The sequence below is a fragment of the uncultured Reyranella sp. genome (genome assembly GCF_945957355.1).
Lineage (GTDB): Bacteria > Pseudomonadota > Alphaproteobacteria > Reyranellales > Reyranellaceae > Reyranella.
In genome coordinates, this window is record NZ_CAMFKM010000022.1 from 1 (window position 1) to 56,288 (window position 56,288).

The following is a 56,288-nucleotide window of genomic DNA, read 5'->3' on the forward strand; positions in this document are numbered from 1 at the left end:
TCGGCATCATCGCCGCCCGACAGCGCGTCGGCGCCGAGGCCCCCCACCAGCACGTTGCTGCCCGTGTTGCCCTCTATCACGTTGGCCAGATCGTTGCCGAAGCCGCTGATCGAGGCGCTGCCTGTCAGGATCAGGTTCTCGACGTTGGCGCCGAGGAAGAAATCGATCGACGCCTTCATCGTGTCCGCGCCCTCGCCGGCGCTCTCGATCACGATGACCGTCGCGTGGTCCACGATATACGTATCGTCTCCCAGGCCGCCGATCAGGGTATCCAGCCCGCCATTCCCGCCGCTCAGGGTATTATCGGCGTCATTGCCGGTGATCGCGTTGTCGCCCGAATTGCCAGTACCGTTGATGGCGTTCGACCCGATCAATGTCAGGTTCTCGATGTTGGCGCCCAGGGCGAAGGTGACGGACGCATTCACCGTGTCCGTTCCCGCGCCGGCCTCCTCGATCACGGTGACTGTCGCATGGTCGACGGTATACGTGTCGTCGCCCAGGCCGCCGATCAGGGTATCCAGCCCGCCCGTCCCGCCGTTCAGCACATTGTCATAGGCATTTCCGGTGATCGTGTTGTCCCCGGAATTGCCGGTGCCGTTGACGTTCTCTTCGCTGATCAATGTCAGGTTCTCGACATTGTCGGGGAGGGTGAAGTCCACCGATGCCCTGACCGTGTCCGCACCCTCGCCGGCACTCTCGATCACGATGACCGCCGGAAAGTCGATGATGTACGTGTCGTTTCCGGTGCCCCCGATCAGGGTATCCAGGCCGCCGCCGGTCGCCAGTGTGTCGTCGCCGCCTCCGCCATAAATGGTTTCGATCGCGTTCGCTCCAACGATCGAATTGTTGAGGGCGTTTCCGATGACCGTAAGGGAATTGCTGTTGTCGAGTATCTTCAGGTTGGCGAGGGTTGCCGGCATGTAATAGGTGGTGGGGCCGTTGTCCTGGGTGCCGTAGAGGGACCTGATGCCGTTCACGTCGTCCGCCAGCAGCCCGCTGAGAGCGGTGTCGATGATCGGATTCATGAGCGCGGGAATCTCGGGCTCGTGCGACAGCCCCAGCGCGTGGCCGATCTCATGGAGCGCCACCAGATAGAAGTTGTGCTGGTTCGAGAAGAACGCCGAGTCACTGCTGTCGAAGACGACGTCGCCGCCATAGGGCGTCGATGAGGGGAGGTTGGCTCTCCCCAGGACGCGCGACGCGCCGTCGATGTAGCCTGCGGCAATGCGTATGGTCGGATAGGCTCCGACGCCGATGTTCCCGCCGTTGTCCTCGACCTGGATGAATTCGATGTTGGCCGCGGTGGACCACGCGTTGAAGGCGGACCGCAGCACCGACTGATAGTTGAACGGCAGGAAGCTGCCCAGCGAGACGCTCGAGCCTTCGAAGAAGCTCCCGCCGCTGTTGTCGGTCAGGCCGGCGCCGGCCAGGCTCCAGGCGACAACGCCGCCCGGGCCACCGGTGGACGTCGTGGTGCTGCCGGAGGAGATTCCATAGTCGGTCCATCCCCTGCTGCCCGCGACGAAATCGAGAGGCCCCTCCGATGGCGAGCCGATCGCGAAGTCGCTGGAAGCCAGGCCGACCTGGTCGGCATGGAGGTTCATTCCCCACTGTTCACAAAGCTGGCACATCAGCGCTCGGCCGGAGTTACCGGTCTCCCCTCATGACGTCGGCTGGTGCGACACGGCAGTCCAATCCAGCGGCGATGCCGCGGCAATCGCGGATGCCCGGTACGAAGAGGGGCAAGGTCGACTGAACGTCGCCAGCCGATTCCCCCTTTTTCGGATCGCCACGCTATCAGGCAGGGGTATTCCGGACAATCACCGTGCGCAGACCGCGCAATGACGGCACGCGGAAGATGCATTTCCGCGCAGCTCCTGGCAAAGAAGAAATCCGCGTCCGAGAAGCTCGCCGGCCGTTGCCGGCCCGCCTGACATGGGTCAACGAACCGACGCCGTTCCTTCATCGCACGGCAACACGCCCGGCATATGGGTTTTCGCGTGGTGTCCCGGATTCGTAGTATCCTCGGCCGGCGCGGGCCGTCTCTCGCCTGCTGGACGATCGTCGCCGCCGGGCTGGCCGGGGCCGCGCTCGCCCGCGAGCCGGCCGTGGCGATCTACCTCGCGAGCTTCGTCTATTACGGCCTCTACTGGTGCGCCTTCGCCTGGGGCGTCCTCTCGTTCGAGGTCTTCAAGCGCGACGCGCTGCTGCTGAAGGCGGTGTCGGTCGCCGCGCTCGCCTTCGTTTACCTGCAGGCGCCGCCGGACTTGCTCTCGCTCGGCGTGATCGCGCTTGGCATTTTGCTGAACGCCCGTGCCGCCGCCGTGCTGGGGATCGACCGCACCTACTACGGCCACGAGCTGGCCGGGCTGCCGGCGCGGCGCATCACCGAATTTCCCTATTCCCTGATGTCCCACCCGATGATCGTCGGAAACGTGATGGCGTTTGGCGGCACGCTGCTCAACCCGGAATTCCGCGCCGCCTGGTGGCCGCTCGCCACGCTCCATGTCGTGTTGAACCTCGCCTTGCTCGCGATGGAGCGGGCGGGACCGGGACGCCGGCCGGTCCTCCGGCTGGCGGGACTCCTCGTCCTTGCGGCCACGGCGGCGGCCGCGACGGTCGCCGCGGGCAACCACGCCGTTTCGAGCCGCCTCAGCCAGGAAGCCACGTGACCGACATTCTCGATTCCACTGCCCCGGGCACGAGACGGGGCGCGGTCTCCACCCTGTTTCCCGCCACGATCGGCCGCTTCGAGAGCGCCGAAGACCGCGCCCTGATCGACGGCCTGTCGCGCTGGGTCGAGGATCGTTTCCGCGAGGAACTCTCCCAGCGGCCGTCCTGCCACGTTTACCTCTCGACTCTGCCCGCCGAGATCGTCGCGCGGATCGACCGGCTGCGCGACAGTCCGGTCATTCGCGAGCTGATCCTGCGCCGGGTTCCGGCTGGCAGCGGCTTCGAGCCGATGAAGCACACCGACGAGCTCTACATCTCGCACTACAACAAGGATCGCGGCGGCGACCAGGGCCTGTTCGACAGGCACTATGACGGCAACCTGCGCTTCCTGTCGTCGAGCCGGGTCGTGCGGGCGCTGATCTATCTCCAGTCCGACGCGAGCTACAAGGTGGTGTTCGGCGACAGCCGGGTCGAGAAGGCCTTCGGCACCTACGAGTTCGGCCTGCTCGACTTCCATCGCGAGCTGCACTGGGTCGAGGGCTGCTACACGCCGGGCGCGCCGCAGCGCATCCTGCTCAAGTGCAACTACCTCGTGACCGCGCCGGGCGCGGGCGCGGGCGCGGGCGCGCGCGGCCGGTTCGCGCTCGCGGCCAACACTGCCGTCTTCTACGTCGTGAAGGCGGCGATGGAATATTCGAAGAGCCCGCGCACGCCGGCGCAGAAGGCCGTGGGCTACCTGTGCAACCTGTTCCGTCGTCTCAACATCGTGCACCCGCTGGTGCCGTTCGCGGCGATTGCCGCGGCCGCGATCGCCGCCGCTGCCGCCGGCATTTTCGTCGTCAACCTGTAGCGCCCCTCCAAAGGAAAACGCCATGACCGGACTGTTGCACGAGTTGAAGGTCCAGCGATGGGACGACCATCGCTACTACCATCACAGCAAGGTCAACCAGTCGCTGCACCTGTTGAGCGCGACCAGCTTCCTGTTCGCCTATGTCGTGGCCTTCACCGATCCCGCCATGGCGGCCCTGATCGGCTGGCTGGTCGCGATGACGACCCGCCAGGTCGGCCACCTGTTCTTCGAGCCGCGCGGCTACGACGCCGTCAACCAGGCAACCGACGAATACAAGGAGGAGATCAAGGTCGGCTACAACATCAAGCGCAAGCTGGTCCTGCTCGCGGTGTGGGCGGCGTCGCCGCTGCTGCTGGTGATCGATCCCACCCTGCTCGGCCTCTTCACGCCGCACGCCGACTGGACCGGCTTCATGACCCATGTCGGCGAGCTGTGGCTGGTCGTCGGGCTGGCCGGGATCGCCTTCCGCGCGGTCCAGCTGTTCGTGACCAAGGACCTGACCACCGGGCTGGTCTGGGTGACGAAGATCGCCACCGATCCGTTCCACGACATCAAGCTCTATCACCGCGCGCCGTGGGAACTCCTGACCGGCCGGCACAGCCGCCACACGCCGGAGACCGTCGCGGCTCCGATCCTGCCGGATGAACTCCTCCCCGAGGTGATTCCCGAGCTGCCCGCGACCGTCGTCGAGGACGCGGTCGCCCCGGCCTCAAAGGGCGGCGTCTAGGGGCTGCGGCCCGGCCAGGCGCACCTTGCGACCCCGCCCCGGGAAGCCCAGCAGGTGCGATGCCATTTCGCGCAGGATGCGCCGCTTGATCGCGCGGTCGGTGGCGAGCGCTCCCGGCTCCCACCAGCCGTCGCGCTGCATCGCTTCGGCGGCCGCGACGAAGCGGTCGACCACCGCCTGGAACTGCTCCTCGGTGAAGTTCAGGCTGAAGATCAGGCGTCCCGTGCCCACCCAGCTGAGCGCAATGCCATGGGCCTTGAGGTAGTACTGGAACATCCAGTGATAGCGCGAGGCCGTCGGGTAGCAGACCGTCCAGATCGACGAGAGATGCCGGATGCGCACCGGCAGCCGCCGCTCGGCCAGCCGACGATTGAGATCGGACGCGCGCCGGTCCCAGGTCTCGTCGAGGTCGCGATAGAGCGCGTTCATCTCCGGAGAGTCGAGATGGCGCAGGAATTCGTTCATCGCCCCCATCACATAGGGATGGGCGTTGAAGGTGCCGCGCGCGAAGCAGATGTCGGCCGGCCGGTCGTCCCGGAACCGCTTCATCAGGCGGTGGTCGCCGCACACGACGCCGATGGGAAACCCGCCGCCCACCGTCTTGCCGTAGGTCACGAGGTCGGCCTCGATGCCGAAATATTCCTGGGCGCCGTGGGCAGCGAGCCGGAAGCCGACGAAGACCTCGTCGAGGATGAGGACGATGCCGCGCTCGCTGCAGACCTGGCGCAGGGCCTTCAGCCAGGCGGCATAGGTCTCGCGGCTGACGCCGCGGTCTGGCCGGCTGGCGACCAGCGTGGAATCGGCGGGCGCGCCCCGGTTTGGATGCATGGCCTGGATCGGGTTGACCAGCACGCAGGCGATGTCGGTTCGGCGGCGCAGGACGGCGAGCGACCTCTCCGACAGATCCGCCAGCGTGTAGGTATCGTGCGCGGCCACCGGATTGCCGACGCCGGGCTGCACGTCGCCCCACCAGCCGTTGTACGCGCCGCAGAAGCGCACGAGGTGGGAGCGGCCGGTGTGATAGCGCGCCAGCCGCACGGCCTGCATCACCGCTTCCGTCCCCGACATGTGGAACGACACTTCCGGCTTGCCGGAGATGCGCGCGAGCCGCCGCGCATTGTCGGCCACGAGATCGGGATAGGCCCCGAGTACGGGGCCCAGTCCGGCGACGCGCTGGGCGCCGCGCTCCATGCAGCCCTTGTAGAAGTCGTAGCCCAGCAGGTTGACGCCATAGGAGCCGCTGAGGTCGTAGCGCGCCGTGCCGTCGAGGTCGGTGATCTGGACGCCCTCGGAGGAGGCGACGAAAGCGCCCGCCGGCAGCGCCGCCTGGACGCGCGGGCTGAACTGGAACGGCACCCGGTAGCTTTCGGTGAACTGCAGGTCGGAGACGTGGCGCGTCGCCTCCGAGGTCACCTGCAATGTTCGTCCGTTGCCAGAGCGCAGGGTCTCCGCCAATGCCTCGAAGCCCGCTTTGCGGCGGGCGGCGACGGCCTCACCCGCATCGTCGGCGCGGAAGAACAGGTCGCCCTCATAGACGTAGCGCGGGACCAGGCCGGCGATCCGCCGCGACAGGCGCGCGTGGCCGGCGAGGGAGCGGTGCTTGGCCCGCGAGAGCTGCAGGCGGTCGCGCAGCCGGGGGACCAGCAGTCCCAGCGCCAGCCCTCCTGCGGCCAGCGCCGCGACAGTCTCGCCATCCATCAGGTTCGTCATCCAGCTTCCCCGGAGTTGTCGTCGTGGCCAAGAGCGTGCAGTCGCAACTGCTGAAGGTCCTTCAGCAGGAGGACATCAATTTCCTGCTGACCAACCGCATCCCGCGCCGGCTCGCGACGCGCTGGATGGGCTGGTTCAGCCGCATCGAGAGCCCGGCGCTGGCCCGCGCCTCGATCGCGGTCTGGCGCCTGTTCGCCGATCTCGATCTCACCGAGTCGAAGAAGACGTCCTTCGGGAGCTTGCGCGACTGCTTCACGCGCGAGCTGCGCGCTGGCGCGCGGCCGCTCGATGCCGACCCCTCGATGCTCGTCAGTCCCTGCGACGGAATCGTCGGCGCCTGCGGCGCCGTTCGGGGGACCGAGTTGTTCCAGACCAAGGGCTTCCCGTACCGGCTCGAGGATCTGCTGATTGATCCGCAGCTGGTCGAGACCTATCGCGACGGCACCTATGTCACGCTGCGTCTTACCTCGAGCATGTACCATCGCTTCCACGCACCGCACGACGCGACGGTCGAGCGCGTGACCTACGTGTCGGGCGACACCTGGAACGTGAACCCGATCGCACTCAGGCGGGTCGAGCGCCTGTTCTGCCGCAACGAGCGCGCCGTGCTGCGGCTGCGACTCGCCTCGGGCGGCCATCCGGTGGCGCTGGTGCCGGTCGCGGCGATCCTGGTGGCCGGCATCCGGCTGCACTTCCTCGACGTCGTGATGAACATGAACTATCGCGGCGCGGCCGACATCGCCTGTTCGACGCGCGTGCGACGCGGCGACGAGCTGGGCTGGTTCGAGCACGGGTCCACGATCATCGTCTTCGCCCCACGCGGCTTTCGCCTGTGCGGCGGCATCGCCGACGGCAAGAAGATCCGGATGGGCCAACGCCTGATGGTTCTGCCCTGATGCGACCGGAGAGGGGAAGGCGGACACTCCCCTTCCAGTGCAACAGTCGCGTTGCCGTCTCGTGAGACCGCCGTGTCAGTTCGATGACCGGCCGCTCCAGTCGTGGTCCGTCAGGACCAGCCCAGCAGGTCCGCACTCATGATGGGGTTCACGAAGCAGTCGACCACATACGTTGTGTCATCGTTGCGGATGGTCCCGGCGGCCGACGCGGTGTCGATGACCGCTCCCTCGCTGGCATGGGACAGGGTGACCAGGAAACTCTCGTCTTGTTCTTCCAGCGTTTCGCCGAGGACCCAGACCGTGACCGCCTTGCAGGACTCTCCGGCGGCGAAACTCACCTGGCCGGACGGCAGGACGCCGCCGTAGAGGGAGAAAGGCGGAGAGGAGGCATCGGCTTCGGAGGGAATCTGGGGGAAAAAGGAACCGATGATGGACGCTGTCACGGACATCAGGCCGGCGGAGCCCAGAAGCTCGTCGAATGGAATGAAATCGGAGTCGATGACGTCGGTACCGCTCACGGCCCAATCGACGCTGGTAGCGCCGCTCAGGTCGCCCGAGCGGGTGACGGCAAAGGTAAACGAGGTAGCGCCCAGATCCTCTTCGAACTTATCGGCGCTGATGGCGGAGATCGACAGAGAGACGTCGTCATTGCGGATGATGCCGCTGGCCGAGGTGAATCCGAGGCTGGTGCCGTCGCTGGGAGATGACAGCACCACCGAGAAGTCCTCATTGGCCTCGACGACGGTATCGCCGGCGACTTCGATGCTGATGATCTTCGAGGTCTCGCCGGCGGCGAAGCTCACCGTGCCGGAAGGCAGTACGCCGTTCGCGAAGTCGGTGGCATCGACCGCCGATCCGTCCACCGCCCAGTGCGCGCTGACGATGCCGTCCAGGTCGCCCGAGCGCGTGACGGTGAAGGTGAAGGGGGTGGTACCCGTATCGCCTTCGGATCTGTCGGCATGGGTCGCAACGATCGACAGCGATGAATCGTCGTTGTGGATGATGCCGCTGGCCGAGGCCGTGCCGAGGATGGCGCCCACACCGGGATTGGACAGTACCACCGAGAAGGCTTCGTTGGCCTCGACGACGGTATCGCCGGCGACGTCGATGCTGACGATCTTCGAGGTCTCGCCAGTGGCGAAGCTCAATGTGCCGGACGGCAGTACGCCGTCCGCGAAGTCGGTGGCATCGACCGCCAATCCGTCCACCGCCCAGTGCGCGCTGGCGGTGCCGTCCAGATCGCCCGACCGGGTGACGGTGAAGGTGAACGGCGTGCTGCCTGCCTGGCCTTCGGGCTTGTCGGCACTGGTGGCGGCAATCGACAGCGACGCCGGCGCGGAATCGTCGTTGCGGATGACGCCCATGGCCGAGGTCGTGCCGAGGCTTGTGCCCGGGCCGGGATCGGACAGGGTGACGGTGAAGCTCTCGTCGCTTTCGAACTGGGTGTCGCCGGCGACGTGGAGGGCGATCGTCCTGGATGTCTCGCCGATCCCCAGCGTGACCGTGCCGGAGGGCAGCGTGCCGCCGGCGAAATCGGCGCCGTCCACGGCCGGACCGCTCACCGCCCAGTTGGCGGTCGCCGGCCGGCTGGTCTCGCCGGTGCGGGTGACGGTGAAGGTGAGCGCCGTGGTGCCGGCATTGCCCTCCGCCGCGTCGGCGCTGGCCGCCGCAATCGACAGGGATGCATCGTCGTCGACGATCGTGCCCGTAGCGCTGCCGTCGAGGATCGATGCACCGTCTGACGGGTCGGACAGGGTGACTGTGAAGGTCTCGTCGCCCTCGACGATCGCATCGCCGGCGATGCCGACGAGGATGTCTTGCTGCGTTACCCCGGGCGCGAAGGTGAGTATGCCGCTTTGGGCGACATAGTCCTGACCGGCGAGCGCGGTGCCGTTTGCGGTCGTGTAGTGGACGTTGAGGGTCGAGCTGGAAGGCTCGGTCAGGAACACCGGAATGCTGACATACCGGGGGTCGTCGCCATCGTCCTCGACGGCCGACGCGTCGCCGACGGTGATGCCCACCGACGGCACGCCGTTGCGCACCGAGAACACGAAAGTGCCTGGTGTGCCGATGTTGCTGGCGCTCTCCAACGCGAGCAGATCCGCCTGATTGCCGGATTGTGGAAGCTCGAAGTATTCGACGCCGTTCCCGGCGCTGTAGCCGGCCCTGGCCGGCGTGCCGCCCAGACCGTTGCTGCCGCCGGACGCGTTTCCGGTCGTCCAGTCGACGTTCTCGTAACGGAAGGTGATGTCGAAGTCGCCCTGCGCGTTGACCTGGTGGATGCTGAGCTGGAAGGCGTTCAGCTTGTTTGTCTGGCCACTGTAGTAGCCGACATCGTCCCAAGTGGCGGTGAAAGTATGGGTGACGGAATCGAGATCGTACCAGAGCAGGTTGGTGCCGGCCGAGGTGCCGCCCGGCGTCGGCGTGACCCCGCCGCCGCGCGTGTCGATATCGGCCCAATAGGCAGCGATGACGGGATTGCTGGTCGATCCCGTGATCGCGCTCGGTGTAAAGCTGCTGGAGGCCGCGTTGAAGGTCACGCTGCCGTTGTTGTTGAGATAGAAGCCCGTATAGTAGCGGCCGAAGAAGTTGATGCCCTGCGCGCCGAAGATCGGGGTAAGATCAATAAACGCGGTCGAGCCGTCGTCGTTGGCCGGAAGCCAGAACTCACCGAACCCGGCGGTACCGCCCAGATTGTTGACCAGCGACGTCATGGCGACCTCCCCAATGGTCTGCCTGACCCTTCTTCAAAGGTCCGGACGACTTTAGTCATCGTCAAAATTTCCCAACCTTTTAATAGTCTACTAAGGGGGGTGCCGGATGGCAATGAAGCCGCTCCCTTCCTCCAGCACCCCGCGCATGCCGGTGCCTTCGAGGATGGCGACATAGTTCCGCCGGGCGGGTCGCGTGAATATTGCAATGACGCCGCAAGTGTCACATTCTCTTGCCCTGTTGGGGAGGCCGGTGGGACGGCCTTGGGAGAGCATGGGCAATGGCCGTGCATTGGACCATCAATTCTGAAGCGAAGCTTTTCGAGGTCACCTGCTCGGGCGTGGTCGAACCGGATGAAATCCATCAAATGCTGGATGTCCTGGTCGGCTCGGATGCACTCGGCTATCGGAAGCTGTTCGACGGCAGTCAGGCCGATACGAACATGGGTGTCATGGACGTTTTGAGCATCGGTGTCCGGATGCGTGGCCTCCATGGTGACGGCACGCGCCTCGGCCCTCTTGCCGTCGTCATCGCCCCTGACAAGTACCCGCTGCTGTCCCGGGTCCTCGGGATCGTCGCCTCGCCCCGCCGTCCGATGCGGATCTTCAGCGAGATCGATCGGGCACGAAAATGGCTGGATACGCCCGCGGTCCGCAGGAGGATGCCGGTCCCTGAAGACGCCGTCGTCAATCGAGGCGACCAGCTCCCATTGAATTGCTGATTGATCGAGGCGGGTTCGCCTGCCTTGCGCGAGGACGACGATGCCCGGAGAATTGCAGCCGCTTCAGGATCAGGCGGGGGAATTCCAGGCCAATGCAGTTCGATGACGTCATTCTCAGTCGCCGGAGTATCCGCGGCTACAAGCCTGATCCAGTCCCAAGGGCGCTGATCGAGGAAATCATCGGGCTGGCGATGCGCGCGCCATCGTCGATGAACACCCAGCCCTGGAACTTTTACGTCATCACCGGCGAACCGCTCGACCGGATTCGCGCGGGCAATACGGAGCGCATGCTGGCGGGTATCCCGCAATCGCGCGAGTTCCGGACGGGACAGCCCTTCGCCGGGCCGCACCGGGACCGGCAGGTCGGCGTCGCCAAGCAATTGTTCTCCGCTATGGGGATTGCGCGCGACGACAAGGAGATGCGCCAGGACTGGGTATTGCGCGGCTTCCGCCAGTTCGACGCGCCGGTGTGCGTGATCGTGACTTATGATCGCGTGCTCGACGGCAGCGACGACACGCCGTTCGATTGTGGCGCCGTGACGACGGCGCTGGTCAACGCCGCGTGGTCGCGCGGGCTCGGCGCCGTGATCAACAGCCAGGGCATCATGCAGTCGCCCGTGGTGCGCGAGCATGCTGGCATCGCCGACGATCAGGTGATCATGAAGAGCATCGCGCTGGGCTGGCCGGATGAGAGCTTCCCGGCCAATGCGGTCGTGTCCGAGCGGAAGTCCGTCGGGGAAGCCACGGTGTTCGTCGGCTTCGGCGGATAGGCCAGTCGCCATCCCCTTCGATTGACCTGTATCAAACGACTTTCTTCGGGCTGCTGATAGCTTGATATCAGCAGCGAAGGTGCAGCCTTCGCCTGGTGCGCAGAAGCGCCCTTCGGGGGAGGGGAAATCGATGGCGGAGGGGCCTGTCGGCTACGACGACATCGATGTGCATGTCGAGAGGCTGAAGTCGTTCGGGTTGGTCCGTTCGGTCGATCGCGCCATCGACAAGGACACCGAGATGCATCCGCTGGTGCGCTGGCAGTATCGCGGCGGCATCGCCGAGGCGGATCGCAAGGCGTTCCTGTTCGCCAACGTCGTCGACGCCAAAGGGCGCTCCTATCCTGGCGCCCGCGTCGTCATCGGCGCCCTGGCCGGCAACAGGCAGATCTACGCGCTCGGCATGAAGAGGCCCGAAGCAGAGATCGGCAAGGCTTGGCTGGATGCAATCGCCCATCCGATTCCGCCGCGACAAGTGTCGGCCGCACCCTGTCAGGAGGTGGTTGAGACGGGCGAGACCCTGTCGCAGCCCGGCCATGGCCTGGACGCCCTGCCCATTCCCATCTCGACGCCGGGCTACGACACGGCACCCTATCTCACGGCGGCGCTGTGGTTCACCCGCGATCCCGACAGCGGCATCCAGAACATGGGCCTCTATCGCGGCAACCTGAAAGCGCCCGATCGTCTGGCCGTGATGATGGAACGATCGACGCTCGCGGGCGGCGGCGTGCACTGGCTCAAGTACCGCAAGCGCGGCCAGCCGATGCCGGTGGCGGTGGTGCTCGGCGCGCCGCCGATCGTGGCCTTCGTCGGCCCGCAGAAGCTGCCGCTCGATTGCGACGAACTCACCGTTGCGGGCGGCCTCGCGGGGTGCCCCATCAACGTCGTCAAATGCAAGACGGTGGATCTGCTCGTTCCGGCGGAATCGCAGGTCGTGATCGAGGGTATGATCGACACCGACCGGCTCGAACCCGAGGGTCCGTTCGGCGAGTCGCACGGCTACATGGCACTCGAGGAATACAACTTCTCGATGCGTGTGACCGCCATAACCCGGCGTCCATCCTACACCATCACCTCGATCATCTCCCAGGTCACGCCGAGCGAATCGAGCGTCATCAAGAAGGTGGCCTACGAGCCGCTCTATCTCGCCCATCTGCGCGACGGACTGAACATCAAGGGCGTCGTGCGCGTCTCGATGCACGAACCGCTCACCAACCTCAGGCCGTTCGTCTTCCTGATCCTCAAGAAGGGGACCCCGAAGTCCGAGATCTGGCGGGCGCTGATGGGGGCGGCCTCCCTCACGCCGGCGATCGGCAAGTTCTGCATCGCCCTCGATGAAGATATCGACCCCGAGGACACGGACCATGTCCTGTGGGCTATCGCCTACCGCTCCAACCCGCTGACGGACACCCATGTCGTGCCCAACCGCGGCAAGGGCCACGGGCCCGCGCTGAAGGGGTCCGACACAGATGCGACCATGCTGATCGACGCCACGGCCAAGGGCGACTATCCGCCGGTCGCGCTGCCGAAGAAGGAATACATGGATCGGGCCCGTGCGCTCTGGGAGGAGCTCAAGTTGCCGCCGCTGCGGCCGCAGTCGCCGTGGAGCGGCTACTCGCTCGGCGACTGGTCCGAGGAATGGGACGCCTGCGCCGCGCGCGCCGTACGCGGCGACTGGATTGCGAACGGCCGCCGCTCGGCGGCGCACATGAGCATCACCGCCGAGCCGCAGGATCCTGCGCGCGACATTCGATTCGAGGGCGACTGAGCCAACCGCATTAAGAGGAGAATTGCCGTGCAAAAGGGATTTCAACGCAAGTACGACGACCTCAACGATCACCTGGAGAAGCTCGAGAAGGCGGATCTCCTCTGGAAGATCGACCACGAGATCAACAAGGACCGGCATCTGCACGCTTTCGTGCGCTGGGGCTATGTCGGCGACGTCGGCACGGTGCTCAACAGCAATCCGAAGCGGGCCTTTCTGTTCACCAACGTCACCGATTCCAAGGGGCGCAAGTACAAGGGAAATTGCGACGTTCAGGTCGGCGGCACGGCGGGATCGCCGGCGATCTACGCCCTGTCGATGGGCATCGAGCACAAGCCCGACGAAGCACTGTCGGTGCTGTCGCAGAAAATCTTCGACAAGTGGTCCCATGCGTTCCAGCACCCGATTCCCGCCGTCGAGATCCCGTCGGAGGAAGCACCCGTCCATGAGGTGGTGCTGACGGGCGAGGACCTGAAGGGCGGCGCCGGCAAGGGCCTCGACACGCTGCCGGTGCCCAACAACACGCCGGGCTGGGATACGGCGCCGTATTTTTCTGCCGGCCTGTTCGTGACGCTCAATCCAGACACGAACATCCAGAACATCAGCCAGAACCGCTGCAGCCTGAAGGCGTCGGATCGCATGACCGGCATGTGGCTGATCCAGACGAATGGCGGGGCCCACCAGAATTGGGCGAAGTACAAGGAGCGCGGCGAGAAAATGCCGGTGGCGCTGATCGTCGGCGCGCCGCCCTCGCTGCAGGTCGTTGGCCCGCAAAAGGTACCGGAGTACCTCGACGACATGGACGTGGCCGGCGCCCTGGCCGGCGCGCCGTACCGCAAGGTCAGGTGCAAAACCATCCCGCTCATGGTGCCGGCCGACGCGCAGATCATCATCGAGGGTTGGCTCGATCCCGAGAAGCTCGAGATGGAGGCGCCGTTCGGCGAGTCCTACGGCAACATGTCGGTGGAGGAATACAACCACTCGATCACCGTCACCGCCATCACGCGGCGCAAGAAGGCCGTGCTGAGTTCGATGATCTCGCAGATGGCGCCGTCCGAGTCCGGCGTCATCAAGCAGTTGAACTACAGCGCGATCATGCTGAACCACCTGAAGAACACGCTGTACATCCGGCAGGTCAAGGACGTGGCCCTGCATGGGCCGATGATCGGCGTCTCGCGGTTCACGGTGGTCGTCCTGGAGAGGAACACGCCCAAGACCGAGATCTGGCGGGCGCTGGAAGGCGCCACCACCTTCATGCGCTCGGTGGGCAAGATGACGGTCGCCGTCGACGAGGACATTAATCCGAACAACGTCGAGGAAGTGCTGTGGGCGATCGCCTATCGCACCGATCTGATGAAGTCGGTGAAGATCGTGGACCACCAGGCCAACGGCCATGCGCCCAAGCTGCGCGACCGCGAATGGGAAGCGAAGATCATGATCGACGCGACCCTCCATTACGACATGCCTCCGGTTGCCTTGCCGGCGCGGGAGCTGATGGAGGAGGCCAGGACCCTCTGGGACAAGGCCGGTCTGCCGCCCGTCACCCCGCGCTGGAAGTGGTACGGCTACAACCTTGGCGACTGGTGCGAGGAGTGGACGAAGTGCGCCCAGCGCGCCGTCGACGGCGACTGGCTGATCAACGGGTTGCGGACGGCGCGCCTGGTCGATACCGACGCCGTTGGCGGTCCCACCGCGGGCGTGCCGCGCGAGGGCGTCGTGCGCTGGAACGAGAAGACTGGCGAGGTGGATTATCCGCCGGGCTTCCCGCTGAAGGATCGCTTCGATACCGACGAATAGCCGGACGAGGCGATTCCCAACATCTCCTTCGCCGCCCCGCCTCCAACTGCACCAGGATCCATGCCATGCCACAGCAGGACATGACGTCTTTCGTCGAGGAACTCGAAGCGATCGGACAGCTGACGCGAATCAAGGATCCGAAGCGGGTGGATGAACTGCCCACCCTCATGGAGGCTTCGCCGAACAAGGCGATCCTCGTCGAGAAAGTGATCGACAGCGAGTTCAGCTTCCTCGCCGGGGCCTACAGCACGCGAGAGCAATATGCCCATGCGCTCAAGTGCGATCCGCGGGATCTCGGGAAGGTTATCTCCCGGGTCAACCTCAAGAGGGAGAAGCCGGTTCTGGTGGAGACGGCCCCTTGCAAGGAGGTCGTCCTGAAGGGCAAGGACGTCGACCTGACCCGGTTCCCGCTGTTCCTCTATCACAGCTACGATGGGCACGCGTTCATCCAGGACACGAACGTCGTGTCCCGCGATCTTGAGACCGGGCTCATAAACTGGGGCATTTATCGCTTCATGTATCGTTCGAAGAACGAAACGAACATCGACATGAGGAACGACAGCCACAACGCGCGAATCCATGCCAAGAAGTACCAGAAGGCAGGGAAGGACATGCCGGTCTCCGTCGTCATTGGCGGGCCCACCCTGGACAAGATCGCATCGATGTATTCGTTCGAGGGCCAGGACGACTGGGACATTCTCGGCGGCTTCTATGGCGAGCCGGCGAAAGTCGTGAAATGCGAGACCAACGATCTAACGGTTCCCGCCAACGCCGAAATCATCCTCGAGGGCCGGATGATGACGTCCGAAGGCTGGATCTACGACGAAGGGCCCTACGGCGAGTACACGGGAACCTACGGATCGGGGCTGCCGAGCAACTGCCGCTTCGTCGTCGACTGCATCACCTATCGCAGGAATGCGATCTACCAGTACGCCACGATCGGCGGGCTTCATCCGGGCCGCACCGATCTCATGATCTTCAACCCGACGATCGAGTCCGACATTTACAGCGCGCTGAAGCTTGCGGGCATCCACGTGCTCGACGTCCATGCCCCCTATGGCGGGAGCCACAACATCGTCTATGCGAGAATCAAGGTCGTGGGCGGCGGCGATGCCAAGCAGGCACTCGGCCTGATGCTGACCTGCTCGCGGCAGTGGTTCCCCAAGCTGGCCTACGTCTTCGATGAGGACATCGACATCTTCGACGACGATCAGGTGAAGTGGGCCATGGCCTGGCGGTACAACCCCCAGATCGACACGCTCGTCATTCCGGACCTGAACATCCTGCCACTCGATCCGCTGGCCCAGACCAACCATCCGCCCGTGCACACGCCGAAGGCCGGCTTCGATTGCACCATCCCCATCGTTGGCAATATCGACCGGGTCAGCTTCATGAAATGCGCCGTCACCGAGCCGTTCGGCGCGCCGCGGGCAGACACCCGGATCCTGGAAGAGCCCGAACTCGAACGGGCGATGGAAGCCTTCGTCAAGGAGGCGCCCCGGACATGGGAGGACATCCTGAGGAAATTCCACGGTCAACCCTATCCGAACATCTATCGCGCCTTCGGCAGCTTGCGGCCCAGGCTCGGCCGCGTGGTCGACCAGCGTCCCGAGTATCCCTATACGATCGCCGATTCGTGCTTCGTCCATCGTGACGGGCAATCGCCGACGGGGCGGTGAAGCCAGCGGAAACGACTGCAGCCAGGGGAGAAATGTCATGAAGCGACTGATTGTGGGCGTGTCAGGGTCGAGCGGAGTCATCTTCGGCGTCCGGCTGCTCGAAGTGCTGAAGGGCATTCGCGACGTGGAGACCCATCTCGTCCTGAGCAGGGGGGCCGAGGTCACGCTGCGGCTCGAGACGGATCGCAGCGCCGAGTCCGTCAGGGCACTGGCGGACGTCGTCCATGCCCACGACAATCTCGCGGCGTCGATCTCCAGCGGCTCGTTCCGGGTCACCGGCATGGTGGTGATGCCGTGCTCCATGAAGAGCCTGGCCCAGATCGCCCTGTCCCTGAACGAAAACCTGCTCACCCGCGCGGCCGACGTGACGCTGAAGGAGCGCCGCAAGCTCATCCTGGTGCCGCGCGAGACGCCGCTGCATCTCGGGCACCTGCGTCATATGACGGCCGTTGCCGAAATGGGCGGCATCATCCTGCCCCCGGCGCCGTCCTTCTACCATCGGCCCAAGACCATCATGGACGTGGTCGACCAGACGGTCGGCAAGGTTCTCGATCAGTTCGAGATCGAGCATGACCTGTTCCGGCGCTGGAGTGGCGATGACATCTGAGGAATTCGAGGTCGCGACGGGAGCTCTGCTTCGCGAAGTGGCCCCGATGACCCTGGCGACCTGTGCCGACAATGTCCCGTGGGCGAGCGATGTCTACTTCGCGTCTTCGGGATTCAATCTGATTTTCTACTCCTCGCTCGATTCGCGGCATTGCCGCAATCTCGTGGCCAATCCGCTCTGCGCCGCTTCGGTGCACGCGCCCGTTGCCACCTGGCGGGACATCAGGGGCCTGCAGATGGAAGGTGTGGCCGGGCCTGCCCATACGATCGGCGAGAAGGCGTCGGCGCTCGCGACCTATGTCGAAAAATTCCCTTTCGCGCGCGACCTCATGGCCAATCCGGTGGGGATGGTGCGCTCCGCGTTCCGGGCTCATGCGCACATATTCCGGCCGGCGCGCATTCGCTATCTGGACAACCGCCGCGGCATCGGCGTGCGCTTCAGCGTCGGCATCGTGGACGGCAAGCCCGCGTGGCCACCGCGACGCGAGATGACCGACGCCGCGGAGCGGTAACGGCGCCGATGCGCGCCCGCTTTGTCCACTCGCCTTGGCGACAGGAATTCATCTAAGATCAGGTAGTTATGCGTTGCGCGTCGTCGCGTTCCGCGAGACTGCTAGGTGTGAATTCCAGATCTCCCACGACCGTGCGTTCCCATTTCCGTTCCCGTACCCTGGCGACGCGTCGTCACCTGTTGAGCGCGCTGCCGGCCGCTGCCTTTCTCGTGTCCTGTGACAGCCTCCCGGCAAGCGGTCCGACGACATCGGAAATCGCCAGTGCCGGCCGGCCGGGACGGTCGGGTGGCACCCGGTTCGCGCTGGTCGACGTGACGGCCGACACCGTCGCGATCATGCAGCGCTGGAGCGCGGCGTCGCTCCAGGGAAGCTTCGGGCGGCAGCGGCCCGCCGCCCGGCAGGTGATCGGCGTGGGCGACTACGTTCAGGTCGTGATCTGGGAAGCGGCCTCGGGCGGGCTTTTTTCCGCACCTGCCAACGACCGCGGCAGCTCCGGCTCGCGCTCCGCCACGATTCCCGAGCAGGTTGTCGGCCCCGATGGCGCCCTGACGGTGCCCTATGCCGGTCGCGTGCGCGTCGCCGGCCGCTCGCCGGCCGAAGTCGAGCAGACCATCGTGCAGGCGCTGCGGGAGAAGGCGATCGAGCCCCAGGTGCTGGTGACCGTGACCCGGAATGTCGCCAACACCGTGACGGTGATCGGAGAGGTGACCAACGGGGCCCGCGTGCCTCTGACCACGCGGGGCGACCGGCTGCTCGATGTCATCGCCGCCGCCGGCGGGACCCGCGCGGCGGCGCATGAGGTCTTCGTGACCCTGGTGCGGGACGGCGCATCGGTGCGCATCCCGATGCAGGCCATCCTGAACGATCCGGCCGAGAACGTCTATGTGCAGGCTGGCGACGTGGTCAGTGTCGCGCGCGATCCACAGACCTTCACCGCCGCCGGCGCGACCGGCGTCAACACGGTGATCCCATTCGACGCGGTCGGCATCACGCTCGAGCAGGCGCTTGCTCGCGCGGGTGGGGTCAACGATACCCGGGCCGATCCCACCGGGGTTTTCGTGATCCGTTTCGAGAGGCCAGCCGACTACGACCAGCTCGGCCTCCAGCGGCCCGACCCGTCGGCGCTGCCCGAGGTTCCGGTAATCTATCGCCTTACGCTGCGGGACCCGGTCGGCTTCTTCCTCGCGCGGCGCTTCCCGGTGAGGAACAAGGACATCGTCTACGTCTCCAACGCGCCGTCCATGGAGATCCAAAAGGCGATGACGATCCTGCTGCCGTTCCTGGGCGCCGGCGCGACCGCCGTCACCGTCGGGGCCGTGACCACGCGCTGACTCGCCGCTGCAAGATGCGGCGGGCGGCGGCTCTCGTCAGGGTTTGGGGGCGGCGGCCGGGAAGCCGGGGATCCGGCGGATCGCGGCCTTGACCTGCGCGGCCGTGATCAGCCGTGTGCACTCGAACTGCCGGGGCGTGTCCTTCTGGCGCGGGCACCAGAGGAAGTCCTTGTGGTCGAAGCGCAGCAGCGGATCGTTCCAGCAGCTGTTGCAGGCGTGATAGTTGATGACGCGATAAGGCGTCGAGAATTCATTGGTCGGATGGGTGAAGCCGCTGATCAGCACGGTCGGCGTCCCGGCGGCCCAGGCCAGCCACGACAGTCCGCTCGACAGGCCGACGAAGAAATCGGCATGGCGCAGCCAGCGCGCGCGCTCCTGCAGCGGCTTGTCGCCCGTCTGGTCCTCGGCGCCGTAGGGAATGTGGTTCCACACGATGCCGTGGCCATGGACGGGACGCTGGTCGATGCAGATGACCCGGTAGCCGTGCTGCTTCAGGAACTCGACGATTTCCCGCCAGCCGGTCGGATTGTTCCAGTACTTCGCCTGCGTCGTGCTCTGGGCCGCGATACACACATAGCGTTCAGGTATCGGTCGCGAGGCGTTGGCCAGCGCGAGCTTGGGCGGAATCTCGGTCGGATCGACGCCCAGGATGTATCCCGCCGACCGGTGCAGGCCGACCAGTCGGAAGTCGCTGGGCTGCAGCAGGCCCTCCTTGTCGTCGAAGAACAGCCCGACATTGTAGGTGGCGTAGTAGCGCTCGGGCTTCACCTGCTCGTGGTTGACGAAGGTGATGTCGGGGTGGGTGTCGCGGAACAGGGGGATCAGCCATTCGGCCATCGATACGGTGAGACGACATCCGTGCTGCTCCTTGAAGCGCACCGCGTAGGGGAACCAGCCGAGCGTGTCGCCGAGCGTGCCCACCGGCAGCTGCACCAGCACTTCGCGGTCGGCGGCGGAATAGTCGTGCTGGAAGACCTTCTCCTCGCCCTCCCAGACCTCGATGCGGAAGCGCACGAAGTAGCGCTTGCTGCTGTTCACCCGGCCGGACTTGATCTGCGTCTCGAACAGGATGTTGTCGGTGTCGATGTCGCTCAGCCGGATGCGCCGCAACTGGCCGGTATCGTCGATGCCGACGCGGCAGCCGTCGTTGAAGTCGAACCAGATGCCCTTGGGACCCTGCAGAACGGGCTTCGGCGCGGGGGCCGGGAATGCCCGCTTGGGAGGCTCCTCCGGGACGGTCTGCGGGGGCGCGGCCTGCGGCGACGCAGTCGGTGCGCCGGACGCCGGCGTGTCGAGTGTAACCGAAAGGACCGGCTGCGGCGGTGGTGTGATTTGATCTGGCATGTCGGAGAACTCGACCGGTTCGGCCGGGGCGGACATGCCGCCCCCGGCGTCGGTCTAGGCGTGCGGATTTGCGAGCAGGCTGAACGGGTCGGTGCCGTTGGCGACGGGATCGGTGATCAGCGTGCCGGTGGCGCCATCGCTCGCCAGCTTGAAGTTGCCCGCGACGTAGTTGCCGAAGAGATTGATGGAGGCCTGCAGACTGCCGCTGGTGATCGTGAGGACGCCCCCGCTGCTCGTCGACTGGTTCCAGGTCGCCGACGTCACGCCGGCCGTGTAGCCGATGTCGCCGAAGTCGATCGCACCGGCGCTGGGGGCCAGGCCGGAGATGCTGACGTTTCCACTGATGGCGACGGAATCGTCGAACTTCACGGTCCCGCCCGACGCGGTGAAGGTGATCGTGGACCCGCTCGCCACGCCGCCGCTCAGGACCTCGAGGAAGCCGCCGTCGACTATGGCGCCCCCCTGCAGCGAACCGCCGGACCAGACGTAGGCCTGGGCGCCCGCGCCGGTCACCATGATTTGGCTCGCGATGCCGCCGGCGATGACATGGTAAGTGCCGCCGGCGTTGATCTGCGCGGAGGTCGTCGTGCCGCCGGAGTAGGTGATGGCGGAGCCTGCCGAATTGACGATCGTGCTGATCGCATCACCATAATTGTACTGGAAGCCGCCGCTGTTCACGGTGGTGGCCAAGGCGGAGCCTGTCGCGCCGATGTGCTGGCTGCCGTTGAACAATGTGGAACCGCTGCCACCACTGCTGATGAAGCCGTTCAGGGTAGTGTTGCTGGCTGTGCCGCCGCTCCAGACGACAAGGAGGCCGCCGTTGACGGTCGTGTTCAGGGACGATCCGCCATTGTGGACCTGCATGAGGCCGCCGAACTGGATGTTCGTGTTCGAAGCGATCGTGCCGGAGTCCCAGACGAGCTGCGTGCCGGCGGACTGGATGGTGGTGTTGCTGGCTTGCGCACCGTCGTAGACATACTCGTAGCCGGCGCTCAGGATCGTTGCGCCGGAGGCGACGCTGCCAGTGCCCCATACGACCTCGAAACCGCCCGACTGGACTGTCGCGGCAAGCGAACTGCCGCCCAGATAGGCGTACTGGTTCGTGCCCGACTGAATCGTCGTCGAGCCGGCGCTGCCCCCCGAATACACGTTCAAGACGCTGCCGCTGCCCTGTAGCAGCGTGCCGAGCGCGACGCCGCCCGAATAGACATAGCCGGCGCCACCGGCAATCGTGGCGCTGCCCGAGATCAGGACCTGGCCGCTCGTGGGGCCCGAGGTCGCCGTGTAGTGGAAACCGGCGCTTCCACCGGCCGAGACGAGGAGCTGCCCGCCGGTTTGCACGGTCGTGCTCAGCGCGAATCCACCGCCGCCCGAAGACGTGGCGCCGCCGACCACCTGCTTGCCGCCGCTCAGCACCGTCGTCCCGGAGGCGAAGCCACTGCCGAGGATGTACTGGTTGCCGCCGGAATTGACAGTCGTCCCGCTGGCCACCGACTGATGGGCCTGCCCGCCGACATACTGGAAGCCGCCGCCGTTGACGGCGACCGCCGACGTCGTGCCATAGACGAAGCCGCTGCCGCCGCTGGCGATGGTCATGCTGGTGGCGCTGGCGCCGGACCAGACCTGGTGCACGCCGAGCACGATGGCGCCCTTGTCTGTGCCGCCGGCGACGTATTCGATGCCGCCCGCACTGACCATGGTCGCGCTGGCCGTACCGCCGTTCACCGTCAGGGCCCCGCCGGACGTCAGGATCAGGCCGGCGCTCGTCTGTCCCGTCTCGAGGGAGAGGTTGTAGGTGCTGATCGCCGCGCCCTGAGCCACTGTGAAGCTCTGGACGACGCTGGCGTTGTTGAGGGCGGAGGTGAGCCCTGAATCGGCGAACTCCTGCATCTGGACGGTATAGGTGCCGTTGGTGAACGACACCGGAGTCGATGTCGCCCAGTTGCCGTCGGAGTCGGCCTGCGCCACCAGGTAGCCGCCGTTCGATAATATCTCCGAGGGCAATGCGCCGCCGCTCAAAGCCGAGAAGGTCAGCTTGGCGTAGCTGCTGCCGAAAATCTTGTTGGTGTAGGAGTTGACGTAATAGTTGCTGCTCGCTGTCTGCTGCTGGAGTGCAGCTTGGTCGGAACCATTCCAGCCGAATACCAGTGCGCCGTTGTAGACGGTCTGGGGCGTCGTGGTGCCGGAGGTCTGGGCGCTCCAGACTTCATAGGATTGCAGGAAAGGTGCGCCGCCGCTCGACGTGTAGCCCGGCCGCATGCCCACGAGCGGTGCCCATGGCACGAGGGTGCCAGAGACGGTGTTCAGCAGCGACGGATCGAGCGTGTTGGTGCCGCCCTGGAAGAAGCTGATCGTCATCCCGCCGCTCGACGTGATGTACTGCCCTGTCCCCGTGCCGGTGATCGCGGCGAGGCCGTCGATGGCGATGAAGCCGCCCTGGCCGGTATAGGCCGGATTCAGGATGCCGGCCGAATCGACCGTCTGGTAGAGGTTGAAGGTCTTGGCCGCAGCTCCCGTGCCGACGACGATCTGGTACCAGTTGACGCCATTCCCCGAGTTCGCAAGCGTGACCGGCAGGTCCAGCAGGTTGACGACACCTGCCGAGGGAATGCCGTAGGCGGATGTCGCATAGCCACCGCTGCCGTTGCTGACGATCTGGTAGTTGCCGGACCCACTGATGGTAGGCAGCGCGACGTCGTCGGCGGCGGTCGCTCCCTTCAGGATGATCTGGATCGGCGTGCCGTCGATCAGTGTCGTCTGCCCGACGTTGAAGTTCAGCGTCGTCTGGATGCCGTTCGTGTTGACCCCTGTCGGAACCAGGTAACCGCCGCTCGTCGGGGCGATGTAGTTGGCGATCGTCTGCGAGGTGTAGCCGGCCGGCGTGTCGCTGTCCCCGAACAGCGTGACCGTGATGCTGCTCGTTGGCGACCCCGTCGGGCTCTGGGTTACGTCGATCAGCGGGCCGACATTATAGGCGCGGGTCAGGAAGTCCGAATAGCCGTTGCCGTAGGAGTTCGTGTAGTTGAAGAACACCTTGGCGTATTCGTCGTAGTAGACGTAACCTGGCGGCGTCACGAGGCCGGACGAGGCGCCACCGAAGGCATAGGTCGGATCCTGGTTCCACTCCTTGTTCAGGATCAGCGGCGTGGTAACCGCCGAGTTCAGCGACGTGCCCGTCGCATCGTAGTAGCCGGCCGTGAATCCCGCGAGAAAGTCGCGCAGGACGGTGCCCCATTCGTTGTTGGAGCCGGTATTCATCGTGAGGGTAGTCGATCCGCCGGCCCCGTTGGGGTTCGCCAGGCCGGACACGGTCGCATTGCCCAGCGTCATGTAGATGCTGTTGGCGAGGTCGGCCGGGCTGATCGTGATCGTGCCCTGGATCTGGCTGGCCGCGTCCGGCGTCAGCACGAAATTGCCGCCGCTGAACGTCACCCGATAGGAGTAGAATCCGGCATTGTGCCAGACATGGTTGGCGTCCGGCGCGCCGTTGAAATAGCCGGTGATCTGGATCTGCTCGGCCCCGGCCGCACCTCCCGAACCCGCCGATACGGCGGTGCTGGTCTGCAGGTTCGTGATGTAGTTGTTCCAGTTGGACGTCTGATAGTTCGTCCCGCTGATGTTCTCGGAGATCGCGGTAGCGGGCGAGATGGCCATGCGCGGTCCGGTAAGCCCGCCCGAGGTGGCCGACGTGAAGTACTGGATGCTGCCGCTGCCGCCGGCACTGACGAGCGCGTTCCAGATCGTGTCGCTGGTGGCGACGCCCCCGCCCGGGATCGAATAGCCGCGTGTGCCGCTGGTGCCGTCCTGATAGACGACGTCGATCTCCATCGGGATGCCGAAGCCGTTGATGTCGGTCAGGTTGCCGGCATCGGCGGGAGCGGGTGTAAAGGTGACTTCGAAACTGTCGTAGCGGTAGTTCAGCGTCTGCGCGCTGGACGGGGTGGCCGTCGCAACGATCTGGCTTTCGGTCTGAATAGGGTCAGTCGGACTCTTCCCTGAACCGCCCGTATGGACCGGCGTGACGCCCGGCGCGATGCTTTGCAGGATGAAGTAGACCTTGAGGCCTTGCTGATCCGGCAGATTCAGGGATGCGCCCGAACCGGTAAGGGGCGTCCAGGTCGGGTTGTTGCCGCTCGCGTCGAAATAAACCGCCCAGCCCTGGACGTTCGCCGTCCCCAGCTGAGTCGCCATGCCCGAACCGACATTGACCGCGACTGTTGGCATCCGTACCCCCACGTCCCCCGATACGGCTCAGGACACCGTACGCTTACAAACCTACCTTTTGCGTGTAGAAACACAATATAATCCTCGTGACGCCGACCACAGGCGGAAGCAGACCCCTGAGCCATGGACCCTGAAAAGGAGCTGCCCAACGATCCCGGCATCATCGCGCTGGTGATGCTGATGCGCCTGCATGGGGTGGCGGCCGACGGCGACCAGATCCGGCATCGTTTTGCGGCACGGCCGGTCGGGGTCGCCGAAATGGTGCGTTGCGGCAAGGAATTCGGGCTCAGGACCCGGGTCGTGCGCACCCGGTGGGCGAGGCTGCCTCATACGCCCCTCCCGGTGATTGCCGCCTTGCGCGATGGCGGTTTCCTGCTGATCGGCCAGGTCAATGCGGAGGAGGGCAAGGTCCTCGTCCAGGAACCCACGGCCGCCCGTCCCCGGGTGATGACGCAGGCGGAACTGGAGGAGGTATGGGACGGCCGGATCGTGCTGATGGCCCGGCGCAGCGCCCTCTCAAGCCTGACGCGCCGCTTCGACATCAGCTGGTTCGCCGGGGCCATCGCGAAGTACCGCGGGTTGCTGGGCGAGGTGCTCGTCGCCTCGTTCTTCCTGCAGGTCTTCGCCCTCGTTTCCCCGCTCTTCTTCCAGGTCGTCATCGACAAGGTCCTGTCGCACCGGGTGATCAGCACGCTCGATGTCCTCATCCTCGGCCTGGTCGCCATCTCGATCTTCGAGACCATCCTGGGAGGACTTCGCACCTATCTCTTCTCGCACACCACCAACCGCATCGACGTCGAGCTGGGCGCGCGACTGTTCCGGCACCTGCTGGCGCTGCCGATCAACTACTTCCAGACCCGCCGCGCCGGCGATTCGGTGGCGCGCGTGCAGGAGCTGGAGAACATCCGGAATTTTCTCACCAGTTCGGCGCTCACCCTGGTGGTCGACCTCTTCTTCACGGTCGTCTTCCTGGCGGTCATGTTCGTCTATTCGCCGCTGCTCACCTTCATCGTGATCGGCTCTCTGCCCATCTATGTCGCGATTTCGGCCGGCGCCACGCCGTTCTTCCGCCGGCTGCTGGACGAGAAGTTCCGGCGCGGCGCTGAGAACCAGGCCTTCCTGATCGAGACGACGACGGGCGTGGAGACCCTGAAGGCGATGGCGGTGGAGCCGCAGATGCAGCGGCGCTGGGAGGAGCAGCTCGCGGGTTACGTCGCCGCGAGCTTTCGCGTCACCAACCTCGGCAACTACGCCAGCCAGGCGGTGCAGCTCGTCAACAAGCTGGTCGTGGCCGCGACGTTGTATTTCGGCGCCAAGCTCGTGATCACGGGCTCGCTGACGGTGGGCGAGCTGGTGGCCTTCAACATGCTGGCCGGCCGCGTCAGCCAGCCGGTGCTGCGCCTGGCCCAGCTGTGGCAGGACTTCCACCAGGCCAGGCTGTCGGTTGCGCGGCTGGGCGACATCCTCAACACCCCGGCCGAGACCGTCTACAACCCGACCCGCGCGGTGCGACCACCGATCCGCGGCGAGGTGATGTTCGAGCATGTCAGCTTCCGCTACCGTGTGGATGGTTCGCAGATCCTCCACGACGTGAACTTCACGGTGCCGGCCGGCCAGACGGTCGGCATCGTGGGCTCGTCGGGCTCGGGCAAGAGCACGCTGGTGAAGCTGATCCAGAGGCTCTACGTCCCCGAAAGCGGCCGCGTCCTGATCGATGGAGTCGATCTCGCCCTGGTCGACACGTCTTGGCTGCGACGCCAGGTCGGGTTCGTGCTGCAGGAAAACGTGCTGCTGAACCGCTCGGTACACGAGAACATCGCCCTGACCGACCCGGCGATGCCGATGGAGAAGGTGATCGCCGCGGCGAAGCTGGCCGGAGCGCACGAGTTCATTCTTGAGCTGCCGGAAGGTTACGACACGATCGTGGGCGAGCGCGGCGGCAGCCTGTCGGGGGGGCAGCGCCAGCGCCTGGCCATCGCGCGGGCCCTCGTGACCGATCCGCGTATCCTCATCTTCGACGAGGCGACCAGCGCGCTCGACTACGAGAGCGAACGCATCATCCAGGACAACATGGCCGAGATCGCGAAGGGGCGGACCGTGTTCATCATCGCGCATCGCCTCTCGGCGGTCCGGCATGCCGATCGCATCGTCACCATGGACCACGGCCGGATCGTCGAGGACGGCAAGCACGAGGACCTGATGCGAACCGGCGGCCGCTATTCCCAGCTCTATCGTCTGCAGGGCGGCATTCAGGTCGTGTCCGAGGCCGGGCGCGACCGATGACAGACGCTGTCGCCGCGCCGCCCAAGCCACCCTCCAGACCGCGGCCGGTCCGGCGTCATGCCCACGAGGTCGAGTTCCTGCCGGCGGCGCTCGAGGTCGTCGAGACGCCGCCATCGCCGATCGGGCGGGCGATCAGCGGCCTCATCATCGTGGTGTTCCTCGCCGCGATCCTGTGGGCATCCCTCGGCACCATCGACATCATCGCCGTGGCGCAGGGCAAGATCATCCCGAGCGGCAGTACCAAGACCATCCAGCCGCTGGAGAGCGGCATCGTAAGGGCGATCCATGTCAGGGACGGCCAGACGGTCAAGGCGGGCGACGTCCTGATTGAGCTGGATTCGACCGTCAGTGTCGCCGAACGCACACGCACCGAGGCCGACCTGGTGGCGGGCCGCCTCGACGTGGCGCGGCTGCGCGCGCTGCTCTCCGATGTACCCGATCCGGTCGCGCAGTTCGAACCGCCCGGCGAAGCGGACCCGGCGCTGGTGGCCGCTCAACGCCATCTCCTCGACAGCGAAGTTGCCGAACGCCGCGCCAAAACCGCGGCGGTCGACAACCAGAAGGTCCAGAAGGAAAAGGAGGTCGCGACGCTGGCGGCCAGCATCGCCAAGATCGAGGCGATGCTCCCGATCCTGCGTCAGCGGTTCGAGATCCGCCGGGCGCTGATGGAGAAGGATCTCGGTTCCAGGCTGCTCTACCTGCAGGAGCAGGGCGAGCTGGTCGGCACCGAGAACGAGCTGCTGATCCAGAAAAGCCGCCATGCCGAAGCCGTCGCGGCCCTGGGCGCCATCACGGCCACCCGTGACCAGGTGGAGGCTGAGTTCCGGCGCAAGGCAGCCGATGAACTTTCCAAGGCCGAGCAGCGCGTCGCCGCTCTGACCCAGGATCTGGTGAAGACCACCCAGCGCACGCGCGAGCGCTCCCTGGTGGCCCCGATCGACGGGGTGGTCCAGCAGCTCGCCGTGCATACGATCGGCGGGATCGTCACCCCGGCACAGCCTCTGCTCGTTCTGGTGCCGACCGGAAGCCGGCTCGAGATCCTGGCGATGGTCCCAAACCAGGACATAGGTTTCATCGAGGTCGGCCAGAGGGCGGCGGTCAAGGTCAGGACCTTCGATTTCACGAAGTACGGCCTGCTGGAAGGCGTCGTCGAGAGCGTCTCGATGGACGCGATCAAGCCGGACCCGACCCGCGACCTCCCGGACGGACGGTCGCCGGACTCCATGATGCCCGGCTCCGCGGGCGCGACGCAGGACCCCGTCTACGCCGCGCGCATCTCCCTCGATCGCAGCCAGATCAAGGTCGGCGAGAAGGTCGTCAACCTGGCGCCCGGCATGGCAGTGACGGTGGAGATCATGACGGGCGAGCGCACCATCATCAGTTACCTGTTGTCGCCGCTTTCGCGGCATAGCCACGAAAGCATGAGGGAACGTTGATTCCCCGCGCATGGGTGCTGGAGATCGCTTCGATAACGTGCAAATAATGCGACAGGGGATTGCTAACTCGGGGGCGGCCAGAGGCCATGAGGCGCGATGCGGTGATCATGGTGACGGGCGCCGGTGGCCTGGTTGGTTCCACATTGCTCGAGCACCTGGCAGGTGAAGGCTTTACGCGGCTCGTTCCAGTGCTGCGGCGAGACTGCGATCTTTCCGATTCGAAAAGTACCGAATCGCTGTTCGCCCGCACGCGGCCGACCTACGTGTTCCATGCGGCCGGCCGGGTCTACGGCATCCTGGGCAACATGATGAACCAGGGGTTGTCGTTCTATGACAACAGCATGATCAACACGAACGTCGTCGAGGCCTCCCGTCGACATGGCGTCGAGAAGATCACCGTCATGGGAACGGGGGCAGTCTATCCCTATCCGCCGCCGGGCGTCCCGCTGCGCGAGAACATGATCCACTTCGGCATTCCGCATGCGTCGGAACGAGGGTACGCGAACGCCAAGCGCGCGATGCTTGCGATGCTCGAAGCCTACGAGGAGAGCTATGGTCTCAAATGGGCCTACATCGTCTCCTGCAATCTCTTCGGACCGCGCGACAGGTTCGACGTGAAGTTCGGACACGTCGTGCCGGCGCTCATCCGGAAATTCCACGAGGCCCGGTGCAACGGCGGCGGCGTGGAAGTCTGGGGCGACGGCTCGGCGCAGCGTGATTTCATGTACAGCCGGGATGCCGCGCAGGCATTCCAGACGATCATGGAAAACGTCGATGGCCCCGTGAACATCGGCAGCGGCGTCGTCTACAGCATCCGCGAGATCGTCGACATGCTGGGGGCGATCACCGGCATGGCGGACCGGGTGCGATGGGATCGGACCAAGCCGAACGGGCAGGAGTATCGCGAGTACGACCTCAGCCGCATGCGCAGCGCCGGTTTCCAGTGCCGGTACTCCATCGCCGAGGGCCTGCGCGAGACCTGGGACTGGTACTGCCGCGAATTCGACGGCAAGCCCCAGGCGACACAGGCGCATGCCGAGGGAGTTTCCGTGAGCCTTTGAGGCCGCGGACATGGACAGCATGGCAATGAGTTCAGATCCGGCCGTTCCGCCGGAAACACAGAGGGCACCGACCACCGAGGAGAGGCTGAGCGCGCTCGGGCTCGACGGCCGGCGGCGCATGGTTCACAGCCTGCTGCCTCTCGAAACCGGCTGCGGCCTCGAAATCGCGCCGAACTGGGCGCCGGTCGTCACGAAGTCTGAAGGCGACGTGCTCTATTGCGACTATCTGACCTACGAGCAGTTGCTGGAGCGCGAGAGGACGAATCCCGGTCGTATCCAGCACGGCCTGCGCGTCCAGCGTCTCGATTTCATCTGGGAGATCGGCAAGACGCTGCAGGAGTGCGCCGGCGCCGCCGCGCCCTTCGATTATGTCGTGTCGTGCCATGTCTTCGAGCACGTGCCGAACTTTCTCGAATATCTCTATCAGGTCCGGGCCGTCGTGAAGGACGATGGCGTAATCGCGATGGTGCTGCCGGACTGCAAGGGCAGCGGCGAGTATTTCCGGCGCGAGACGAATGCGGCCGAGCTGATCAGCTCCTACCTGCTGGGACAGACAGTGCCCTCACCCGGGCAGGTGTATGATGGGCTCAAGAACCTCTTTGACTTCCAGAACGTGCCCCTGGAGGGCCGCACGCTCGCCGACGTCAAGCGGCTCTTCACCGACACCGACTGCTACGACGCGGCTTTGCGCGCGAGCCAGGAGTATGTCGATGTCCATTGCTGGGCCTTCTCCCGCGACGGCTTTGCCGAGGTTGCGCGCGAACTGAGAGAGATCGGCCTTTTCGATTTCGAGATCGAATCGCTCGAGTCCAATCCGCCAACGCAAACCGGGCACGGGTCCGAATTCTACGTGAAGCTGCGGCCGACGGCGCCGCCGCGGCCCTCGCGGTTGCGCGGACGCGCCTTGTCGCTTCCCGGCGTGCAGACCGCCCCGGACGCAGAGCCGGGCCAGTCCGACATCGAGCAGGTCAAGGCCCATGGCGAGCGGGCGTTCCGTGAGGCGGTCGCCGTCCAGAACGCTCTGAAGGCCGAGAAGGAAGCGGCCGAAACCGCGATGGCGCGGGCCGTGGCCCATGGCGAGAAGGCCTTCCGTGAAGCCGTGGCGGCCCAGGACCTGCTCAAGGCGGAGAAGGCGCTCGCGGAGAACAGGCTTGCCCGGCTGGAAGCCAGCCCCCTCGTGAAGTTGGGCCGCCAGATCGGCCTGCTTCCCCGATAGGCGATCACGTTCCGGAACCGAAAGACCATGACGCAGAAGAGACTGGCGATCGTCTGTTCCTACAATGAGAGCTGCGGCAACGCATCGTACGCCCATGTGCTCAGGAACAAGTTCTCGGAGTACGTCCACTGCGACGTGATTCCGCTCGACCTTTTCCTGCTGCAGAAATCCAGTCCCGCATTCCAGTCGGCGGGCGACAGGCATATTGCCGAGATCGCGGCACGGCTCTCGGCCTACGACTATGTGAACATCCAGTTCGAGGCGGGCCTCTATGGCGCGAAAGACGCCGACGTACTGCGTCGACTGACGATGCTTCTGGATGCCTGCCGGAGCGTCGTCGTCACCATGCATCGCATCAATCCGCCGACCTTCCACCTGCCGCGCGTCTTCTGGCAGTTCGCCGAGACGTTCGTCGCGGGGCATCCGATCGTCGCCACGCGTGCGATGCTCGCGGAGATCTTCTACGCGCGGCCAGCTGCGAAGCTCTATTCCCGTATCATCGAGGCCTGCAGGCGGCGGTCGAGAGCGGCAAACGTCAGCATCATGGTCCATACGAAGCGCGAACGGCGCATCGTCCGGGAGATCTACAGGTTCGACAAGGTGGTCGATTTCCCGATCACCTTCCTGACGGAAGACCAGCGGCGCGAGGTCCTGGAGAAAACCGATGTGGAGGCGTTCCGGCGGCGCCACGGGGTTGCGCCTGGGGTCAAAGTGATCGGCGCCTTCGGGTTCATCTCCTCCTACAAGGGCTACGAGACGCTGATCCATGCGCTGAAGGAACTGCCTGACGACCATCACCTCTACCTGTTCGGCGGACAGCATCCCGCTTCCGTCGCAGAGAATGTCCAGCTGGATCCGTATATCGAATCGCTGCTGAAGCTCATCAGCGAGAAGAACGACGAAGTCGTCGGCGATGCCCGTCGGCGACTGATGCCCTTCACGCGCGGGAGGACTGTGCCGGCGGACACCGGTCCGGAAACGGCAGGAAGGATGGAGGAGACACTCTCGAAGCTCCTGTCGTACGATTTGCTGAAGCGTGTCCATTTCATCGGCGAATTGTCGGATCCGCATTTCATCGAGGCGCTGCGTGGTTGTGATGCGGTTGCTCTGCCTTATCTCGAGGTCGGCCAGAGCATGTCCGGCGTCATCGCGCTCGCAATCGAATGCGGCGCCAATCTCTATTGTGCCCGCAACAGGTCTTTCGCCGAGGTGATGAAGTATTACGGCGAGGTCTTCGTCTCGTTCGACATTGGTAACCATGTCGAATTGGCCCAGAAGATCCAGCGGGGCGGCAACCGCTTCGAGGAAGCGCGCAACCGCGCCCTCGCAACCTACAACCTGCAGAGCAACGTGGCCTTGCATCTGGAGAAACTGGGTTTCACCCTGCCGGCCGAGCCCAGGCTGCCGCAGACGGGGACAGCGCAACCGGCGGCATAGAGGCCGCTCGACGGGAGCAGTTCCGATGGCGACACCGGACGGGCTGGACGAGGAACTCGCGCTGGCGCTGGCTGCCGTCGAAGACGACCCGGCCAATGCCTACGGACTCGCGGTGGTGGCCGAACGTCTTCGTCTCGCTGGCCGGGAGCAGGAGGCGGCTGCGGCCGTCCGTCGGGCCGCCGCGCTCAATCCTGGCGACGATCGCGTTCTCAGGAAGGCGCAGACACTCCTGCTCATGGTGGGCGATTTCGCCGCCGCGGTCGAACAGGGACGCCTGCTTGTCGGGCGTGACCCTGCGGATCCGGAGGCGCGCTTCCACTTGATCTTCGGGCTGCTGGCGTTGCGCGAGCATCGCGAGGCGCTGGATCATCTGGACATCTACCTGCAGCGCGCACCCGAGTCGGCGCTGGGCTGGCGCAATCATGCCGGTGCGCTCGAGGCGCTGGGCGAGTTCCATCGGGCACTCGCGTCGTCGAACCGGGCGGTGCTGCTCGAAGGCTCCAATCCGGAGTTCCGCCTCCATCGCGCAGGTCTGCTCAACCATCTGGGCCGGACCGCCGACGCCCTGGCCGAGGTCCGTGCCGCCGAGGCGATCGAGGGTGAGACAGCCCGGGTCTCGTGGTTCCGAAGCGTCATCCATGACGGGGCCGGCGATCTCGATGCCGCGATCGACCATGCCCGGAGGGCCCGGGATCTTGCACCCGGCAATCTCGACTTTGACCGTTATGTCTCGGATCTCGAGAAGCGACGGGCGGCGAGGGGCGAACTGCTGCTTCCCCCTGGTGCCGGCGAGCCGACAGGACAAGCCGCGCCGCGGCCGGGCTGGCAGCCCAGACCGATCGGCCGGCCGGGCTGGCGGGCGGCCGTGGCCAGCCAGGGACGCATCCTGATCGCGCTGCTGCTGCGGGACGCGCAGACCCGCTTCGGGGAAACGCGGCTCGGCTACCTCTGGGCCCTGCTGGAGCCGATCTCCCATCTGGCGCTGATCGCCAGCGTGTTCGCGGCCACTCACATCGGCGGAACGGCGCCCGTCGGCAGCAACCTCATCGTCTACTATTTCACCGGGGTGCTGCCCTACCTGTTGTTCTCCAACACGGTCTTCGGAGTCCAGCAGAGCCTCGTCGCCAACCGGCCCCTGCTGCAGATCCCGCTTGTCCAGCACGTCGATGTCCTCCTGGCGCGCGGTCTGCTCGAGTTGCTCACCCAGTTCTGCGTCGCCATCATCGTTCTGACTGCCTTCGTGCTGCTTGGCCTGCCGGCGGTTCCGAACGACGTATTCGACGCGGCCAGCGGGCTCTTCGCGATCTGGGTGGTCGGCTTCGGCATCGGGGTCATCAATGCGACCATCATCCACTTCGTGAAATCCTGGGACCATGTCTTCGCCAATGTCGTGCGCGCCCTCTACTTCACGTCCGGCATCTTCCTCAATCCGGCCGAGATGCCCGAATGGGTGCGCGACATCCTCGTCTGGAATCCCATCCTGCAGGCGATCGACTGGATCCGCAGCGGCTTCTTCGACGGCTGGCATCCGGTCTGGCTGGATCGAGGATACGTCGTCCTGTGGGGACTTGCCGCCGTGCTGATCGGCTTCAGCCTGGAACGTGCCTGCCGCCGGCGGCTCTCGGTCGCATGATAACGCTCGACCATGTCCACAAGAGCTACCGCACCCCGGAATCCCGCCGCACGGTGCTGGATGACGTGAGCACGGTCCTTGCCGACGGGGTGAACATCGGGATCCTGGGCGTCAACGGCGCGGGCAAGTCGACCCTGATGCGGCTTCTGTCGGGGACCGAACTGCCCGATCGCGGCACCATCCGGCGCACAAGCCGGGTGTCGTTTCCGCTGGGCTTCGGCGGCGCGATCCATCCCAACGCCACGGGCCGTGACAACGTCATCTTCCTCGCCCGTGTCTACGGGGTCGACCGGCGGGCCGCCATCGAGTTCGTCCAGGAGTTTGCCGAACTCGGCAGCTACTTCGACATGCCGACCCGGACCTATTCCTCCGGCATGATGGCGCGCCTGTCGTTCGGCCTCAGCCTTGCCATCGACTTCGACGTCTACCTGGTCGACGAGATCACGGCGGTGGGCGACGCGCGCTTTCAGTCGCGCTGCCACGAGGCATTCCAGCAGCGCATCCGCCATGCTAGCGTGATCATGGTTTCGCACAGCTTCGAGACGATTCGGTCCTATTGCGAGAAGGGTGCCGTCCTCAACGATGGCAAGCTCGTGATGTACGAGACGATCGAAGGGGCGATTGCGGACTACAGGAAGCTTCTGGGCCTCGACGCAGGCCCCGAGCCGGGCGGGTGAGTGTCACATGAGCCAGAGGGTCATCCAGCTGCGCAAGGAGACGGTGGAGGAGCCGGACCTGCTCGCCCGTCCGATGCCTGCCGTCCGGCGCAAGCGCGGCGTCAGGGGCCATCTCCTGGCATTCCTGCTGCTGGCGTTCGTCCCGACGGTCGCCGCCGGCGTCTACCTGTACGGCTTCGCCGCCGACCAGTATGTCGCTGAGTTCCGCTTCAATCTGCGGCGCGCCGCGGAGCCGGTGCTGACGGGTGGCGCCAACAGCGGAAGTCCGACCGGCGCGCTGGTCGCCACCGGGCTGACAGCGAGCCAGATCTGGGACTCGCAGACGATCGTCCAGTTCATCAGGAGTCGCGACGTCGTCGACGCGCTCGAGACGGAGCTGGGTTTCGACCGGCTCTACCGGCGGGCCGAGGTCGACTGGGTGAGTCGGCTTGGCGAAGCGCGGTCGATCGAACGCAAGACCGAGTACTGGCGCGGAATGGTCGAGCCGTTCTTCGATGCCATGACCGGCGTCATCTCGGTATCGGTGCGGGCCTTCACGCCCGAAGATGCACTGGCGGTGGCGAATGCCGTGCTGAAGAGCGCCGAGAAGACGGTGAACGAACTGTCCACGCGCGCGCAGAAGGATGCGATAGCGTTCGGTGAGGAGGAGGTAGCGAAAGCCGACCGCCGGCTCGTCGAGGCAAGGGTGGCCGTCCGCGACTTTCGCGACAAGGCCGAGATGGTCGATCCGGGGCGCTCGGTCGAGGTCGACATCAACCTGCAGGCCCACCAGCGTGAGCGGCTGGCGACGCTGCAGGCTCAGTACAATTCCATCAGCAAGTCTGCGCCGAACTCGCCGCAGCTTCGTCACCTCGGGGTCGAGATCGCGGCCATCGAGGGCATCATTCGCGACCAGCAGGCCGGCATGACGCAGGGCCGGAAGGCGGTGCCGGAGAAGTCCGGCGGCCCGACGATCACGGCGCTGATGGGCGGATACGAGGCGCTGAAGCTCGAGGAAGCGTTCCGCGAGAAGCTCTACCTGTTTGCGCTCCAGTTTGCCGAACAGTCCCGCATCGAGGCGATGCGGCAGAAGCTCTATCTCAATGCCTTCGTGAAACCCAAGCTGCCGGAGGAGGCGCTGTATCCGCGCCGCCTGCGCATCATCGCCATTGTCTTCGTCGTCGGCCTCGTCGCCTGGGGATTGGGATCTCTCGCCTACTATTCAATCCGCGATCACCTCTGACGGGTTTCAGCGGTAGCGGTCGGCGGCGCCGAGAAAGCCGGCATAGCGTGCGACCGCCTCGGGGACGGGCGTGAAGGCCTTGCGGTAGCCGGCGTTCCGCAAGGCGCGGAGCGGCGCTTCGGTCGCATATTGATAGCGGTCACGCAGGCCTTCCGGCATCGGCACGTAAGCGGTGCGCGGCTCGCGCCCGAGCGCCGCGAAAAGCGCGCCGATCAGGTCACGGAACGATGTCGCCTGTCCCGTGCCGACGTTGAGCAGGCCGCACGCGGGGCCATGGGTCAGTGCCCAGATCACGACGTCGGCCACGTCGTCGACCAGCACGAAGTCGCGCCGTTGCTCGCCGTCCGCGAAGTCGCTGCGATGACTCATGAACAACTCGACCTCGCCGCCGGCGGCCGCGATGCCGTGGTTCCTGGCGACGACGCTCATCATGTCGCCCTTGTGATATTCGTTCGGGCCGAACACGTTGAAGAATTTCAGTCCGACGCATCTCGGCGGCAGCGGCAATCCGAGTTCCCGCCGCTCCGCCACCACCAGGTCGAAATGATGCTTGCTCCAGCCGTAGAGATTGAGCGGCCGCAGCTTCCGCAGCCCGGAGAAGGGGAGGTCGTCGACGAAACCCTGGCTTCCGTCGCCATAGGTGGCGGCAGACGAGGCATAGACCAGCGGAATGCCGCGGGCCGCGCACAGATCGAGGAGCCCGAGCGAGAACTGGAAATTGTCCCGCATCACCGCATCGCCGTCGCGGGTCGTCGTCGATGAGATCGCCCCCATATGGACGATGCCTTCGACATCCTGGGCCTTCGCAAGAAACTCGAAGAGCTGATCCGGGAAGACGAAGTTGCGGAACATCCTTTTTCGGAGGTTCTGCCAGCGATCATCCTGTCCCAGCCGGTCGCAGAGCACGAGGTCATCGCGACCGGCGTCGTTCAACGCCGCGACGACGTTCGAGCCGATGAATCCCGCTGCACCCGTGACGACGATCATGAGTCTTCCTCGTCCCGCGCAGCGCTATCGTTTGTTGATGAGGCGCGTGCTGGAGTGACCCGGCACGAGGTCGATGGTCCGCACCCGCCCGCCGGCCTGCCGCACGATGTCCCCGCCGACGATGTCCTCGATCCGGTAGTCGGCCCCCTTGGTCAGGAGATCCGGTTCCAGACGCGCGATCAGGTCGCGTGGCGTGTCCTCGTCGAAGACCACGACGAGGTCGACATGCCCGATCGCCCCGAGGATTTCCGCACGCGCCTCCTCGTCCTGCACCGGCCGTGTCTCACCCTTGAGACGTCTCACCGAGGCGTCGCTGTTCAGGCCCACGATGAGCCGGTCGCATTGGCGGGCCGTTTCGCGAAGCAGGGCTACATGGCCCGGGTGGAAGAGATCGAAGCAACCGTTTGTGAAGCCGACGCTCAACTGCTGCCGGCGCCATTGTGCGCGCAGCAGCAAGGCGGTCTCGGCCGACACGCGGGAGCCCTTCGGGACCGGCAGCAGGCCCGCGAAGACTGCGCGTTCGTGTTCGATTTCCGCAGCGGAGACCGTGGTCGTTCCCGGCTTGATCACCGAGACGCCGGCGGCGATGTTGGCAAAAGCCATTGCTTCCTCGACCGGCCGGCCCTCGGCGACGGCGAGTGAGAAAGCTGCGATTGCCGCGTCTCCGGCCCCGGTCACATCGACGATCTCGTGCGCATGGGTGGGCATGTGGATTGCCGAGCCGTCCGGTCTGACCAGCGACATGCCGTCCTCCGAGCGCGTCACGAGAACGATGGCGCCCGTCGTCGCGGCGAGGGAAGAGGCGGCCACCTCGACCTGCCGGTCATCGTTCGCCGGACGGCCCGTGGCTGCTTCCAACTCGCGACGATTGGGCTTGATGAAGCTGGCACCGCGATAGTCCTCGAGGTTGCGACGCTTGGGATCGACGATCACACGCAGTCCGGCTCGAGCCGCCAGCGCCACCGTGGCCTCGATCACCCGATCCGTGACGAGCCCCTTGCCGTAGTCGGAGATCACCACGAGACGGTATCCGTCCATCCGCGCCTGCAGCGCGGCGATGATCTGATCTTCACAGGCCGGCGTGATCGGCGTCGTGACTTCCCGGTCGAGGCGCAGGAGCTGATTGTGTCGGGCCAGGAAACGGGTCTTGACCGTCGTCGGCCGTCCCGGCGTCGCGACCGTGTCGAGCGAGACGCCGGCCTGGCGCAGAAGCCGTATCAGCCGCTCACCTTCGGGATCGGCGGCCACACAGGTAATGAGATGTGCAGCTCCGCCCATGGCGGCGATGTTGAGGGCCACATTGGCGGCACCGCCCCCGGATTCGACGGTATTCTCCTGCCGGATGACCGGCACCGGAGCCTCCGGTGAAATCCTGTCGACGCTTCCGAAAACGGAGACGTCGAGCATCGCATCGCCGATGATCAGAATGGGAGTGGCTGCGGCGATCCACGGGGCCAGTCTCGGGGCGAGCGAGGCCGTGGACCTCGACGAGCGATCGTTGGCCGGCGCTCCCGTTGGCGCGCCTCCCTGATGATGCCGCTCGGATTCCATTCCCCTGCCCTGATCGGACTGCGTCCGGATCGCCGTATTCGGGCCCATGCTAACCCGGCTCATATCGCTCCGCCACTCGCGGTGCCGGGACCCCGTCGACATGTCCGGCGGGGGGGCCTCTGTGCCGCTGCTTCCTGTCGTCAGCTCCGCGACGGCTCTCGCTACTGCATATCCGCTGAGATTCGCAGAGGTGCGGAAGAATGGGTTCGGCAAGGGGCGGGCGGGGAGGGTGCGCGCCCTTCCCGGCGTCGGGCTTGCAGATCTATCGCAGGGACCTGCGCCAGCCGGTCATTTCAGCTCGGCGATGCGCAGTTCCTCGGCGCGTTCGCAGGCGGCCGCAGCGTCCTTGTACCGCTTGAGGTCGAGGTAGGCGCGCGCCAGGAATTCATAATGGGCAGGCTTCTTGTATTCGGTCGCCGCGACCCTCGTGAGCAGTTGACGCGCGGCGGCCCGTTCCTTGGCGGCGACAAGGGCACGCACCGCCAGGCAGGTTGCCTCGAGATTGATCGCCCGGTCGGTCTTGATGCCTTCCAATTGTTCGTAGGTGTTCGTCGTCTCGTCCCAGTCGCTACGGGCGAAGGCGGCGCGCATTTCCCCGAGGAGCTTCTTGCCGAGTTCGATCTGTTCTTCTTTGGTCACGGTACTATCCCCCTCTTTTTCATCGGCGTTGCGAAAATGGTTGGCGAAGCCAGAAGGGTAGTTCCGACTGGATTCCAGTCCTTCAAGTCCGGGGCCGATGAGTCAATGCGGAACATAAGGCTGTCACTGGTGGTCGATTCCGCGAATGCGTATAGCTCAAATCGTGCCATCGTAAATGGCCGTGCCTCATGAAACTTTGGCGAACGAAGCGACCTTCAGGATTCACTTCCGACCGGCCTTGAGTCGGCTCCCTCGGCAAGCCTTGTGACCCGCGGCAATTTGCAGTGAAGCGTCCAACGAAGAAGGCATCGGCTCGCGAGGCCGCCCGTCTTCGGAACTCCGCGTGCCGCGTTTCGTTCTCGCTGCATCACATGGGAGTGACCGCATGGCCGCAGGGAAGAAGGTCACGAAGAAGGTCGCGAAGAAGGCAGCCCGGAAGAAGGTGGCACGCAAGCGCGCCGCCAAGCGCGAACTGATCGACACCGGGACGAACAAGCTCTACGTCCGGCGCAATGCACGTGGCACGTCGTTTGAGGAAGTGGAAGACGTCGGGCGCTCCCTGACGGCGGATCGCCGTCGCAAGGCAAAGACCGTTGCCAAGCGCGGACAGGGCGACAAGGGAGACCGGCGCCGCTAGGACACTGGCGCCCCCACTGCCTGTCCGGCCGGGCGTTCGATCAGATGTTCTGGAGCTTGTTCTCAACGCCGAGGATGTGGCGGCCGACCATTTCGGCATGGCCCATCATGCCCTGCAGATGCTGGCTGGCGCTCATGGCGTCGCGGAAGCGTCGTTCGAACGGTGCCGAGTTCAGGATCGCCGTCGTGCCCGCGGCGCGATAGGCGGCGATCGACACGTCGCTTGCCTCGTTCATCCCATAGGTGGTCGCCAGGCGAAGCCTCATGCGGCCGTCGACATCGAGCTTGCCGTTCGCGGCCTTGTCGTAGGCCGCGAGCACCTCGGCGTGCAGGTAGGCGCGGGCGGCCGAGAGCTTGGCCTCGAGCAGGGCGATTTCGCGCTGGATCGCATTGTTGGCCGACATGGCGTTGATCGACGCGCGGCTATGCTTGCCGCGCGCCAGATCGATGTAGGCCTCAAGCAGGCGACGGGCGAGTCCAAGGGTCACGCTGCAGAAGCCGCTTGCATAGAGCAGGGTCGAGCCCATCGTGTAGAGTGGCCCGGTCTCGCGCCGCTCCTGCAGCGCGTCGCGCGCTGGCGCATGCGCGTCGGGAATGAACAGGTCCTCGACCGTGTAGGTGTCGCTGCCGGTGCCGCGCAGGCCCAGCACGAACCAGTCGTCGACGATCTGGGCGTCGCTGCGTTTGAACACGAAACTGCGGTCGTCGGGCTTGCCGTAGCGCTGATGTGGCGTGCCGTCCGGATTCTGCACGGCGCTGTGCGCGCCCATCCAGGTCGTGTGCCGGCCGCCGCTGGCGAAGCTCCAGGTGCCGCTCAGCCGGTAGCCACCCTCGACGCGGACCGCCCGACTGTTGCCGTGGCGCGCGCCCCAGGCAAGACCGACGCCGGGGTTGCCGAAGCAGGCGAGGGCCGCGTCGTGGGGCATGGCGGCGGCCGAGGTCGCCGAGGAGACGTTGGACTGGTTGACGAACCAGGCGACGCTGGCGTCGGCCCAGGCGATGGCCTCGACGGTCCTGCAGAACTGGATCAGCGGCAGCTCGGCGCCGCCCAGGCTGCGCGGCAGCAGCAGGCGCAGCATGTCGTTCGCCACCAGCGCGTCGACCACTTCCGGCACGACCTCGCGTCGGCGGTCCATCTCCGCACCGTGCTCGTCGAGCAGCGGCTGCAGGGCGCGCGCCCGTTCGGGGGCGCTGAGGATTGGGGCGGCGAGGGTAGGGGCCGGTTGAACGCGGGAGTCCATGGAATCCTCGGGGATGCGTCTTGTGTCTGCTTTCCCATCCCATACTGGACCGCGCGGGCAGGCGGTCAATCGGTCGGCGGCAAGTGCCACTACCCAGCGAAAGGGGCGCCTATCCGGCGATGTCGGCGGCAACGCGCCGGTCGCGCGCGACGGCCTCGACGATGGCGGCCGGCCCGTCGAACTGCAGGGGGATGTTGGCGAGCCGCGCTTGGGTCTGCACGGACTTGTCGTTGCGCAAGCCCAGCAACGCGGCCGTCAGGCGGTTGGCCACCGGCGACGGCGTCGCCAGGGGCGCGAACAGGCCGAAGCTGATCGTGTAGGCGAGCTTGGGGTCGCCGACGAGCTCGGCGAGGGTCGGCACGTCCGGCAGTTGCGGCGAGCGGCGGGCACCCGACGTCGCCAGCACGCGCAGCTTCGTGCGGTTGCGGGCATTGTGGAGCAGCGCGGTCCGCGTATCGATGACCGCGATGTCGGCGCGGCGCGTCAGCAGCATGTCGACGGCGGCGTTCGTGCCCGCCACCTCGACAGCATCGAACGGCAGCTTCAGTCGGCGCTCGATCAGCGCCAGCAGCAGCCCGACGGTCGAGTCGCGGCCCGTCGTTGCTGCCTTCAGCCGGCTGGCATGCGCCGCGGTCAGCAGATCCGTCCAGTCCCGGATATCGGAGAGCTGGTTCACCGCCAGCGCCGTCGAGAAGCCGCGCGTTATCTTGGCGATCGGCTGCAGGCGCGACAGCAGGGGCTCCGCGGGCGTTTCCTGCAGGATGAGATTCAGGATTTCGGCGATCAGCAGCAGACGCCCGTCGGGTGGCGCGTCGATCACCTCGAGCGCGGCCCGCCGCCCCGCCTGGCCCAGCGTATAGTCGAACTCCACGGGCTCATTGAGCGCCGTCGAGAAGCCGTCCTGGATGAGCTGGGCGCAGAGGTCCGTGGGATTGCCGACACCGAAGCCGCAGATCAGGCGAACCGCGGTCGTGGCCGCGGTCGCGCGCCGGCCAACGAGCGCCGCAGTCGTCAGCGCAGCGGCACCCAGCAGGGCTTTACGTCGGGGCAGCCTCATGCGTGCGATGATACGTCAACGCGCCAGTGCCGTCTCGCTCGCGGGGTCGCCGGCGATGCGACTATGCCACATGATGCGCTTCTGGGTCATGTCCCACGGCGTCGCCTGGTGCAGCAGGCAGCGATTATCCCACACCACCGCGTCGCCCGGCGCCCAGTCGTGATGATAGAGGCGTGGCGGCTGGCAGGCGAAGTCGACCAGCTCCTGCAGGAAGCGCTCGGACTCGGCCGCGTCCATGCCGGGAATGGCGTGGGCATGGCGGCCGATCAGCAGCGACTTGCGCCCGGTCTCCGGGTGCGTCTTCACCAGGGGCCGCAACGGCACCGGCCCGTCGTGCAGGCCATAGCCGCTGTATTCGCCGTCGGCCGTCTTCGTCTCGTGGCCAAGCTTCGACTGGCTGTAGTGCAGCGAGTGACGGGCCTGCAGTGTCTCGACACGCGCCTTCAGTCTCGCATCGAGGGCGTCGTAGGCCGCACGCATGTCGGCAAAGCCGGTCTGGCCGCCGATGGTGGGCACGACCTCGGCACTGAATACCGCGCCCTTGGCCTGAACCGGCATGTACGTGCTGTCGGCATGCCAGCCCATGTTGCCTTTCAGGATCTTCATCATGTCGTCGTTGTCGCTCTCGGCCCGCAGGCTGCCGTCGGCGCGCACGTTGCTGATCGCGGCCATCTCGAACTCGAGTGGCCCGAAGCGGCGGGCGAACGCGATCTGCTCGTCGCGCTTGAGATGCTGATCGGGGAAAACGAGGAGTGCGTACTGGAGCCACGCGGCATGAAGGGCGCGCCACCCGGTCTCGTCGAGGTTGGCGAGCTTCACGCCGGTGACAATAGCGCCGAAGGTGGCGTCGAGCGGGGCGATGTCGAAGGTGCGTGCCATGCGAGTCCTCCTGGTTGTTTTCGCCAGTGTAACGCACTCGCCTCAAAAGAGAACGGCCGGGCGATCGCCCGGCCGTTCGTGTCCGCCGATCGGGGACCCGCTTACTGGATCACGATCTCGACGCGGCGGTTCTGCGGCTCGCGGACATTGTCGCCGGTCTGGACCAGCAGGCCCTGCTCGCCGCGGCCGAGCACGGCAATGTTCGTCGCCGGCACGCCCTCGCGGACCAGCGCATCCTTGACGGCATTGGCGCGACGCAGCGACAGCGCCATGTTGTAGCTCTCCGAGCCCGACGTATCGGTGTGGCCGGTCGCCGTGATGCGGGCGTTGCCCTTCTGCTTGTAGGCATTGGCGGCCTGGCGGATCGTGGTCAGCGCCTGGTCGCTGAGGTTCGAGCGATCCCAGTCGAAGAACACCATGAACGACGGCGGGGTGACCGGCGCGGCCGCCGGCGGCGGTGGCGGGGCCGCGGCCGGCTGGCCGAACTTGTAGGAGACGCTCAGCATCGTCGTGATGTTGTTGTTCTGGTACACGCCCGGATTCGTCGTGCCGTAGTAGCGGCCGTCAAGATTGACGCGGAAGTTCTGGTCGACGTTCCAACCCAGGCCGATGATGCCCTGGTAGGCGAACTGGGTGCTGCAGAGCGAGCAGCCGTTGATCGAGGAATCGGCGAAGGCGATGCCGGCGCCCGCGCCGATGTATGGCGTGATCGTGGCGCCCGGGATGAAGTCGTAGAGCAGGTTGGCCATGATGGCGAGCTGCTCGATGCGGCCGTTGGTGTTGCTGAAGATGTTGCCGAAGTTGGCCGTGCCGCGGCCGTTATTGGAGCGGAACACGCCTTCCAGCTCGACCCTGGGACCCACGAAATCGTAGCCGACGAAGCCGCCGACCGCATAGCCGAGGTCCATGTTGTAGTTGTTGTTGTTGAGCAGCCAGTTCAGGCCGCCTTCACCACCGATGTAGATACCGGGGTTGGATGGGCCGGGGCTCCACATCGACTGCGCATTGGCGGCCATGGGTACAGCCATCAGTGCTGCAGCAGCGAGAAGTGCCTTTTTCATTTCAACAATCCCTCGTTGGGTGACGCGTCCGGGCTGACGGACGCACGCCGGACCAACGAGGGTTGCCGAGATTAAGTTGCCGGTTCTGGGGAACCGGCGGCCACTCACCCCGCCACCGTGGCTCCGAGGCAACAGTGTGGCAGGACTACTGCACAATCAGTCTTACTGCATGAACCAGCCGTGGCTGACCACGGCGGACTGACCGCTGTGTACGGTGCTCTTGGCCGCGGCATAGAAGAGGACCGCATCGGCCACGTCGTCGGTCGTGGTGAACTGGCCGTCGATCGTGTCCTTCAGCATGACGTTCTTGATCACCTGTTCCTCGGTGATCTTCAGTTCCGCGGCCTGCTCGGGGATCTGCTTCTCGACCAGCGGGGTGCGCACGAAGCCGGGGCACACGACGTTGGATGCCACGTTGTATTCCGCGCCTTCCTTGGCCAGCACCTTGCTGAGGCCGATCAGGCCATGCTTGGCGGTGACGTAGGGGGCCTTGAGCTTGGAAGCTTCCTTGGAGTGCACGGAGCCCATGTAGATCACGCGGCCGTACTTGGCGGCATACATGTGCTTCAGGCAGGCCTTGGTGGTGAGGAAGGCGCCGTCGAGATGGATCGACAGCAGCTTCTTCCAGTCGGCGAAGGGGAAGTCGACCAGCGGCTTCACGATCTGGATACCGGCGTTGCTGACCAGGATGTCGATCTTGCCGTACTTGGCGATCGTATCGGCGACGCCTTTCTCGACCTGCGCCTCGTCGGTGACGTTCATGGCGACGGCGAAGGCATCGCCGCCCTTCGCCTTGATCTCATTGGCCGTCGCGGTCGCGGCGTCGAGGTTGAGGTCGGCGATCACCGGCGTACCGCCTTCGGCGGCGAGACGCAGTGCGATTTCCTTGCCGATGCCCGAGGCGGCGCCGGTGACGATGGCAATTCTTCCCGTGAAACGCGACATGGCTGATCCTTCTCTCTTGCCGGTTACTTTGCGAGATAGTCGAAGACAACTTCACCGAGGCCCAGGGTCAGGTCGGTGACGTAGTGGCTGGCCGAGACGACTTCCCGTACCGGCAGGCGCGAGACGTCGCACATGGCATGATCGAAGAGCTGCAGCGCCGCCGGGCCCGTCCAGGCGCCCTTTACCGTCACGTCTTCGCAGTAGTAGCGCACGAGTTCGCAGATGCGGGGTGTGCAGTCGACGTGCGGCACGATCTTGATCATGAAGGCCGGCTTGGCGAGCGCCTTGATCAGCGGCGCGTGGTCGAGTTCGCGATGCTTGTAGCCCATGGTACCGCTGACGCAGAGCACCGAGCCGTAGTGCAATGTGCAAACCAGTGTCTCGTTCTCGTGGCTGATCTTCGGCGAGGCGAGCTTCTTGGGGAATCCCCAGATCTCGCGACCGCCCGCGATCGGCGAATTGTCGTCGAGATACATGGCGTGCACGTAGCCGCCTTCCTGCACCTGGCCGTCCTTGTCCTTGAAGCGCACCGGAATGACCTGCCCGGTTTCCGTATAGTCGCCGAAGCCCGTGGAATCTGGCATGCGGATGAACTCGTAGTTCACCGTGTCGCCAACCACCTCCAGCGGTTCCGGCACCAGCGCGCGCAGCACCTCGGGATCGGTGCGATAGGTGATGACGACGAACTCACGATTGTAGAATTTGTACGGCGGCTTTGGGTAGCTCGGATTGTTGAGCGGCATCGCAAAGGCGTTCTTGCGGACATCGTCGATCTTCATTTCCGGGGCTCCTTGCGGCCCTGCAGGGCCAGGTCGAACGTGAACACGCCGTCCGGACTCTCCGGACGCTGCAAGACTTCTGGATGTTCGAGCGTGCGGGTCATGTCGGAGTAACCCGACTCCCAGTGCTCCTCCATCGTGCGGCGCGAGAACTCGTAGTCCTTCGACGAGCCCTCGTATTTCCGCGCGTGATAGATCGTGTGGATGATGTTGTAGACCTTGCTGTCGGCTTCCTTCGCCACGAGTTCGCCCTCGGGGGACTGCCGCAGCTCTGGCGGCATGTCGGCCAGCAGCTTGGCGGTGGCGCGCCGCAACGCCTGCATCTGGCGGAACTGGTCTGTGCCGGCGCGCGTGCGGCTGGAGTAGCGGATGTCCTTCATGCGCGTGTCGACCTCGACCATGTCGCGGGGCAGGTCGCCGCGCGCGCTCCACAGGTCGATCTGGAAGGCGAGCGTGTCGGCACGCGGGCGTGCATCGAGTACCCACTGCAGCGGCGTATTCGAGACGACGCCGCCATCCCAATAGAACTCGCCGTCCACTTCGGCCGCGGGAAAGCCCGGTGGCAGCGAGCCGCTGGCGATCACGTGCTGCGGCCCGATCGTATGGGTGTCGTTGTCGAAGTAGATGAAGTTGCCGGTCCTGACGTTGGTGGCACCGACGCTGAAACGCATTTCCTTCGCGTTGATGAGGTCGAAATCGACCAGCCGCTCGAGCAGGCTCTTGAGCGGTGAGACGTCGTAATAGGCGAGATTGCCCGGATTGCCGGCGGGCGTGAAGATCGGTGGCGGGAAGCGCGGCTTGAAGAACTCCGGCGCGCCGAACATTAGCGTTCCGATCGAACGCATCTGGTTCACGAACTGATGTTCCATGTCGCTGCTGAACTCGAGGCCCTTCATCAGCGGCAAGCCCATCGGCGACCGGGTGATGGTCTCCCAGAAGGTGCGCAGCTTCTCGACGCGGCGCTCCGGCGGATTGCCCGCGATCAGCGCGGAGTTGATGGCGCCGATCGAGATGCCGGCCACCCAGTCGGGGTGGAGATCCGCCTCGGACAGCGCCTGATAGACACCGGCCTGATAGGAGCCCAGCGCACCGCCGCCCTGGAGGAGCAGGGCGATCCGCTCGAAGGGAGGACGGGGGCGGGGCACGGACTGTGTAGTGATCGCGCGGTCTCCTCTTTCGGCCGCCACGGTGCGGCGACGCTATCTGGCCTGCCCTTGGGACGGCGGCAACCGCATTTCCGCAATTTCCGGACCGAACCCTTAGCGGCTCCTGATTATGGCGGCATTACAGACGCCGTCCCATGGGAAGTCAGGCACGGCGGGTGACGATTCTGTAGGCGAGCCGGCAGGGGCGGCTCGCGTAGTAGGCGCTCCAGAGAGCAGGCGGCAGCCTCATCGCCTCGTAGTCGCCGGCCGTCGGGGTGAAGGCGAGTTTCAGGGCCCCTCTCACGCGGTCGATCGTCCGGTCGCACAGGAGAAGATCGGCGAAATGCTCGACCTGGGCCGGGGGCGGCAATCCCCGCCGCATCGTCTCCGCCATCGAGGCGGCCCGCTTCTGAACGGGCTCGCTGCCGGCGATCCGGGATGCAAGCACCTTTGGGACGGCGACATCCAGCAGTTCCCGCGCCATTGCACAGCCCAGCAGGAGCGCGCGGCCGCAGCCCCGGGCCTGCGCACGCCCATGCAGGGATGCCCAGTCGAGGTCACGATGCCGGTCGACCATGCGGGCGAAATCGCTCACCCATTTCAACTGCGCCCAGTTCTCCTTCGTGCCATGCCCGGCCAGCAGCAGGGCGAGATTTGGGACCGAAAGGACCGGCACGTCGCGACCGCCGACAGAGAGGCGCGGCGGATCGTCCCAGATCTCGTCCGGTGCGACCGGGAAGGGAACGTGCGTGCCGCAGAACCCCCAATGCAGGTCGATTGCAGTACCGTCGTCGTTCCGGATGAAGGCGAACTGCCGTTGAGACGCGAGGAAGGCGCGCCGGAACTTCCTGTCACCGTGCGGGCTGGCATATCCCATGGATCCGATCACGTCCTCGGCATCGTCGGCCCGTCGTTGCGGCACGATCACGTCGATATCGTTGTATTCCCGTCCGGCAAGGCCGCCATAGAGCGTGAGAGCCAGGGTCGGGCCTTTGAAGGCCACGAAGGGGATCGATCGGTCGGACAGGGAAGTCGCCAGGCGGTGCAGTTCGCCGGCCAGGGCGAGGGAATTCAGCAGGTGGCTTTGGCGAAACCCTTCGAGATCGGCCCTTGCATCATCCGGAACGGTCTCCCAGGAGAGTTTGCCCAGGCAGTCCAGGAGGGAGGGCCGAACCCCATGGCCTGCGGCCAGGCGTATCAAGGCGCGATGATCGATGCCGTTACGCAGCAATTCCTTCAAGCGCGTCGGATCGGGCTGCGGACGTGCCGCAAGACATAGGAACTGAAACTCGGGCGTCACCTCGACACCGGCGCTCGCGCCGTCGAGGCCGGCAGCTCAGGAAGTCGCTTCCCGAGATTGGCCATTCATCCCACCGCGCCCGGTGTAACGGTTCTTGCGGCCGTCACGGTTGCCCTTGGAAGTAAACAGGGTAAGCGTCACGTCGCGCAGGGCGCCCAGCTTGGTGAGGACGGGCGGCTCGTAAGGCTTCTTCCCTGAGACAGGCGAGAGCTTCGCGGCCTCATCACCCGTCTGCAATGATTCGTCCGTCATGGATCAGCCTTTCATCCTACCGAGGCTCTTCTATCGGGTCGCTTCAATGAGGCCTTCGGCCTCAAGGCTTCCAAGTATTTGCACGACATCCGCCTGGCAAGCGGCTTCCGATACCTCGAATTCAGCCATCACCGAAGCACAAAGATCGTTCGCCGACCGGGGCTGCTCGAGCGAATCCCAGATATGGACGCCTACGCCCTGGAGGCCGAAGTAAATCGCCCGATCGAGGTCCAGAATCGCGACTTCGTCATTGATCTTGCAGGAAACCTGCCGCGCCGACTTCTTGTAGAGCAGGGAAGACCCGTTCATGCCAATGGACCCAAGGATGCCAAGGCCTAGGGTAACAACAGATTTCTTGCGGAGCAAATGCGATAAGCCATTGATTTTGCCGCCTCATTGGCATTGGCACGCGAGCCAGTGGTCCAGCGCATGGGCGTTGAGCGACATCGCCAGATCGGGATCGGAGGCGCCGAGATCGGGCAGGAATTGCGGGTCGATGTAGCGGGCGAGCCGGTGCCCCTCCGGCAGGACCGGCAGGCCGACCTCCCGGATCGTCGCCACTTCCGGATAGCAGTCGAGCGGAGTCTTTCGGCGGGCCAGCACCTCCGCGGGCAGCCGGCCGCGCATGGCCCCGCGGATCAGCCGCTTGTTCCATCCCCACGGGATCGGTGGAACCGACAACATGAATTCGAGGACCCGGAGGTCGAGATAGGGATAGCGCCACTCGAAGCCGCCCAGCGTACCTTCGAAGGCATGGACGTCGAAGTGGCATTGCCAGATCGGGCTGGTGAACGAGCCGATCGAGGCAGGGTGCCAAGGATGCGACATGTCACCTCCCGTGCCGAGGGATTTCTGTCGTTCCGGCAGGGCCAGCCGCTCGGCGAAGTCGCGCCGGAGCCAGGGTGGTAACGTATCGAACGGCTCCAACTCGGCTTCCCGCTGCAGTCCGGTGTGGCGGCCGATCGTCCGCACCCAGCCGGCGATGCCCTTGGCCGTGCTGTACTCGATCAATGCCTGCGCCAGCCGTCGCCAGGACCGCTGCCGACGCAGCCATCCAAGATAAGCGTCCCGCTCCAGTAGGAGCGCATTGTCCGGACCTTCTCCATCCAGCCAGACGGGAGCGGCTTCAGCCATCTCCCGTGCGACCCGCTGAATGTCGTGGGCGTTGATCAGCGCCGTCATGGGTTCGGGGGACCGTAGCTCCCGCGCGCGCCATTGCGGATCGTAGGCGATGTCGTCGGCTGCTCGGATGCGCAACTCGATTCCGATATGGCGGGCTGCGAGAGAGGCGTAGTGATCCTCCCGTATGTGCATCAGTCGTTCGTAGTGCTCGCACTCCGCGACGATCCGTGACGGGTCGCCGGTCACTTGGACAGCGGTCGCCGCCAGGGTCGTCGAATCGAGGCCGCCGCTCATCGCGATGCCCACCCGGCCGGCGGGTAGACGGTCCGCCACCGCACGCGACAGCAGTTCGCGAAAGCGCTCGTGGTAGGCCTGGGCTCCATGCAGATAGATCGGTTCGGGGATATCGAGCCGCCAGTATGGGCGCAGCGAGAGACCGCCCCCGCCGAGCTTCAGCACATGCGCCGGCGCGAGCCGCTTGATGTCGCGATAGACGGTGCGCTCGAATTCGCGCGCCACGCCGAGGACCAGGAAGTCGGCGATCCAGTAGTCGTCGAGCACGTCGCTCGTCGGCACCTGTCCGGCCAGCCAGTCGAGCGAATCACCGACAATCCAGGCATCCGCTGTCCTCGAATGGAAGAGCGGTTGTACGCCCATCTGGTCGCGCACGCCGAGCAGGCACTGCGCAACGTCGTCCCACAGGATGAAGGCGAAGTCGCCGGCCAGGAAATCCGTGAAGGACTCGCCCCATTTCGCGTAGGCCAGCAGGCACAGCTCTGCATCGGAGTTCGAAGCGGCGGAGAGGCTGAGCCGCGAGCGGAGTTCGTCCCGTGCGTCGAGGCGGAAGCGGCCCACGATCCAGTAGCGTCCAGCCAGCATGGCCGATGTGCTGCCTCCTGCCGCGCTGAAGGCCGCACGTCCGGCCCGGCCGACGGTTTCGAAGCCGCGAGGGAACCGGCGGAGGTCGATTGGCTCGTCCCTGATATTGAGGAGCGCTGCGAACACTAGCCCGACATGCCTAACGTCTTGCTCGCGTCCCATGCCGTGAGACGGGCGTAGCGTTCGTGCTCTTCCTCGCCGATCACCACAATTCCATCGTGGACGAGCCAGGCGTGGGCCGTAAAGCCGGAGGCGTCGCGGGCGACCCCGATATGGACCTGCGACGGGTGACCGGCCGATGACAGCAGACGCTGGAGCGCCAGGGCCGAGGAAAGGCATGTGGTGCCGGGGACGCGCCGGGCGGCGGTCCGGACCGACCAGATGATGGGGTCTGCAGGCCGATTTGCGTCGCGGAGATGGCCGGCCCAGCGGCGCAGCCGCTCGATCGATAACAGGTGCAAGGCACAGCGCACGACGACCAGCGTCGCGGCGGCCCTGAGCAGCAGCAGTCGGTCGCCTCCCGGCAAGGCAAGAAAGGTCGCCAGCGGCCTCATGGTCCGATGATCCGGCGGATTTCGCGGGCGACGCCGTCGAGCGCCGCAACGGTGCGCGGATAGCGCAGCGCATGAACCGGCAGCAGATCCGCCACGCGGGCGACGAAGCGCATCTGGTGCTCCATGCGGCTGCTGCCGGCGTACCGTGTGTCCATCGCCGACGACATCAGGGTCTTCGCGAGTTCCAGGCCGCTCAGGCGGGCGCTCGAGACCTCCGTGATCGTGTCGTCATCGGGGTCGCCGAGATGGAACAGGGCGGCAAGCCGCGACGGCGCGCGATGACTGCGCGGCTCACGGCGCGGCCGTACCATGATCTTGCCGCTCAGCGCGTTGAAATGCCCGTCGGCGACGGCGTCCGGCAGGAAGCCGGTGGCGGGCTGGTCGAGCAGCTTGAGCCGATAGGGGCCGGGATGGGCCAGGATCGTGTCGCCGGCGAAGCTCACGCGCAGCATGTCGTCGGTTACGAGGTCGGCGCCGTGGCTGATCAGGTAGGCTGCCAGTGTCGACTTGCCGGCACCGCTTTGGCCCAGCAATCCGACGGCGCGACCCTCCATCTCGAGCACGGTCGCATGAAGAGTCTCCTCGCCCTGCAGGGTGAGCGACGCACTGACGACGAAGTTCAGGAGGTTGGCTTCGAAGGCCCTCTGCTCGACGTCGCCCAGCATGCGGCAGATGGCGGTACGGCCGTTCGCCGAGATCGTCGCCTCGAAGACATCGCTGGACTTCATGTAAACGCTGCCGTCGTCGAGAACGACGTGTTCGATCCAGTCATCGGGGTCGCGGGCGCCGCCGGGGACGATGGCCCGGAAATAGTCCGGCGATCCGGCGAGGAGCGTGATGTCGGCGCGGCCGTCGCTGCCGGCCGCTTCGTGCACCGACGTCAGCGGCAGCTCGCTCTCGATCACGAGGCCGTAGACGAGGTGGCGATGACGGGCGTTCACGTGCACTCCTGCCGGCGGCCCGGGGTGGACAGCTTGCATGCTCATAGCAGAATGTCTTGACTTCCTCGAACGTTGAGACAGCCTTGGCGCCGAGGCAATACCGCAAGGGCCCGGCTGGATATATAAGCGACGCACATGATCCGAATCGATTTTTCCGGGGTTCCGACCGAGGATCTCTCCCGGTCGAAGGAGGTCGAGGCGGCTTTCGACGGGTTCACACGCGAAGGCTACGTCATTCTCGACAATATTGTGCCGCAGGACACGATTCGCTCGCTGCATGAGGAGTTCCTCGAACGCTACGAGGACCAGATCCGGGATATGGAAACGCCCCAGTCGCTGGAAGTCGGTGCCCGGCGCTTCATGATTCCGCTGCATTTTTCCGGTGGCCTCGGGGCCGAGCAGGTCTATGCCAATCCCTATGTGATCGCGCTCGTGCGCATGATCCTCGACGACGAAGCAATCATCGATGCCTTCGGCGCCATCCTCTCGCTGAGCGGCGCCGAGGAACAGCACATCCACCATGACGGTCCGATCCTGTTCAACTCGGCGATCTCACGTCTGCTGCCGGCCTACGCCATGACATTCGCCCTCCCGCTGGTCGAGATGAACGAGATATCGGGCACTACGGCGCTGTGGCCAGGCAGCCACCGGCGGGGAGAGCACGAGGGCGCCGAGCCGGAACGGCCCACCATTCCGCTCGGCTCCGGTATGATGTGGGATTTCCGCACATACCATAGCGGGATGGCCAACCGGTCCGGCCAGGTGAGGCCGATGGTCTATGCCACCTATGCCCGGCGCTGGTACCAGGATCCGGTCAATTTCCGGAAGGAGACCCTGCCGCGCCTGGTCTTCGAGCCTGGCTTCCTCGGCAGCCTGCCCGAGAACCTTCGAAAGCTTTTCGCCCACGTGCGCTCCGCCGGCTGATGCGCGCATCTCCGGAGCAGTTCGCCTCGGCCGTCGAGAGGCTCCTGAAGCAGTCCGAATTGTCGCCCGAGGACACCGAGAAGCGATTCAAGGATGCTCTCGACATCGACCGCTGGCGCGGGCTCGTGCCGTTCGCCTCGATTGGAGGGGACGGCGGAGGCGACGACGGCCCGGCGCGCATCTTCGACGCCGATGCCGCACGCGAAAAGCGCCGCCTCGACAGCGAGGGCTACTTCCGGCTGCCGCAGGTGTTCGCCCCTGCGCTGATCGCCAGGATGCGCCGCATCGTCGAGGCGGTTCGCGCCGATGGCTGGCCGGTCGCCTTCGCCTTCGTTTTCGACGAGTTCTGGAGCATCGCGCGGTCGCCGCAGGTCGCATCCTTTCTCGAGTGGGCGGTCGGCGAGGGCTATCTGCAGAACACGGTCGTCTGGGCCCATTGGGTCGCGGGCGAGCGGCGCGTCGCCGGCTGGAGCCCGCACGACGACTACCGCGAGGGCGGGGACGCGTTCCTGTCGGCCTGGATCCCGCTTTCCGATGCCACGGTCGAGAATGGCTGCATGTTCCTGCTGCCGGCCGGCGTCTCGCGCGAGATTTCCGACGCCATGGATACCGACACGCCGCTGTCGCCACGCGTCGTTCGCGCGGCCCTGCAGGACGTGATTGCCCTGCCGGCTACCGCCGGCGCGATGATCGGTTGGCGCGGCAACATCCTCCATTGGGGCGGCGCCAATGCCGGAAGCGCCGAGCCCCGTCTCAGCCTGGCCCTCGAATTCCGGTCGAGGGGCGTCAGTCCGTCGAAATTTGAAAGGCCGCTGATCGACCCACGCGCGCCGCTGCCGTCTTTCCGGCTCCGGCTGTTTGCGATCACGAAGGCGTTGCGCGAGTACACCAAGTTCGAGCCGCTGCTGCTGCGCTACCTGCCGCTGGCCGAGCGCATCTTCGCCGAGACTTTGGACGCCAGTGCCGCCGCGTCGAACCCTCCGCCGGCATCGTAGGTCAGCCAGCCTTTTTGCGACGGCAACAGGCCGTCGGACAGGACGATCCCATCGCACAGCAGGCCGGTCACGTGACCGAACGTGCCACGTGTCGTGACCAGAAGATCGGCCTCGATCATCTCGCGCATGCTCCCGAACGGATCGGCGTCGAGGAACAACTGGCTCTCGGGAATGTCGAGCCGGGAGAAGTCGGCGGGGTCTCCCTGCGAGAAGACGCGCAGCGTGTGACCGACACCAAGCTCGCGCAGGATCGTGCGAAGCTGCGCGACGACCCGCGCCAGACAGGCCATGTCGGTCGCATCCTCCGAATGGAAGTCGTGCCGGTTGCGTCGCCGGACGTGGATGCAGACACTTGGCGACCCCTTCGGGCGGGGCGTCTTGTTCAGGCGGTACTTGCGCCTGAAGTCGCGAACGAGCGATTCCTCGAACGGACGATCTTCGTCCTCGACGCCGAACAGCGCGCGCAACGTGGGGAAGGTGAAGGCGAAATTGACGGCATCGTGCGGGCCCGCGTCGCCAACGCTGGCCTCGCCCGCCCCGAGATTGAAATGCGATTCCCAGGCCGCCGCCCATTCGTGCATCGGCCGATCGGCGTGATGGATCTCGGTGAACGGCGTGTGGACGTAGGTCAGGCCCTGGGCGCGTGCGAACTCGATGGCCCTCATCGTCATCAGCGATTGGGAACCGGCGCCCTCGTGCGTCGAGGCAACGCTGGTGATCCTGTCGAGTCTTCCGTGTCCGGTGAGCTGCCGCACATAGTGCCGGAACAGGACGTCATCGGCGGTGAAGTGCGGCGGTCGGCCGAGCGCTTCCTTGACGACATTCTTGGCAAGGCTGCTTGCATAGCCGAGCGATCCGAGCGCGAGCAGGCGCAGCGCCGCCGCGTTCACGCCAGCCTGCCTTCGACCAGCACGGCGTGACGGTCGGCCGCTGCGATGGCGGCGGGACGATGGGTCACGAGCATGATCGTCGCCCGTCCCTTCAGGCCGGCGATCGTCTCCAGGATGCGCTCCTCGTTGGCGGCATCGAGCGCGCTGGCCGGCTCGTCGAGCAGGATCAGCCGCGGTGCGCGCAGCAGCAGGCGGGCCAGGGCCAGTCTCTGGCGTTCGCCGCCCGACAGGTTGGCGCCACGGTCGCCGACGACCGTGTCGAGACCCAGCGGCAGCGCGGCGACGAAATCGCCGAGGCCGGCCAGCCGCATCGCCTCCCGCATCGCCTCATCGCTGGCGTCGGGTCGTGCCCAGGCGAGATTGGCGCGGATCGACGCGTGGAAGAGGAAGGCCTCCTGTGCCATCGTGCCGACCGACTGCCGCCAGGCTGGCGCGATCTGCGGCGTGAGTTCGCGCCCGTCGATCAGGATGCGACCCGATTGCGGTGTGAGCAGACCACCCAGCAGGTCGAGGATGGTGCTCTTGCCGGCACCGGATATGCCCGACAGCACGGTGAGCGAGCCGGCCGGCAGGGAAAGGTCGACGCCACGCAGGATTTCCGGCTGGCCGTCGTAGCCGAAATGGACGTCCTCCATCCGGATCTCGCGCTCGAAGGGGACTGGCTCCGGCGTGGCCGCCTCGGGTGCATCGGCCGCCGACTCGCAGGCTTCGATCTCGGAGGCAACCCACCGGTAGGCGGGGGACGCATGGACGAATTGCTGGCCGAGTTCCTGCACGCTCTGCAGCATCGGCAGCAGCCGCTGGAAGACCAGGATCAGCACCAGCAGGTCGGCCAGCGGCAGGCCGGCCCAGCTTGCGGCTGCCCACAGGAAGCCCGCCAGCGCGAGCGCGACGAGGCAGTCGAGCAGGAAGCCCGTGTCGGCCTGCAGGCGATTGGCCGCGAGATCCGCCCCCTCGGCACTGCGGGCGGCGTCGGCGAAGGCCTGCACATGCCGGGCCTCCGCGCCATAGGCCTTGGTGAGCTTCAGCGCCTGGAGGAATTCGGTGATCTCGCGGCTCACGCGCATGTTGGCGTCGGAAGCCATCTCGCCGAGCCGCCGGCTCTCGGTCAGCCGGTGCCGCATCAGCCAGATCAGGGCCGTGCCGAAGGCGATGGCGAGCGCGGTGAAACCCGGCGCGATGGCGAAGGCGACCACGAAATGCGCCGCGAGGATGGACAGGCGCGCCGGGACTTCGAGGAGCAGATGGGTCGCGTGCTCCACCCTGTCGATCTCGGTCGAGAAGAGCGCGTGGAAATCGGCGGTCCGCCGGCGAAGCAGATACGGCCACGAGGCGCGGGCGATGGCGGCGTAGGCCCTGACCCGTAGCGCCACCGCGAAATCGAAGGAGAGGCGGGCGGTCGCCAGCAGGCGCGTGCGCGAGACCAGCGCGCGGACCAGCACGATGCCCAGGAAGACCAGCAGCAGGCCGGGCAGGGTCTTCGGCAGGAGGGCGAGCAGGCCGCCCTGGGGACCGGCCTCGGTGGCGCCCAGCGAATTCAGCAGCGGCACGAGGAGGGCGAGGCCCAGCCCGTCGGTGGCCCCCGCGAGCACGATCAGCAGGCTGAGGAAGGCCAGCCGTCCTGGTCCCGCCTGTCCGCTGCGCAGGCGCCAGGCTGCCCTCAGATCATTGAGCATTTAGACCAGCCGGCATGGGCTGCAATCACATCCATGCCGCAGCGTATCAGGAGGATCGACGGCGCGCCTTCTACTCTGCAGCGGCGGCGAGGCGCAGGTCGGGCAGGGGGTGCGAGCGGTCGACCGGTGCACCGGCGTCGAATTTCTTCAGTTCAGGCATCACGGTGTCGGCGAACATCCGCATGTTCCGCGCCGCCTCTTCATGGGGCATGCCGGCATAGGAAAAGACGCCGACATAGCCGCAGTTGTTCGTCTGCTTGTGGATCGCCATGATCTTGTCGTGGACCTGCTCGGGCGTGCCATAGACCTGCAGGTCGGCGAAGAACTCGATGGCTTTCTGGTCGCCGTAGACCGCGAGCTTCTCGTTCATCTTGGCGTAGTACTCGTAGCCGCGCTGGTTCTTCATGTGCGCGCCGGCGAACTGGTAGTGGTCGAGCACCGTGCGGTAGTAGCCGCCGATGTACCTCACCGCCATCTCTCGCGCGCGCTCGGCGCTTGCGTCGACGAAGGTCCAGCCGGCCGAGATCGGCTGCGGCGCGTCGCTGCCGTTGATCTC

At 65.7% G+C, this 56,288-nt stretch carries 46 protein-coding genes and 1 pseudogene; 23 read left to right on the forward strand and 24 right to left on the reverse strand.

The features are described 5' to 3' along the window. The coding region (locus tag Q0Q48_RS25005) for a matrixin family metalloprotease (protein WP_295144246.1) at positions 1 to 1,604 on the reverse strand (1,604 nt) is incomplete at its 3' end. Between the two features lie 399 nt (positions 1,605 to 2,003). Here Q0Q48_RS25005 and Q0Q48_RS25010 point away from each other — a divergent pair. From Q0Q48_RS25010 to Q0Q48_RS25020, 3 genes are read left to right on the forward strand one after another with little or no spacing between them, the layout of a single operon-like run. Continuing rightward, positions 2,004 to 2,672, forward strand: coding sequence for a methyltransferase (locus Q0Q48_RS25010; RefSeq protein ID WP_295144249.1), 669 nt, complete (start codon positions 2,004 to 2,006; stop codon positions 2,670 to 2,672). Further along, the gene (locus tag Q0Q48_RS25015; RefSeq protein WP_295144252.1) at positions 2,669 to 3,523 is read left to right on the forward strand and encodes a hypothetical protein; all 855 of its coding nucleotides are present in this window, start codon (positions 2,669 to 2,671) and stop codon (positions 3,521 to 3,523) included. Before Q0Q48_RS25010 ends, Q0Q48_RS25015 begins: the two co-directional genes overlap by 4 nt. 22 nt (positions 3,524 to 3,545) lie before the next feature. Further along, on the forward strand, positions 3,546 to 4,250 hold the full coding sequence (locus Q0Q48_RS25020) for a hypothetical protein (protein ID WP_295144254.1): 705 nt from the start codon (positions 3,546 to 3,548) through the stop codon (positions 4,248 to 4,250). Here Q0Q48_RS25020 and Q0Q48_RS25025 read toward each other — a convergent pair. Further along, positions 4,233 to 5,948 carry an aminotransferase class III-fold pyridoxal phosphate-dependent enzyme gene (locus Q0Q48_RS25025; RefSeq protein WP_295144363.1) on the reverse strand — a complete coding sequence of 572 codons (1,716 nt, stop codon included), beginning with the start codon at positions 5,946 to 5,948 and terminating at the stop codon, positions 4,233 to 4,235. The two genes, Q0Q48_RS25020 and Q0Q48_RS25025, sit on opposite strands and share 18 nt — an antisense overlap. A 35-nt stretch (positions 5,949 to 5,983) precedes the next feature. Here Q0Q48_RS25025 and asd point away from each other — a divergent pair, with 35 nt between their 5' ends. Further along, positions 5,984 to 6,856: an archaetidylserine decarboxylase gene (gene asd / locus Q0Q48_RS25030; RefSeq protein WP_295144256.1), complete on the forward strand. Its 873-nt coding sequence runs from the start codon at positions 5,984 to 5,986 to the stop codon at positions 6,854 to 6,856. Between the two features lie 110 nt (positions 6,857 to 6,966). On the opposite strand, the gene Q0Q48_RS25035 is transcribed toward asd, so the two are convergent. Continuing rightward, complete coding sequence (locus Q0Q48_RS25035; RefSeq protein WP_295144259.1) at positions 6,967 to 9,570, reverse strand: Calx-beta domain-containing protein; 2,604 nt, start codon at positions 9,568 to 9,570, stop codon at positions 6,967 to 6,969. A gap of 278 nt (positions 9,571 to 9,848) precedes the next feature. On the opposite strand from Q0Q48_RS25035, the gene Q0Q48_RS25040 reads away from it, so the two are divergent. The 8 genes from Q0Q48_RS25040 (at position 9,849) to Q0Q48_RS25075 (ending at position 18,746) form a co-directional block, all read left to right on the forward strand. Beyond that, positions 9,849 to 10,289, forward strand: coding sequence for a hypothetical protein (locus tag Q0Q48_RS25040; protein WP_295144262.1), 441 nt, complete (start codon positions 9,849 to 9,851; stop codon positions 10,287 to 10,289). A 92-nt stretch (positions 10,290 to 10,381) separates the two neighbouring features. Continuing rightward, the gene (locus Q0Q48_RS25045; RefSeq protein ID WP_295144265.1) at positions 10,382 to 11,059 is read left to right on the forward strand and encodes a nitroreductase; all 678 of its coding nucleotides are present in this window, start codon (positions 10,382 to 10,384) and stop codon (positions 11,057 to 11,059) included. Positions 11,060 to 11,189: 130 nt separating this feature from the next. Then, positions 11,190 to 12,824 (forward strand): UbiD family decarboxylase, encoded by a 1,635-nt coding sequence (locus Q0Q48_RS25050; RefSeq protein ID WP_295144268.1) that lies wholly within the window; start codon positions 11,190 to 11,192, stop codon positions 12,822 to 12,824. A gap of 27 nt (positions 12,825 to 12,851) precedes the next feature. Continuing rightward, positions 12,852 to 14,618, forward strand: coding sequence for a UbiD family decarboxylase (locus Q0Q48_RS25055; RefSeq protein WP_295144269.1), 1,767 nt, complete (start codon positions 12,852 to 12,854; stop codon positions 14,616 to 14,618). A gap of 65 nt (positions 14,619 to 14,683) precedes the next feature. Next, entirely contained in the window at positions 14,684 to 16,297 is a 1,614-nt protein-coding gene (locus Q0Q48_RS25060; RefSeq protein ID WP_295144272.1) for a UbiD family decarboxylase, read from the forward strand. A 37-nt stretch (positions 16,298 to 16,334) separates the two neighbouring features. Continuing rightward, positions 16,335 to 16,904 (forward strand): UbiX family flavin prenyltransferase, encoded by a 570-nt coding sequence (locus Q0Q48_RS25065; RefSeq protein WP_295144275.1) that lies wholly within the window; start codon positions 16,335 to 16,337, stop codon positions 16,902 to 16,904. Then, positions 16,894 to 17,415: a pyridoxamine 5'-phosphate oxidase family protein gene (locus tag Q0Q48_RS25070; RefSeq protein WP_295144278.1), complete on the forward strand. Its 522-nt coding sequence runs from the start codon at positions 16,894 to 16,896 to the stop codon at positions 17,413 to 17,415. Before Q0Q48_RS25065 ends, Q0Q48_RS25070 begins: the two co-directional genes overlap by 11 nt. Positions 17,416 to 17,546: 131 nt before the next feature. Further along, the gene (locus Q0Q48_RS25075) at positions 17,547 to 18,746 is read left to right on the forward strand and encodes a polysaccharide biosynthesis/export family protein (protein ID WP_295144281.1); all 1,200 of its coding nucleotides are present in this window, start codon (positions 17,547 to 17,549) and stop codon (positions 18,744 to 18,746) included. 36 nt (positions 18,747 to 18,782) lie between these two features. On the opposite strand, the gene Q0Q48_RS25080 is transcribed toward Q0Q48_RS25075, so the two are convergent. Next, positions 18,783 to 20,090 carry an autotransporter strand-loop-strand O-heptosyltransferase gene (locus Q0Q48_RS25080; RefSeq protein WP_295144284.1) on the reverse strand — a complete coding sequence of 436 codons (1,308 nt, stop codon included), beginning with the start codon at positions 20,088 to 20,090 and terminating at the stop codon, positions 18,783 to 18,785. A gap of 54 nt (positions 20,091 to 20,144) precedes the next feature. Then, on the reverse strand, positions 20,145 to 24,314 hold the full coding sequence (locus tag Q0Q48_RS25085; protein WP_295144288.1) for a hypothetical protein: 4,170 nt from the start codon (positions 24,312 to 24,314) through the stop codon (positions 20,145 to 20,147). Between the two features lie 123 nt (positions 24,315 to 24,437). On the opposite strand from Q0Q48_RS25085, the gene Q0Q48_RS25090 reads away from it, so the two are divergent. From Q0Q48_RS25090 to Q0Q48_RS25125, 8 genes are all read left to right on the forward strand, one after another. Continuing rightward, a complete protein-coding gene (locus tag Q0Q48_RS25090) occupies positions 24,438 to 26,597 on the forward strand; it encodes a type I secretion system permease/ATPase (protein WP_295144291.1) in 2,160 nt (719 codons plus the stop codon). Further along, positions 26,594 to 28,033 (forward strand): HlyD family type I secretion periplasmic adaptor subunit, encoded by a 1,440-nt coding sequence (locus tag Q0Q48_RS25095; RefSeq protein ID WP_295144294.1) that lies wholly within the window; start codon positions 26,594 to 26,596, stop codon positions 28,031 to 28,033. Before Q0Q48_RS25090 ends, Q0Q48_RS25095 begins: the two co-directional genes overlap by 4 nt. A gap of 86 nt (positions 28,034 to 28,119) precedes the next feature. Continuing rightward, complete coding sequence (locus tag Q0Q48_RS25100) at positions 28,120 to 29,094, forward strand: NAD-dependent epimerase/dehydratase family protein (protein WP_295144297.1); 975 nt, start codon at positions 28,120 to 28,122, stop codon at positions 29,092 to 29,094. A gap of 25 nt (positions 29,095 to 29,119) precedes the next feature. Then, positions 29,120 to 30,310, forward strand: coding sequence for a methyltransferase domain-containing protein (locus Q0Q48_RS25105; RefSeq protein ID WP_295144299.1), 1,191 nt, complete (start codon positions 29,120 to 29,122; stop codon positions 30,308 to 30,310). 27 nt (positions 30,311 to 30,337) lie between these two features. Next, the gene (locus Q0Q48_RS25110) at positions 30,338 to 31,747 is read left to right on the forward strand and encodes a hypothetical protein (protein WP_295144302.1); all 1,410 of its coding nucleotides are present in this window, start codon (positions 30,338 to 30,340) and stop codon (positions 31,745 to 31,747) included. 25 nt (positions 31,748 to 31,772) lie between these two features. Then, complete coding sequence (locus tag Q0Q48_RS25115) at positions 31,773 to 33,380, forward strand: ABC transporter permease (RefSeq protein WP_295144304.1); 1,608 nt, start codon at positions 31,773 to 31,775, stop codon at positions 33,378 to 33,380. Further along, a complete protein-coding gene (locus tag Q0Q48_RS25120) occupies positions 33,377 to 34,057 on the forward strand; it encodes an ABC transporter ATP-binding protein (RefSeq protein ID WP_295144307.1) in 681 nt (226 codons plus the stop codon). Before Q0Q48_RS25115 ends, Q0Q48_RS25120 begins: the two co-directional genes overlap by 4 nt. A 7-nt stretch (positions 34,058 to 34,064) precedes the next feature. Beyond that, a complete protein-coding gene (locus tag Q0Q48_RS25125; protein WP_295144310.1) occupies positions 34,065 to 35,279 on the forward strand; it encodes a hypothetical protein in 1,215 nt (404 codons plus the stop codon). A 6-nt stretch (positions 35,280 to 35,285) separates the two neighbouring features. Here the strand turns inward: Q0Q48_RS25125 and rfaD are convergent, their stop codons facing one another. The 3 genes from rfaD to Q0Q48_RS25140 all read right to left on the reverse strand — a co-directional run bounded on the left by rfaD (position 35,286) and on the right by Q0Q48_RS25140 (position 38,456). Beyond that, on the reverse strand, positions 35,286 to 36,266 hold the full coding sequence (rfaD, locus tag Q0Q48_RS25130; protein ID WP_295144313.1) for an ADP-glyceromanno-heptose 6-epimerase: 981 nt from the start codon (positions 36,264 to 36,266) through the stop codon (positions 35,286 to 35,288). 24 nt (positions 36,267 to 36,290) lie between these two features. Beyond that, positions 36,291 to 37,919, reverse strand: a complete 1,629-nt coding sequence (gene rfaE2 / locus Q0Q48_RS25135; RefSeq protein WP_366915309.1) for a D-glycero-beta-D-manno-heptose 1-phosphate adenylyltransferase — start codon at positions 37,917 to 37,919, stop codon at positions 36,291 to 36,293. Between the two features lie 186 nt (positions 37,920 to 38,105). Next, positions 38,106 to 38,456, reverse strand: a complete 351-nt coding sequence (locus tag Q0Q48_RS25140) for a hypothetical protein (RefSeq protein WP_295144319.1) — start codon at positions 38,454 to 38,456, stop codon at positions 38,106 to 38,108. A gap of 442 nt (positions 38,457 to 38,898) precedes the next feature. On the opposite strand from Q0Q48_RS25140, the gene Q0Q48_RS25145 reads away from it, so the two are divergent. Then, positions 38,899 to 39,093 carry a hypothetical protein gene (locus Q0Q48_RS25145; RefSeq protein WP_295144366.1) on the forward strand — a complete coding sequence of 65 codons (195 nt, stop codon included), beginning with the start codon at positions 38,899 to 38,901 and terminating at the stop codon, positions 39,091 to 39,093. 40 nt (positions 39,094 to 39,133) lie between these two features. Here the strand turns inward: Q0Q48_RS25145 and Q0Q48_RS25150 are convergent, their stop codons facing one another. From Q0Q48_RS25150 to Q0Q48_RS25210, 13 genes are all read right to left on the reverse strand, one after another. Beyond that, positions 39,134 to 40,333 (reverse strand): acyl-CoA dehydrogenase family protein, encoded by a 1,200-nt coding sequence (locus tag Q0Q48_RS25150; RefSeq protein ID WP_295144322.1) that lies wholly within the window; start codon positions 40,331 to 40,333, stop codon positions 39,134 to 39,136. 109 nt (positions 40,334 to 40,442) lie between these two features. Then, the gene (locus tag Q0Q48_RS25155) at positions 40,443 to 41,390 is read right to left on the reverse strand and encodes a tripartite tricarboxylate transporter substrate-binding protein (RefSeq protein ID WP_295144326.1); all 948 of its coding nucleotides are present in this window, start codon (positions 41,388 to 41,390) and stop codon (positions 40,443 to 40,445) included. 15 nt (positions 41,391 to 41,405) lie between these two features. Next, complete coding sequence (locus tag Q0Q48_RS25160) at positions 41,406 to 42,269, reverse strand: TauD/TfdA family dioxygenase (RefSeq protein WP_295144329.1); 864 nt, start codon at positions 42,267 to 42,269, stop codon at positions 41,406 to 41,408. A 101-nt stretch (positions 42,270 to 42,370) separates the two neighbouring features. Further along, positions 42,371 to 43,330, reverse strand: a complete 960-nt coding sequence (locus tag Q0Q48_RS25165) for an OmpA family protein (RefSeq protein WP_295144331.1) — start codon at positions 43,328 to 43,330, stop codon at positions 42,371 to 42,373. A 162-nt stretch (positions 43,331 to 43,492) separates the two neighbouring features. Beyond that, positions 43,493 to 44,275: a 3-hydroxybutyrate dehydrogenase gene (locus Q0Q48_RS25170; RefSeq protein WP_295144334.1), complete on the reverse strand. Its 783-nt coding sequence runs from the start codon at positions 44,273 to 44,275 to the stop codon at positions 43,493 to 43,495. Positions 44,276 to 44,298: 23 nt separating this feature from the next. Continuing rightward, a complete protein-coding gene (locus Q0Q48_RS25175; RefSeq protein ID WP_295144335.1) occupies positions 44,299 to 45,054 on the reverse strand; it encodes an acetoacetate decarboxylase in 756 nt (251 codons plus the stop codon). Then, positions 45,051 to 46,199 (reverse strand): patatin-like phospholipase family protein, encoded by a 1,149-nt coding sequence (locus Q0Q48_RS25180; RefSeq protein WP_295144337.1) that lies wholly within the window; start codon positions 46,197 to 46,199, stop codon positions 45,051 to 45,053. Before Q0Q48_RS25180 ends, Q0Q48_RS25175 begins: the two co-directional genes overlap by 4 nt. A 163-nt stretch (positions 46,200 to 46,362) precedes the next feature. Continuing rightward, positions 46,363 to 47,439 (reverse strand): nucleotidyltransferase family protein, encoded by a 1,077-nt coding sequence (locus Q0Q48_RS25185; RefSeq protein ID WP_295144338.1) that lies wholly within the window; start codon positions 47,437 to 47,439, stop codon positions 46,363 to 46,365. Between the two features lie 96 nt (positions 47,440 to 47,535). Beyond that, positions 47,536 to 47,751 (reverse strand): lasso RiPP family leader peptide-containing protein, encoded by a 216-nt coding sequence (locus tag Q0Q48_RS25190; protein ID WP_295144339.1) that lies wholly within the window; start codon positions 47,749 to 47,751, stop codon positions 47,536 to 47,538. Positions 47,752 to 47,781: 30 nt separating this feature from the next. After that, positions 47,782 to 48,060, reverse strand: coding sequence for a PqqD family protein (locus Q0Q48_RS25195; RefSeq protein ID WP_295144342.1), 279 nt, complete (start codon positions 48,058 to 48,060; stop codon positions 47,782 to 47,784). A gap of 84 nt (positions 48,061 to 48,144) precedes the next feature. After that, positions 48,145 to 49,752: an asparagine synthase-related protein gene (locus Q0Q48_RS25200; RefSeq protein ID WP_295144344.1), complete on the reverse strand. Its 1,608-nt coding sequence runs from the start codon at positions 49,750 to 49,752 to the stop codon at positions 48,145 to 48,147. Positions 49,753 to 49,877: 125 nt separating this feature from the next. Continuing rightward, the gene (locus Q0Q48_RS25205) at positions 49,878 to 50,306 is read right to left on the reverse strand and encodes a lasso peptide biosynthesis B2 protein (protein ID WP_295144346.1); all 429 of its coding nucleotides are present in this window, start codon (positions 50,304 to 50,306) and stop codon (positions 49,878 to 49,880) included. Further along, complete coding sequence (locus Q0Q48_RS25210; protein WP_295144349.1) at positions 50,303 to 51,247, reverse strand: hypothetical protein; 945 nt, start codon at positions 51,245 to 51,247, stop codon at positions 50,303 to 50,305. The genes Q0Q48_RS25205 and Q0Q48_RS25210 overlap by 4 nt, the downstream gene beginning before the upstream one ends. 135 nt (positions 51,248 to 51,382) lie before the next feature. Here Q0Q48_RS25210 and Q0Q48_RS25215 point away from each other — a divergent pair, with 135 nt between their 5' ends. Then, positions 51,383 to 52,171, forward strand: a complete 789-nt coding sequence (locus Q0Q48_RS25215; protein ID WP_295144351.1) for a phytanoyl-CoA dioxygenase family protein — start codon at positions 51,383 to 51,385, stop codon at positions 52,169 to 52,171. Then, positions 52,171 to 53,166 carry a phytanoyl-CoA dioxygenase family protein gene (locus Q0Q48_RS25220; protein ID WP_295144354.1) on the forward strand — a complete coding sequence of 332 codons (996 nt, stop codon included), beginning with the start codon at positions 52,171 to 52,173 and terminating at the stop codon, positions 53,164 to 53,166. Before Q0Q48_RS25215 ends, Q0Q48_RS25220 begins: the two co-directional genes overlap by 1 nt. Here the strand turns inward: Q0Q48_RS25220 and Q0Q48_RS25225 are convergent. The 3 genes and pseudogenes from Q0Q48_RS25225 to Q0Q48_RS25235 all read right to left on the reverse strand — a co-directional run. Further along, positions 53,085 to 54,056 carry a hypothetical protein gene (locus Q0Q48_RS25225; protein WP_295144357.1) on the reverse strand — a complete coding sequence of 324 codons (972 nt, stop codon included), beginning with the start codon at positions 54,054 to 54,056 and terminating at the stop codon, positions 53,085 to 53,087. The two genes, Q0Q48_RS25220 and Q0Q48_RS25225, sit on opposite strands and share 82 nt — an antisense overlap. Further along, a complete protein-coding gene (locus Q0Q48_RS25230) occupies positions 54,053 to 55,732 on the reverse strand; it encodes an ABC transporter ATP-binding protein (protein WP_295144360.1) in 1,680 nt (559 codons plus the stop codon). The genes Q0Q48_RS25225 and Q0Q48_RS25230 overlap by 4 nt, the downstream gene beginning before the upstream one ends. Positions 55,733 to 55,802: 70 nt before the next feature. Then, a pseudogene (locus Q0Q48_RS25235) lies at positions 55,803 to 56,288 on the reverse strand (hypothetical protein); the annotation flags it as partial.

Coding starts and splice junctions, on each gene's coding strand:
- Q0Q48_RS25020 (WP_295144254.1), top strand. CDS start 3,546: ATGACCGGACTGTTGCACGAGTTGAAGGTCCAGCGATGGGACGACCAT.
- Q0Q48_RS25025 (WP_295144363.1), bottom strand. CDS start 5,948: ATGGATGGCGAGACTGTCGCGGCGCTGGCCGCAGGAGGGCTGGCGCTG.
- Q0Q48_RS25035 (WP_295144259.1), bottom strand. CDS start 9,570: ATGACGTCGCTGGTCAACAATCTGGGCGGTACCGCCGGGTTCGGTGAG.
- Q0Q48_RS25040 (WP_295144262.1), top strand. CDS start 9,849: ATGGCCGTGCATTGGACCATCAATTCTGAAGCGAAGCTTTTCGAGGTC.
- Q0Q48_RS25045 (WP_295144265.1), top strand. CDS start 10,382: ATGCAGTTCGATGACGTCATTCTCAGTCGCCGGAGTATCCGCGGCTAC.
- Q0Q48_RS25050 (WP_295144268.1), top strand. CDS start 11,190: ATGGCGGAGGGGCCTGTCGGCTACGACGACATCGATGTGCATGTCGAG.
- Q0Q48_RS25060 (WP_295144272.1), top strand. CDS start 14,684: ATGCCACAGCAGGACATGACGTCTTTCGTCGAGGAACTCGAAGCGATC.
- Q0Q48_RS25065 (WP_295144275.1), top strand. CDS start 16,335: ATGAAGCGACTGATTGTGGGCGTGTCAGGGTCGAGCGGAGTCATCTTC.
- Q0Q48_RS25070 (WP_295144278.1), top strand. CDS start 16,894: ATGACATCTGAGGAATTCGAGGTCGCGACGGGAGCTCTGCTTCGCGAA.
- Q0Q48_RS25080 (WP_295144284.1), bottom strand. CDS start 20,090: ATGCCAGATCAAATCACACCACCGCCGCAGCCGGTCCTTTCGGTTACA.
- Q0Q48_RS25085 (WP_295144288.1), bottom strand. CDS start 24,314: ATGCCAACAGTCGCGGTCAATGTCGGTTCGGGCATGGCGACTCAGCTG.
- Q0Q48_RS25090 (WP_295144291.1), top strand. CDS start 24,438: ATGGACCCTGAAAAGGAGCTGCCCAACGATCCCGGCATCATCGCGCTG.
- Q0Q48_RS25095 (WP_295144294.1), top strand. CDS start 26,594: ATGACAGACGCTGTCGCCGCGCCGCCCAAGCCACCCTCCAGACCGCGG.
- Q0Q48_RS25100 (WP_295144297.1), top strand. CDS start 28,120: ATGAGGCGCGATGCGGTGATCATGGTGACGGGCGCCGGTGGCCTGGTT.
- Q0Q48_RS25105 (WP_295144299.1), top strand. CDS start 29,120: ATGAGTTCAGATCCGGCCGTTCCGCCGGAAACACAGAGGGCACCGACC.
- Q0Q48_RS25110 (WP_295144302.1), top strand. CDS start 30,338: ATGACGCAGAAGAGACTGGCGATCGTCTGTTCCTACAATGAGAGCTGC.
- Q0Q48_RS25115 (WP_295144304.1), top strand. CDS start 31,773: ATGGCGACACCGGACGGGCTGGACGAGGAACTCGCGCTGGCGCTGGCT.
- Q0Q48_RS25120 (WP_295144307.1), top strand. CDS start 33,377: ATGATAACGCTCGACCATGTCCACAAGAGCTACCGCACCCCGGAATCC.
- Q0Q48_RS25125 (WP_295144310.1), top strand. CDS start 34,065: ATGAGCCAGAGGGTCATCCAGCTGCGCAAGGAGACGGTGGAGGAGCCG.
- rfaD (WP_295144313.1), bottom strand. CDS start 36,266: ATGATCGTCGTCACGGGTGCAGCGGGATTCATCGGCTCGAACGTCGTC.
- rfaE2 (WP_366915309.1), bottom strand. CDS start 37,919: ATGTCGACGGGGTCCCGGCACCGCGAGTGGCGGAGCGATATGAGCCGG.
- Q0Q48_RS25150 (WP_295144322.1), bottom strand. CDS start 40,333: ATGGACTCCCGCGTTCAACCGGCCCCTACCCTCGCCGCCCCAATCCTC.
- Q0Q48_RS25155 (WP_295144326.1), bottom strand. CDS start 41,390: ATGAGGCTGCCCCGACGTAAAGCCCTGCTGGGTGCCGCTGCGCTGACG.
- Q0Q48_RS25160 (WP_295144329.1), bottom strand. CDS start 42,269: ATGGCACGCACCTTCGACATCGCCCCGCTCGACGCCACCTTCGGCGCT.
- Q0Q48_RS25165 (WP_295144331.1), bottom strand. CDS start 43,330: ATGAAAAAGGCACTTCTCGCTGCTGCAGCACTGATGGCTGTACCCATG.
- Q0Q48_RS25170 (WP_295144334.1), bottom strand. CDS start 44,275: ATGTCGCGTTTCACGGGAAGAATTGCCATCGTCACCGGCGCCGCCTCG.
- Q0Q48_RS25175 (WP_295144335.1), bottom strand. CDS start 45,054: ATGAAGATCGACGATGTCCGCAAGAACGCCTTTGCGATGCCGCTCAAC.
- Q0Q48_RS25190 (WP_295144339.1), bottom strand. CDS start 47,751: ATGACGGACGAATCATTGCAGACGGGTGATGAGGCCGCGAAGCTCTCG.
- Q0Q48_RS25195 (WP_295144342.1), bottom strand. CDS start 48,060: ATGAACGGGTCTTCCCTGCTCTACAAGAAGTCGGCGCGGCAGGTTTCC.
- Q0Q48_RS25200 (WP_295144344.1), bottom strand. CDS start 49,752: ATGCTGGCTGGACGCTACTGGATCGTGGGCCGCTTCCGCCTCGACGCA.
- Q0Q48_RS25205 (WP_295144346.1), bottom strand. CDS start 50,306: ATGAGGCCGCTGGCGACCTTTCTTGCCTTGCCGGGAGGCGACCGACTG.
- Q0Q48_RS25215 (WP_295144351.1), top strand. CDS start 51,383: ATGATCCGAATCGATTTTTCCGGGGTTCCGACCGAGGATCTCTCCCGG.
- Q0Q48_RS25220 (WP_295144354.1), top strand. CDS start 52,171: ATGCGCGCATCTCCGGAGCAGTTCGCCTCGGCCGTCGAGAGGCTCCTG.
- Q0Q48_RS25230 (WP_295144360.1), bottom strand. CDS start 55,732: ATGCTCAATGATCTGAGGGCAGCCTGGCGCCTGCGCAGCGGACAGGCG.